We start from the raw sequence: 57671 nt of genomic DNA, 5'->3' as shown, positions 1-57671 counted from the left end.
CCCATCTCCTCGCCCCACGCCTTCCAGTCGAAGTCGAAGGTGAAGTTGTCGATGGGAATGTGCTTGGCACGATAGGTATCGACCAGGCTTAGCGCCTCCTTCTGGTCGATGCCCCACTGGCTGTTGGTGAAGCCCATCGCCCACTTGGGGAACATGGGCGAGGCGCCGCTGATGTCGCGCAATTGTCCGAAAAGATCGGCCGGTGACCCCACGAACAGGTAGAGCGTCCGCACGACGTTTGGCGTGGCCTGAACGCGGATATCCGTCGCCGAAAGATCGAAACGCGCGGGTTCGGCGTCCGCCAGCACGCCGTAGCCCGCCGTGCTCCATACGAAAGGAGCCCCCGTGTGGCCCTGGTTGCCGGCCGTGGCAACCTGCTTGCCCTGGCGCAAAAGGTCGCCGGCTTTTGCATCGAACGCGTTGAGGCCGCCGATGCCGTACTGCGGATCGCCCTTGGCGTGGCGAACGGTCCAGCGACCCTCGAACGCCTGGGAAAGGTCGACCTCCATCAGCTGGCGCTCAGAGGGATCATCCACGCGCAACGAATGGCTGGCTGGATTCCAGCGGACAACGAGCCCGCTGGAACGCATGACTTGATCGTCGCCCTGCGTGTAGCGGCCCACATCCACCGGCCCGAAATGGGCTTGCTCGTCGATGACGGGCGTGGCGGGCTCCTGCGTGCCTTCCACCCGCAGCTGGATGGTCTGCGTCTCCAGCAGACGCAGCTCAATCTTGCCCCTGGGCAGGAGCAACTCCATGCGATCGGCACTGGCGTCGTTGTGCGACCTTGCCACCACCGGTGGGGTGGTCGCCGCTGTCGCCACGCACGTCATGGCTGAAAGCAGCGCAAGCGCGAGCAGGGTCCTGCGCATCAGCGGATCACCACGGTGCCATAAGCGGGAAGCTTGAGGCTGCGGTTGTCCAGCGAGGCCTGGGTCTTGGTAGTCATCAGCACGGCGGCGTCCTTGGGCAGGAGATCCCCCTTAGGTTTCCACACTGCGCTCTTGCCGGAAAGGTTATGCACCACCAGCAGCTTCTGCTTGCCGTCGTTGCGCCAGTAGGCGACCACGTTGGGCAGGCCGGTGGCGACTACGGTCAGGTCGCCGTCGCGCAGCGCGCCGTTCTGGGCGCGCCAGCCGATCAGGGTGCGGTAGGTGTTGTACAGCGAGCTGGCATCGTCCTGCTCGGCCTGCACGGATACGGCCTGCCCCTGGTTCACGCTGGAGGGCTTCCAGCGCGACTCGCCCGGGCCTGCCTCACGCGTCCAGCGCATCGGCTCGCGCAGGTTCTCGTCGGGCTTCTTGCCTTCCATGCCCAGCTCTTCGCCGTAATAGATATACGGGCGGCCCGGCAGGGTCAGCAGCATCGCGGCGGCCATGCGCATATGGTCGACATTGCCGTTGAGCCGGCTCATCACGCGTTCCTGGTCATGGTTGGACAGGAAGGTGGAGTCGATGTGCGGCGTGTCACCCGCCACCTTGTACGCGTCGTAGGTGGCCTTGAGCAGATTGTCCAGCTGGCCCGCACGCTCGCTCTTGGCGCTCACGATCAGCTGCTCGGCCAGCGGAAAGTCGAAGATCGAACCCAGCGGCTTGAGGTAGGGCGCGAGTTCTTTCGGCGAGGTGGCGCTGACTTCGCCCACCAGAGTTACGTTCGGGTTCGTCTTGGCCAGCGCATCGTGGTACTCGGTCCACCACCCGACATTCTTCTCCAAGGCCTTTTCGCTGTGCACGTCCGACTTGAAGTCGACGTAGATGTGCTTGGCGGCATCGAGGCGGAAGCCATCCACGCCCTTGCCCAGCCAGTACTGGCCCACGTTGATCATCTCCGCGCGCACGGCCGGATTGTCGTAGTTGAGGTCGGGCATATGGCCGCCGAACACACCGATGTACCAGCCGTCGTTGCCGGCGTGCCAGATCGGCGTATCGGTGGCGCTGATGGCCTTGAGGTCGGGCTGTTTGGACGTCCAGCTATACCAGTCTCGATGCGCGCCATCGGGCTTCTGCGCGTCGACAAACCACGGATGTTCCTTGGCGGTGTGGTTGATCACCATGTCCATGGTCACGGCGATGCCGCGCTTGTGCGCTTCGGCGACGAGATGCTCCATGTCAGCCGCCGTGCCGTATTGCGGATTGATGCCGTAGTAATCGGTGATGTCGTAGCCGTGATAGCTGGGCGAGCTATTGATCGGCATCAGCCAGATGCCGCTGATGCCCAGCGACTTGAGGTAATCGAGCTTGGCGGTGACGCCGTTGAGATCGCCGATGCCGTCGCCGTTGGTGTCGTACCAGGCGCGCACGAAGATTTCGTAGTAGACGCCGGACGATGGCTGAGTATTGGAAACAGATGGCGGCGTTGCGTCGGCTGCGCGTACGCTCATCGGCGCGGCGCCGAGCGCCAGAGAGAGGGCAAGCGCAAGAGAACTGAACAGGCGATTCCGGGACATGCTGAGCTCCATTCGAAGGCGGCTGGCCATCGACGGAACGGTACACCGGAACGCAGACATCGCATCGGACCGGAAACCGCTACGCCGGGCCTCGCGGTGTGTTTGCCATGCATGACGCGGCATGGCCCCAAAAAGCATCGCGCCGGCCTCTTTCGAGACCGGCGCGATTCGTGGCTTACAGCTTGAACTCGACGCCGAGGTAGCTGGTGCGTCCGAAGTACTGGATCGTACCGGTCTGCTGCGGGTTGCCGCCGAAGTACGTACGCGTCGGCTGGTTGGTCAGGTTGAGCATCTGGTACACCACCTTGAACTGCTGGGTGATGTCGTACGAGGCCTGGAAGTCGTACACCGTCTCGGCCGCAAAGGTCACCAGCTGGTTGTTGACCGCCATCTGCGTGTCGGACAGGAACGAGGAGCGGTAGTTGCCCGAGACACGTGCCGAGAACGGACCGTAGTCGTAGAACAACGCTGCACTGGCCACGCGACGCGACAGGCCCGGCAGGCCGACGTAGGTGGTCGGGCCACCGAGGTTGGTCGGGTTGTGCACGGTGCTGGAGGTCAGCGCGAAGTTCGCCTGCACGCCCAGGCCAGCCCAGATGCCGGGCAGGAAGTGCGTCTTCGAACCGGACAGTTCCAGACCGCGGACCAGGCCGCCATTGGCGTTGTACGCCGTCTGGTATTCGCCGTTGAGGTACTGCTTGCCGGTGGTCGGATCGATCGGCACCGGAATGCCGGCCGCGGCGAAGTCGTAGTTGTTGTACGTCACGTCCTGCACGAACGACTTGATGTCCTTGAAGAACACGCCGGCAGTGAGCAGGCCGGTCGAATCGTCGAAGTAATGTTCGTAGTCGAGGTCGTACTGGGTGGCGCGCAGCGGATCGAGCAGCGGGCTGGTGCCGCCCCACACGTTGTACTGGCCGTTGGAGACCCACGAACCCGAACCGGCAAGCATCTTGTCGATCGGCGGACGCGACAGCACCTTGGCTGCCGAGAAGCGCATCATGTCGTCGTCGGTCAAGTGATAGATCAGGTTCAGCGACGGCAGGTAATCGGTATACGTCTTGCCGACGGTGAGCGGCGCGTAGTCCGAACTGGTGTTGCCGTTGCCGTCGGTGATCGGAATGCCCGCACCGTTGCCGACCTGCTGCAGACCCGTGCTGTACTGCGACTGGTGCGACACGCGGATGCCGACGTTGCCGCTCAGCTCGTGGCCAAACACATCCTGCGCATCGATGTCCGCCTGCAGGAAGATATCGCGCGTCTTCTCGGCCACTTCGCCGCTCTGCACATACGTCCAGCTCTGGTCGGTGATGTTCTTGACCGGGTTGGCCGTGATGCCGTGGGACGCAAGAATCGCCGGACCGTTGAGCGTCAGGAAGCAGGGGAAACCGGCGAACTTGCCCTTCCAGCAGGTGACCTTGGCCGCGCTGGACGGAATGCTCAGCGGCGGCTGGCCCGGCACCGGCGAGGTGTTCCACTCCGAACCGTAGACGTAGGCTTCGCGATCGGCGTTATACGTGTGGTTGTTCAAGTACACGCCCGCTTCCAGCGCGGACAGCCACGAGCTGTTGGGCATGTCGTACTTCACGCTGGTGCGGAAGGCCTTCATCTTGTCGTGATAGATGTACGGATAGACGCCGTAACGCGACAAGCCCATGTCGTTGACGTTGGTGTACAAGCCCGGATTGCCGAACTGCGCCGAGCCGATCTGCTGGCCCTTCAGCTGGAAGTTCATGGACTGCGCCATCAGCTGCGGGTTCGCCGTGCCCAGGCCCGAGTACGGATCGGCCGTGGTGTCGACGTTGATCTCGTTGCTGGTCGCGCGCGACATCGACACGTCGGCATCGATATGCCAGTTGTCGTGGTCCCACTTCGCGTTCAGGCCACCGGAGAAGATGCTGGTGGTGGTGCTGTAGTTGTCGGCGGTGGTCTCGTTGGAGAACTGGTTGCCGTACGGATTGCCGGTGCGCGGATCCACGCCGGTGGTCGGGTTGCTCGACACCGAGCCGCCAATCAGCGTGCCCAGCGAGCTCCACGTCGGATTGGTGATCTGCGTGTTGTTGCCGTAGAAGTTCTGCGAGCGGAAGCCGTAACCGAACGACTCGTTCTTGAACTTGGAGTAGAAACCGTCGCCGGTGATCTTCAGCTCGTCGGTCGGCTTCCACACGATGGTGGCGATTTCGCCGGTACGGCGCTCTTCACCGCCGTTCTGCTGCAGCTGGATGCCTTCCGGCAGGTAGCCCGTCGCGGCGCCCGGCTGCGAGTTGATCGAGTACTTCGAACCATCCGAGGCTTCGCCCACGAACTGCTCGGCCACGTGCGGCTGGTACATCTGCGCCACGCCCAGGCCGACGCCCAGCGTGTTGTCGAGGAACTTGCCCTGGTAGGCCGCGCTCAGGCGGTAACCCAAGGCGTTGGCGCCGCTCACGTCATGCGCCTGGCCGTCGTAGCTGCCGCGCGCATCGATGTTGAGGTTCTGGTCCTTCGGCGCCTGCAGCGGGTCAGCCGTCTGCAGCGCAATGGTGCCGCCCACGCCGCCGGTGACCAGGGAGGCCTGCGAGGACTTGTACACCGTGGCCATGTTGATCAGCTCCGACGGGTACTGGTCGAAGTTGATGTAGTTGCTGCCGCTGGTGGACGGCTGCTCGCGACCATCAAGCGTGGTCTGGATGAAGTTGCCCGAGAGGCCGCGGATATTGATCTGCGAGGCCTGGCCGGCAATGCGCTCGGCGGACACGCCCGGCAAGCGGGTCAGCGCATCGGCGATGGACTGGTCAGGCAGGCCGCCGATGTCGGCGGAGGTGATGACGTTGGTGATCGTGTCCGAATAGCGCTGGTAGTCGATCGACTTTTCCATGCTCTGGTTGTAGCCCGTCACCGTGATGGTGGAGAGGCTCTTGGCCAGCTGCTGGTCCTGCGTCTGCTTGGGCTGATCGTCCTTCTTGGCGTTCGGATCGCTCTGCTGGGCAGAGTTGTCCTGGGCGCCAGTGGCCCCGTTGGCGACGGCGGTGCCGGTCGCGTTAGCGCCCGCATCCGCCGGCATCGCATGAATACTTGCCGTCAAACAAAGACCGGACGCCAGCGCCAGGGCCAGCACATTACGTTTCAGTTCCACCGTCTTCCCCTCCCACGGGTTTGCACTTCATCTTTGGTTTTGTAGTTGCCGCAGTCGCCCCCACAGGCGCTGCGGGCTACGCGCCAGTGCAAGCCGAGAAATCTTCGGAGGGCCCCGTCGCGTGGCGGCCATGGTAGGGCTGCAAAAAACCCCGAACAGGCCTATGCATACGTATTCATGACCCGGTTTTTTTGTGCACCTTTGACAAAATTCTAATGGGTGCGTGTCTCACGCCCGTTGTCTGCGTACGGTTTGCCGCGACCCGGCGCGGCGCTCGGAAAACGTATGACGGCGCGGTTTGCCGTACCTCGGCGCACATCGCCGGGCGCAAGTTTTCCGACCAGGGAACGAATCTTTTTGCCACCTGCTGCATCGCAATATCCCGATTTTCTGAATACGTATGCAGTCGAAGCGCCCGCTTTGCACTCTGCCTTTAAGCTGCCCCCCGCGCTTCGCAATCGGAGCGACAGATCTGCGCGCGACGCAGGCATTGGGCGGGAACGGGACAAACGAATGAGTGATGCACCCTGGTGGCGAGGAGCCGTCACCTATCAGATCTATCCACGCAGTTTCATGGACACCAACGGCGATGGCGTCGGTGACCTGCCCGGCATCGTCGACAAGCTCGACTATGTCGCGAGCCTTGGCGTGGATGCGATCTGGATCTCGCCGTTCTTCCGCTCGCCCATGGCCGACTTCGGTTACGACATCGCGGACTATCGCGAAGTCGATCCGCTGTTCGGCAGCAACGAGGATTTCGACCGCCTGCTGGCCAAGGCTCACAAGCTCGGCCTGAAAGTGATGATCGACCAGGTGCTCAGCCATACCTCGGTGGAGCACGCTTGGTTCAAGGAAAGCCGCGAGAGCCGGGACAATCCCAAGGCCGAGTGGTACGTGTGGGCCGATGCGAAAGCCGACGGCACGCCGCCCAACAACTGGCTCTCGCTGTTCGGCGGTTGCGCCTGGCAGTGGGAACCACGCCGCGGCCAGTACTACCTGCACAACTTCCTGACTTCGCAGCCGGACCTGAATTATCACCACCCGGATGTGCGCGGCGCGGTGCTCGGCGAGGTGAAGTACTGGCTGGACAAGGGCGTCAACGGCCTGCGCCTGGATGCGATCAACTTCTGCTTCCATGATCGCGAGCTGCGCGACAACCCGCCCAAGCCCGAGGAAAAGCGCGTCGGCCGCGGCTTCAGCCCGGATAACCCGTACGCGTTCCAGTACCACTACTACAACAACACGCAACCGGAGAACATCGCGTTCCTGGAAGAACTGCGTGCCTTGATGGATCAGTACGAAGACGTGGCCGCCATCGGCGAGATCTCGTCCGAAGACTCGCTCGCCACCACCGCCGAATACACCAGCGGCAATCGCCTGCACATGGGTTACAGCTTTGAGCTGCTCACCGATGATTTCAGCGCCGGCTACATCCGCGGCACGGTGCAGAACCTCGAGGCGCAGATGCTGGAGGGCTGGCCGTGTTGGGCCATCTCCAATCACGACGTGTCGCGCGTGCTCAGCCGTTGGGGCAATGGCCATGCGTCGCCGAAGCTGGCCAATCTGCTGAGCGCGATGGTGTGCTCGCTGCGTGGATCGGTGTGCGTGTATCAGGGCGAAGAGCTGGGCCTGACCGAGGCCGAAGTGCCGTTCGAATCGCTGCAGGATCCTTACGGCATCACCTTCTGGCCGACCTTCAAGGGCCGCGACGGCTGCCGCACGCCGATGCCCTGGAACGGCGGCATCAACGCCGGCTTCAGCGTGGGCGATCCGTGGCTGCCAGTGCCCGCCGAACATCGCGCGCTGGCCGTGACGCTGCAGGACGCGACGCCCGATTCCACGCTCAACGGCTTCCGTCACTTCATGGCCTGGCGCAAGACGCAGCCGGCTTTGCGCTGGGGCAGCATCCAGTTCATCGATACGCCCGAACCCGTGCTCGCCTTTACCCGCAAGCATGGCGAGGAGACGCTGCTGGTCGCGTTCAATCTGTCCAAGACGCCGGTGGAACTGCCGCTGGCCGCCCTGGGCAAGCTCACTCCCGTCAACGGCCACGGATTGAGCCAGGGCACGGCCACCGCCGACGGCCTGAGCCTACCCGGCCATGGCGCGCTGTTCGCCCGGGTGGACTGAGCATCTGCTTACCCTCTCGACGGCGGCAATGCTTCTTCACGCCGCCGTCGACTTTTCCCTTTCCCTCTGCTCCTATGGTGGCGCGTCAACGACTTGGCGCGGTTTCACAGCGGCGTGACGCGATCTAGCGATTCTTCGCCCGTCCACCTTTCCAAGGAGCTTTCCATGCGTGCAGTGCTGATCATCCTCGGCGTTCTCCTGCTGGCCGGCGGCATTTACGTCCTGATGGGCCATGGCAGCTATCAGACCACCGACACCCTCGTACAGATCGGCTCGGCCAAGGTCAGCGCCACGCATGACAAGGCGCTGCCGCAGTGGGTGGGAATTGCGGGGATCGTGGTGGGGGCGTTGCTGGCGATTGGTGGGTTCCTCAAGAAGGGCTGAGTTTTTAGCCGTCATTCCGGCGCAGGCCGGAATGACGAGCGTGTAAGCTTTCAGCGCCCCAGCCTGTCGGAACGCCCATGGAACGCCGCCAATTCCTGCGCCAAGCCAGCGCCACGCTCGCCGTGGCCTCGACCGCGGGACTGGCCGCCTGCACCACGCCAGCGGTGAAATCACGCTCGGGCTCCACGGCCTGTTCGACAGCACTGGCGCCCATCCGCGCCAGCACCGACCGCATTACCGGCGTCTATGTATGCACTCGCCCGTTCCGTGCAGCGGGTCCGCGCATCGAACTGGAAAAGGTCGGCAAGAAAGCGGTGGTGCACAACTACGGCCACGGCGGCAGCGGCTGGTCGCTGTCGTGGGGCTCGGGCACGCTGGCCTTGCAGATGGTGCAGGCCAGCGGCGCACGCGAGCTGGGCGTGATCGGCTGCGGCGCGATTGGACTGACCACCGCCCTGCTCGCGCAGCGCGCCGGCCTGGCCACGCGCATCTACGCCAAGGCCTTGCCGCCGGATGTGTTCTCCATGCGCGCTTCCGGCCTGTGGACGCCCGACTCGCGCATCTGCGACGCCGCGCATGCGCCGGCCCTGGCAGACCGCTGGGAGATGATGACGCGCATTTCCTATGCGCGGTACCAGAGCCTGCTCGGCCTGCCGGGCCAGCCGATCGAATGGATCGACGGTTATTCGCTGGCGGATGCGCCGTTCGGCAAGTTTCACGGCGAGGTGGCGGACGAACCCGAGTACGGCGAATTTGCGGACCGCGTGCGCGATCTCACGCCGCGGTCGGTGCAGCTGTCGCCGGGCCAGCATCCGTTCCCCGAGCCCCATGTGCGTCGTTACACGACGCTGATGTTCAACATCAGCAGCTATGCGAATTATCTGATGAGCGAATATCTTGCGGCCGGCGGCAAGATCGAGATCCGCCAATTCGAACACGCCGAGCAGCTGCAACAGCTCCCCGAGCACACCCTGGTCAATGCCACCGGCTACGGGGCGCGTGCACTGTTCAACGACGATACGGTGATCCCCGTGCGCGGGCAGACGGCACGGCTGATCCCCCAGCCCGAAGTCACGTACGGCTTGCGTACGCAAAATCTCAGCGTGGTGCCGCGCAGCGACGGCATCATGGTCCAGGTGATCGGCGACACGGGCAACTACAACAACCCGGATACCACGCCGCAGCGCGAGGTCTCCGAAGCGGCCGTACGCGAACTGGCTGATGTCGTTGCGCAGATGAAACGCGACTGAGCGCACGCTTCCAGCTGAAAACCACCTGACGCGCGTTGACGCCACGCCGACGCCACGCCACAAGTGGCGGTGCATACTTGTCCACCGTCCCCGCCGCGTCCGCTTCAAGGAGTCCCGCATGCTCGCCATCGCGTCCACCGTGATGAGCTGCTTCCGCTCGCGGAAACATGCTGCGGCCCTCGCCCTGATGTTGCTGCCGGCCAGTCTGTGGGCGCAGGCGCCGATCCAGATCACGCCGCTGCCGGAAGCCAAGCACGCCACCGTCACCCAACTGGGTGCGTCCGACCTCGACCCCCGCGATCTTCAATCCTGGCTCGACGCCGAGATGGGCGGCGTGATGCAGCAAGGCGGCGTGACCGGCGCGGCGATCGTTGTAGTCAAGGACGGCGAGCTGCTGTACTCGAAGGGCTATGGCTATGCGGACGCCGAGGCGAAAAAGCCGGTCGATCCCGCCACGACCATGTTCCGCGCTGCGTCGATCTCCAAGCTGTTGACCTGGACGGCGGTGATGCAACTGGTCGAGAAGCACAAGCTCGACCTGGATGCGGACATCAATCGCTATCTTGATTTCACCGTGCCGCCGCGCGAGGGCAAAGCGGTCACGTTGCGCGATCTGATGACGCATACCGCCGGTTTCGAAGACGTGCTCAAGGACCGCTATGCGGTCAATCCCGCATCGCAACTGCGCTACGACGTCTGGTTGAAACAATGGGTGCCAAAGCGCATCTATCCCGTCGGCGAGGTTCCTGCGTATTCCACCTATGGCGCCGCGTTGGCCGGCTACATCGTGCAGCGCGTATCCGGGCAGCCGTTCAACGATTACATGGAGCGGCACATGCTGGAGCCGCTGGAGATGAGGCACGCCAGCTTCCGCCAGCCGTTGCCAGCGTCGCTGCAGCCGGACATGGCGCTCAGCTACGGCAAGCCGGGTAGCGCGCCGCATCCGTTCGCCCTGCGCACGGCGGTGCCTGCGGGCGCGCTTTCGGTCAGCGCCGAGGACATGGCGCATTTCATGATTGCGCATCTTCAATTCGGACGTTCGGGCAACGCACAGTTGCTCGAGCAGGCCACCGTGCAACAGATGCAGAGCTACCAGCGTGCGGCGATTCCCAGCCTGCCGGGCATGGCGCTGGGCTTCATGCATCTGGATCACGGCGACCAGGTCATCCTTGGCCAAGCGGGTGATTTCGATGGGTTCCATAGCTTGCTCGCGCTGTTTCCCGAGCATCACACCGGCATCTTCGTGGCGACCGATGGTGGCCATGCCGGAGCGTTGCTGCGCGGGGTGTTGGAACGCTTTTCCGATCGATACTTCCCGCCGCTGCCCCAGCTGAAACTACCGACACTTGGCACAGACAAGCAGCACGCCGCGCAGCTGGCGGGCCGTTATTCATCCAGCGTCACCTCGCGCAGCAACGTGCTCGCACTGCGCGACCTGTTCCAGCAAACCACCGTCAGCGTGGCCGCCGATGGCACGCTGCTCGCACCGATGTTCGGCCCCGCGCACTGGCGCGAGGTGAAGCCGTATCTGTGGGTGGATGACGCCACCGGCCGCCACCTGGGCGCCGTCATGCGCGATGGCAAGGTAAGCATGCTGTCCGTCAATACCGTTTCGCCGGTGCAGGTGTATTTGCCCGCCACGGACTGGCCGCCCCACCGTGTCATCGCCGCAGTGACGGCGATCCTTGTCGTGTTCGCGCTGATCGCACTGTCATGGCCGATCGTGGCGCTGCTGTGCCGCCGCCAACCGTCGACACTGACCGATCGCGACCTTCGCTGGTATCGACTGAGCCGCCTGAGCGCCATCGCCTATCTGCTCTTCGCCTGCGGCTGGATGCTGATGCTGCCGCGGCTGGGCGCCTCGACGCTCGACACGCGCTTGCGACTGTTGCAACTGGTCGGTGTCCTGGCTGTGCTGGGCACGCTGGCGGTGGCCGTGGAAACCTGGCGTGCCTGGCGCCAGGCGGGCAGCTGGTGGCGCCGGATCAGCGGCGCGGTCCTGCTGTTGGCCTGCCTCGCCGCCATCGGCTTCATCGTGCACTGGCACCTGCTGAGCCCGGGTCTCAACTACTGAGGCCCGCATCGGGCACCTTGGCGGGAACGGCCTTGCCTCCCCCGGTACAATAGGCAGGATGGATGTCTCCCACCTGATCGACAAGCTCAACGACGCGCAGCGCGAAGCCGTTTGCGCGCCTCCCGGCCACTATCTCGTGCTCGCTGGCGCCGGCTCCGGCAAGACCCGCGTGCTCACTCACCGGATCGGCTGGCTCACCCAGGTGGTGGGCGTGTCGCCGTGGTCGGTCCTCGCCGTCACCTTCACCAATAAGGCCGCCGGCGAAATGCGCGCGCGCCTCGACCAGCTGATTCCGGGCGGTACCCAGGGCCTGACCGTGGGCACCTTCCACGGCATCGCGCATCGCCTGTTGCGCCGGCACTGGCGCGAGGCGGGGCTGCCGGAAGGTTTCCAGATCCTCGACGCGGACGATCAGCAGCGCATCATCAAGCGCGTGATCGCCGGTCTTGGTCTCGACGAGGCGCGCTTCCCGCCGCGCCAGGCCACCTGGCAGATCAATCAGTGGAAGGACGAAGGCAAGCGCGCGGACACCATCGAGCATCGCGATCACCCGATGACGCGCACCCTGGTGCAGATCTACCAGGCGTATGAAGAATCCTGCCGCCGCGCCGGCCTAGTGGACTTCGCCGAACTGCTGCTGCGCGCGCACGAATTGTGGCTGCACAATCCGTCCATTCTCGATCACTACCGCGATCGCTGGCGCCACCTGCTGATCGACGAATTCCAGGACACCAACACGCTGCAGTACGCATGGATCCGCGTGCTCGCCGGCCACACCGGCCAGGTGTTCGTGGTGGGCGACGACGACCAGGCGATTTATGGCTGGCGCGGCGCCAAGGTGGAAAACGTGCAGCAATTCCTGCGCGATTTCCCGGGCGCCAAGACCATCAAGCTCGAACAGAACTACCGCTCCACCTCGACCATCCTCAAAGCCGCCAACAGCGTAATCGCCCGCAACGGCGGCCGCCTCGGCAAGCAGCTGTGGACGGACGGCGGCGAAGGCGAGCGCATCGCGCTGTACGCCGCGTACAACGAACAGGACGAAGCGCGCTTCGTCATCGAGCGCATCCGCGAATACGTCGCCGAGCATGGCCAGGCGCGCGACTGCGCGATCCTCTATCGCTCCAATGCGCAGTCGCGCAACTTCGAAGAACAGCTGATGCAGCGGGATATCCGCTTCCGCGTCTACGGCGGCCAGCGCTTCTTCGATCGCGCGGAAATCAAGGATGCTTTGGCTTACCTTCGCCTCTCATCCAACCGACAGGATGACGCCGCGTTTGAGCGTGCCGTCAACACGCCGCCGCGCGGCATCGGCGACCGCACGCTGGATGTGCTGCGCCGTCGCGCGCGCACCGAACGCAGCTCCATGTGGGAAGCCGCGCTCAGCGAACTCAGCGGTGGCAGCGAGCTGGCCGGCCGCGCGAAGAACGCGGTGAAGGCTTTCCTCACCATGATCGAGGATATGGCGCGCGCGTTCGCGGGCGCAGGTGTGGGCGACGCGCTTGCACTGGCCGAACAGATCGATCACGCGATCACCCACACCGGCCTGCGCGACTTCTACGAGAAGGACAGCCGCGGTAACGCCGAGTCGCGCGTGGAGAACCTGGACGAACTGGTCAATGTCGCCAGCCGCTTCGAGCTGACGCCCGATGACGAGGAAGCGGGCCTGAGCGAATTGTCAGCCTTCCTCTCGCACGCCGCGCTGGAAGCCGGCGAAGGCCAGGGCGAAACCTGGGACGACTGCGTGCAGCTGATGACGCTGCATTCGGCCAAGGGCCTGGAATTCCCGGTGGTGTTCCTGGTCGGCATGGAAGAAGGCCTGTTTCCCAGCCAGCGCTCGGTGGAAGACGAAGGCCGCCTGGAAGAGGAACGCCGCCTCGCCTACGTGGGCATCACGCGTGCACGCGAGCGCCTGTTCATCACCTACGCCGAATCGCGCCGCATGCACGGCGTGGAAATGCTCGCGCGCCCGTCACGCTTCCTGGCGGAAATTCCGCCCGAACTGATCGACGAAGTGCGACCGCGCGTGCAGGTAAGCCGGCCGCTCTATGGGGCGCGCCCGAACAGTGGATCGAAGTCGCTGGAAGAGAGCATGCCGCTGACGCTTGGCCAGCGCGTGAGCCATCCCAGCTTCGGCGAAGGCATCGTGGTCACGGCCGAGGGCAGCGGCGCGCATATGCGCATCCAGGTCAATTTCGCCAACAGCGGCAGCAAGTGGCTGGTCTATGCCTATGCCAACCTGACGCCTCTGTAGCCACGCCCATGAGCGACCAGCCTTCCCTGCGCGACAACCTGCGACGCCTGGTCGACGTCCAGCAAGGCTTGGCCTATGTGTACCGCCAGCAGCCGTGGACGCATCGGCTGGTGCAGGGCCTGTGGTTTGCGCTGCAGGCACTGCTCGCGGCAAGCGTCGCCTATGGGCTGGGCCTGCTGCTGCATACCCAGCAGGCCTTCTGGGCGGCCATCACCGCCATCGCGGTGACCCAGCAGACCTACCTCGATACCCGCTCGTCATCGCGCGACCAGCTGATCGGCGCGCTGGTGGGCGGCATCGTAGGTTTTGGCGCCACGCTCTTGCTGGGCGAGCAATACAGCGCCTATGCCGTGGCGATCGTGGTCGCCATTACCATCTGCTGGCTGCTGGGGGTGGGCAGCGCGGGCCGGCTCAGTGGCACCACCACCACCATCATCATGCTGGTGCCGCATACGGGCTCGTTCTGGCTGATCGCCCTCACGCGCCTGGGCGAAGTGGCGCTGGGCATCATCTGCTCGCTGGCGGTGGTGATGCTGGCCGAGCGCGTGCAGCGCCGGTGGGTGCGCCCGGGCGACTGAGTCGCCTTTATGATCTGGGCGATGAACGCAGGAAGGTTCGACGGGAACCGCCGGCGAGCGCTGGGGCTCCCTCTTTACAATGCATTCGATCCAGGCCATGCCATGACCGACATCTCCGACAACAGCCCCGAAAGCCAGCGTGCGCGCCTGGACCACGATATCTGCGTGCACATCTTCACGGCATCGGCCGCGATGGTCGGCGTATGTCTCACCGTGATCGGCATTCTTCGCGTGGTGATTTCGCTGCGCAAAGAGGACCTGCTCGGTGACGACCTGCTGGCCTTCAACTCCATGCTCTATCTTTCTTCGTGCCTGCTTTCGTACTGGGCGTTGCGCACGCGCAGCCTGGGCCGCAATCATCGGCTGGAACGCACGGCCGACACCATTTTCCTGGTGGCCCTGGTGTTTACGGCGATCAACGCCGGCTTCATCACCTGGGCCATTTCGGCGAGTTGAAGCAGCGCCGCCGCGCACCTTCAAAGGCTCAGGCGGCGACTGCGGTCACTCAGGCAGTCGCGGCACACCGTGTTCGCTGCGCTCTTCCACTGCGATGGGGCGCGTGTCCAGACGCGTCGAGCGCGTACCCTGCGGCAACGGCGCGACGGCTTCGCCACGCGCCAGCGCCAGGGCGTTGCGGTAACACCGCTGGGCCAAGGCGGCATCGTCCTGGCCGGCGTAGACGTCGCCCAGCGATTCCCACGCGCCGCTGCTGGGCGTGAGGGCGAGCGAGCGTTCCAAATACTGCGCCGCCTTGCCCCACAGGCCCTGGCGCACGCACATACGGCCCAACGTCAGCAGCAGGGCGGCATCGTTGGGATGTCCATCGAGCCACGACTCGGCGCGACGCAGGCGCGCTTCGATATCTTCGCCGCCGAGCGCACCGTAGGTTTCGATCAACAGCGGCGACCATTCGCGGCGCAGCGCCGATTCCACTTCGTCCATCGCTGGCAACACCATACCGAACGACGCCGCCTGGCGCGCGTAAGCATCCACCGCCGCCGGTACGCGACGCTGCGTCTTGGGCAGTTGTGACCACAGCGTATTGAGCGCGGCCGCATCCGAAGCACCGCGCAGCGAAGCGGCCAGCACCTGGCCTTCCAGCACGGCGAAGGTCTTGGTGCTGAGCGAACCGCTCTTTTGCAATGGCTCCAACGCCTGGCGCGCCCGACGCGTGTCGCCGCTGGCCAGTGCGGCAAGCGCAAGTTCGCGCCAGCCCCCCGGCGTGAGACTGCCGGCGTCCGCATCGGCAGCGAGCAGATTCACCGCTTCGGCCGGACGACCCTCGCGACGCAGCACGCGGGCACGCAGCACGCGGGCGCCGCGCGGTGCGACCTGCGCCGCTTCATCCAGCGTGCTGAGCGCACGGCTGTTCTCGCCGCGACGCGATGCGGCTTCGGCCGCCGCAAGCAAGGCGGGACCACGCAGCACATCCAGACGCGAGGCACGATGCAGGTCGCGCTCGGCATCGCCGTGGCGACCTTCCATCAAGGCGAGCAGGCCGTCGCTCATCTTCCGTCGGCTGAGCCGACGATGGCGACGCGTGAAGGCGCCGAACGGCCAGCGCACGGCAAACCAGAGCGCGCTCAGCAGGGCCCAGGCCAGCAACAGGATCACCATCGCAGCCACCGCCGTGGTTTCCGCCTGCCAGCCGCGCAGCTGCACCAGCACATAACCCGGGTCTTCCGCCACCCAATGCCAGCCGAACGCGGTCAGTGCCGCCACGATCACCAGCAGCAGAATCCAACGCCACAACGTCATGACTTGGCTCCGGCCGAGCTGCTGGCCGCGGGCTTGAGTGCATGCACAGCGCGCAGATTACGCAGCTCGCCCAGGGCCGCACCCAGCTGCACCGCCGCACCGGGCGGCTGCGCCAGCAGGGTGGCCAACTGCGTGCGCGCCTGCTGTACCGGCGCGGCGTTGATGTCGAACTGCGCCACGATGCCGGCGTCGGCACGCTTGAGCGCCGCGATGTAGGCGTCGCGATCGGAGGCCAGCAGTGCCGCCTGCGCCTGGGCCAGATCGATCGAAGCGAGCTCGCGTGCGAAGCGCGCATCGGCGACCGACAGCGGCGCGCCATTCGTGCGCTGTACCTTCACCACTTCATTGAGGGCGCCCATGATGCGCGACCAGCCGCCGGGAGAGGCATCGGATGCCGCGCCATCGAGCGGCTTGAGGGGCAACTCCATCGTCGCGGCACGGAGATTGCTCAGCGTGGTCAGCGCGGTGTCCACGTTCACCGTCTGCGTCTTGCTCAACGCTTCGCGTTCCGCGCCGACGCTCTGGCGCAGACCGGAGAAGGCGCCGTCATTGACCGCCGCGAGCGCCTGATCGGCGAGCGCATAAGCAGCGAGTGCGCCCTGGGCGTCGTGGAACAAGTCGTAGCGCTCCTTGGCCATGCGCAGCAGTGATTCGGTTTCGTCCAGCAGCATGGCGTCGTGACCGGACAGCGTCTTTTCGGACAGCTTGGTCACCGCATCTTCGAGATTGCGCGTGCGCTCGGACTGGCTCAGCAACTCCTCGCGCAACGAGCGATTCACCTGATCGGCATCGCCCAGGCGCTGGCGCAGCAGGTTGCGTTCGCTGTCGCTGGCGCCGAAGGCACTTTCCAGCGTGTCGACGCGCTGCTTGAGTCCGCTGAGCGCCGCATTGCCGGCGGCACTGCCCTGCTCCTGCCGCCACTGGCGCCAGCCCACGTAGCCGGCGCCGCCAAGCGCAAGCAGGGAGACCAGCAGTGCCACGGCCAGCGTGCCGCTGCCGCGCCGGGTCGGCGGCGTCGCGCGCGCAGCGCGAGGGGAAGTGTCTGAACGCGCGCCCGCAGGCGCACCGCGATCGAGGAAGGAGTCGTCTTGGCTCATGCGCGACATGCTAACAGCCCACGCCGGGGGGCTCGCATCAAACGGGCGTGAAGGGCTGGGGTTCGTGCAGGAAAACGGCTAAGAAAGGGCGGCGGCTGCAAGCAGGTTGTCCGAGAGCGCCGAAGCTGCCACTGCGACACGCTTGAAGCCGGCGGCATGCGCGGCCTCGGCGAGCCGCTCGCTGCTGGCGATCGCTACGGCCTGGATCAATTGGGCGAACGCATCGGCAGGCAAACCCTGCCTGAGGTTATCCAGTGCTTCGGCGCTGGACAGCAGCACACGCGCATCAGCCGGCAACTGTCGGATGGCGTCGAGCTGATGGCGCTGCCAACGCGGCGTGCCACGACGATAGACGTGCACTTCGCGCAACTGTGCGCCACGCGCCAGCAGCTCCGCACGCAGCACGCCACGGCCGCCTGGCGCGCCGATGAGCGCCACGCGCCGCCCCGTCATCTGCGATAACGCCGGTTGTTCCAGCAGACCTTCGCTGTCCTGACGCACCAGCGGGGCCAAGGCTTCGATGCCATGGCGCGCCAATGCCCGCGCCGTGCCCTGGCCTACCGCAAGCACGATGGCGGCGGTGCGCAATGGCGCCAACCGGGCGGCGAAACGGACCGCCGCGGGGCTGGTGAAGATCAGCAACTGGTCCGTCAGTGCAACGCGCAGCTCGATAGCCACCGCCTCCGCATCATCGACGGCACGCAGCGACAAGCCCGGCAGCAGCAGCGGCGCGCCGCCCATCCGCCGCACGCGCCGCGCCAACGGCGAACCGGTACCGGCCGGGCGCGTGATGACCACGGTGCGTCCGTCCAGCGCGGGCTCGGCAGGGGTCGGGGATCGGGTGGTCATGGGCCTCTCCGGGGTTGCCCGCGAGTGTAGCGGCCCCGGCGGTAGCGGTGCTGTCTCGCCAGGATGCGTAAACTACGCATTCCCCCCACGCCTACCCCGCGACGATGAGCAACACCGAACGAAACACTCTTGCACGCAAGCTGGTCAACTTCATGCGCGATGAAATTCCCCTGGCGCAGACCATGGACGTCAACTTGCACGACTGCGACGAGCAGCAATTCTCCCTCGCCGCCCCATTGGGCCCGAACATCAACGACAAGGGCTGCGCATTCGGCGGCAGCCTGGTCAGCGTGATGACGCTCAACGGCTGGGGCCTGGTCGAACTGGAGCTGCGCATGCGCGGACTGGAATGCGACCTCTTCGTCGGCGAATCCACCGTGCGCTACCTGGAACCGGTATGGGAGGGATTCGTCAGCGAGGCGCGCCTGGCCGAAGGTGCCAACTGGGTCACCTTTTTCGACACGCTCGACTCGCGTGGCCGTGCCCGCATCGAGGTGACCTGCCTGGTACCCGGTACCGGCAGCAAGCCCGCCGCCACGCTGGAAGCCAGATTCGTGGCCAAACGACGCTCCCCCGACGCCGTATGAAAAAGTCGTCCGCCTTGGGCACAATGCAGGCCTAGTCCAAGGGGAATGCCAGATGCGTCGCGTCCTGATCCCGCTCGTCACGCTGTCCATGCTCGCGCTTGGTGGTTGTGCCACCAACAAACGCAACGACGACCTCACCACCACGCTCAACGCCTATGCGAGTGCGGTGCGCTGGGGCGACTTCAACGCGGCCCTGGTGTTTGTGGACCCGAAGGTGCGCGAGGCCCATCCGATTTCGCCGTTGGAGATGTCCCGCTACCAGCAATACAAGGTCAGCGGCTATGACGATGGCAACGGCGCCGTACCCAATGGCCAGCTCGAAGTGAAGCAGACGGTGAAGATCAACCTGGTCAACGTGAACACCCAGGCGGAGCGCACGGTGACGGATCACCAGACGTGGAGTTACGACGCGGAAAGTAAGCACTGGTATCTGGAGACGGGGTTGCCGGATATCAGTGGGAAGCAGTTGTAGGGGTGCGTTGGTTCGGTTGATGGCCGCGGTGGGCGTTTAGTTCGGCGTCCCGTGGCAGACCTTTTTGATCGTCATCCCGGCGCAGGCCGGAAGCGCTCTTCAGTGGCCGAATTGGCTGGTCATCCGGAGCCTCGGTGTTTCCTTGTCACCTTGAGGCCAGGGTGCCGCCTACGCGGCGGGCGTTTCGAACGGCTGCCGCCGCTCGAGTCACTTTTCTCTTGCTGGCCCAAGAGATCCCACGGGACTAGCTTCGCGTCGAAAGTAACCCAAAGAGAATGGCCTGATAACGCCCGCAGCATCGTGTTGGGATAAGCCCGAACGTTCGAGGTGCGTTGTTATGGGACAACCTCCGAGGGTACACAGCGGGTAATTCAAAGCGCTGCGCAACGCGCCCGAATCGCTGAGGACTTAAAGCCGAGCCTCGCTGCGCATCGGCTTTAGACATCCCTTCTTCCGTCTGCCGCGCCTGCTTGTCTGTGGGAGCGCACCCTGTGCGCGACAGCCACGCTGCGGTGTACCGCTCCGTAGGTTTGTCGCGCACAGGGTGCGCTCCCACAAAAAAGCTGAGCATCGGCGTTGATCCGCCATCCAAAAGGCAGCGCGCTCCTACAAAAAAACAGCCGCGTATCGCCTGGGGCGTCGTGCGCCTCTTGATGCGGCTCTTGATGCGGCTCTTGATTCGGCTCTGGACCTTCGGGGTCCCCGTATGACGCGGCGGGCGGGTGGAGGAAAGCCCGAAGGGTGGCCGCATGGATGCGGCCAGTTTTTCGACAGGACAGGGATGTCCTGTCGAAAAACCCCGTAACCCGCACGCGCACCTGGAGGGCGCAGCCCGGAAGGCGCGTCATCCGGGGGGCCCTTTCTTTTGGTTACTTTTCTTTGGGCAAGCAAAGAAAAGTGACCCGGGCCGCGGCAGCGGCACGGAAGCCCGCGGCAAGCGAGCCAGATTGCCGTATCGCGACACCCAAGCACCGAGGCTCTGGATGACCAGCCTTCGGCTGTTGAGGAGCGCTTCCGGCCTACGCCGGGATGACGATCAAGAACGCACCCGGCTATGAGGCAGAAAACCAACTCCCCCCTCCACCCCCTATAATCCCCCGCTCAGTTCACCCCGCGCGGCCCAGCCGCGCCAGCGGAAGCCCCAAGAATGAGCGATATCCTGCATAAGCTGCCCGAGTTCCTCGGCAACCACCTCGCGCTCGCCGCGCTGTTCCTGGTCCTGCTGCTCGGGCTGGTCGGGACGCAGCTGCTGATGTTGCTGCGCAAGTACAAGGAGCTGACGCCGGCCGGCCTCACCCTGCTGATCAACCGCGAAGGTCCGCTGCTGATCGATCTCTCTGCCTATGCCGATTACGAGAAGGCCCATGTACCGGGCTCGCGCCACGTCGCCATGAGCCAGTTCGATCCCGAGCACAAGGACATGGCCAAGGCGAAGGACGTGCCGGTGGTGCTGATCGACAAGGACGGCCGCGGCGCCAGCGACAAGGCCGCGCAGCGTCTGGTCAAGGCCGGCTTCAGCAAGGTCTACACCCTGGGTGGTGGCGTGATCGGCTGGCAGCAGGCCCAGTTGCCGGTGGCCAAGGGCAAGAATCCGGGCTGACCGCTGTTTCGCGGGTGAGAGCGCAACGCCCTCGCCCGCTACAGGCCGACGATGCCGGCGCGACTGCCCAGGATCTGCGCCAGCACATCGGGCGCGTAGTCGAACGAGTCGTAGTACAGCCGGTCTTCCGGCAACCCTGCAGCGATGAAGAGCTTGCGACCTGCATCGATCATCGCGGGCGGGCCGCTCATGTAGACGTCGTAGGCGGCGAGATCCGGGTGATCCTGCAGCACGGCCTCGTGCACGAAGCCCATGCGCATGCCGCTGGCCCGCGCCTGTTCCGCATCCGAAATCACCGCCTGGAAGGTCAGGTCGTGCGCGAGGGCCGCCCAGCGTTCAGCCTGTTCGCGCATGTAGATATCGGCTGCCTGCCGCGCACCCCAATAAACCCTCATCGGGCGACGCGTACCCAGCGCCATGAAGTGCTCGACGATGGCCTTCAGCGGCGCAAAGCCCGTGCCGCCGGCCATCAGGATCATCGGACGTTCCGAATCTTCGCGCGGCACAAAGGTGCCCAGCGGGCCTTCGATGCGCATGGCATCGCCCACTTTGAGCGTGTCGTACACCCACGAGGTGAAACCGCCGCCGGCCACGTGGCGCACATGCAGTTCGGTGGTGCCGTCGGCTTGCGGATGGTTGGCGATGGAGAACGGGCGGCGGCGCCCATCCTCCAGCAACACATCCAGATATTGACCGGGCAGCCAGTTGAGTCGCGCATCCACTGCCACCGGCTGCAGATGCAGGCCGATCACATCGGGCGCCAGCATCCATTTGCGCGACACCGCCACATCCACTTGTCGCTTGGCGATGTCTTCCACCGAGGTGACTTCGCGCGCTTCGATCAGCAGATCGCCGCGCGGCACCGCCTGGCAAAGCAAGATCGCATGCTGTGCCGGCGAGGTGCCGGCCAGTGCCACCGGCGGATTGCGCGGATACTCGCAATAACCTGCCAGCAGCGTGGCCTTGCAGCTGCCGCAGACGCCGGCGCGGCACGAATACGGCAAGGCGATGCCGGCCCGCTGCGCGGCTTCCAGCACGGTTTCGCCGGGCGCGACCGGGAAATGGCGGCCGGTGGATTGGATCGTAACGATAGACACGGGCACATTGTCGCGGCGTAAGCGTCAGCCGACAATGAGGGCCTTGAGGTCCAATCACAAGCTTCACGCGGAGAAAACAGCCATGGCCATCTGGAAACAGGACATCTCGCTCGAGCGCATCAACGGCTGGAGCGCCAACACCATGATGGAAACGCTGGGCATCCGCATCACCGAGATCGGCGACGACTGGCTGCGCGGCACCATGCCGGTGGACCACCGCACGCACCAGCCGTATGGCCTGCTGCATGGCGGTGCGTCGGTGGTGCTGGCCGAGACGCTGGGCAGCTCGGCCGCCATGCTCGCGCTCGATCCCTCGGAAGTCGCCGTGGGCCTGGACATCAACGCCAACCATATCCGCGGCGTGCGCAGCGGCACGGTCACCGGCACCGCGCGCATGGTGCATATCGGCCGCACCACGCAGGTGTGGGAGATTCGCATCGAAACGGAAGCCGGCGAACTGGTGTGCATCTCGCGCATCACCATGGCGGTGATTCCCGCGCGCGTCGTGGCACCGCGTTGAGCATCGACGCTCCCTACGCCACGCTCGATCCCGATCGCGTCCTCGATGCCGTCACCGCCTGTGGCCTTTGGCCGGACGGCCGCCTGCTGGCGCTCAACAGCTACGAAAACCGCGTGTGGCAGGTGGGCATCGAAGACGCCTCGCCGGTCATTGCCAAGTTCTACAGACCGCATCGCTGGAGCGACCGGGCGATCCTGGAGGAGCACGCGTTCGCCGGGGAGTTGGTTGAAGCCGAGATTCCAGTTGTCGCGCCGCTGGTGTTCGGCGGACGCACGCTGCTGCATCACGATGGCTTTCGCTACGCGCTCACGCCGCGTCGTGGCGGCCGCGCACCCTCGCTGGAATCGACCGAACAACTGGAATGGCTTGGTCGCCTGATTGCACGCATCCACAGCGTGGGCGCGCGCGCAGCGTTCGAACACCGCGGCCGACTCGACCGCGCCACGCTGATCGCGCACCCGATGCAGGCCGTGCTGGCATCATCGCTGCTGCCGCCGTCGCTGCACGCCGCCTACCGCGCTGCGGCCGAACGCGTGGACCACGCCGTAGCCAGCCGCTACGACGCCGTCGGCCCGGTGCGTTCGCTGCGCCTGCATGGCGACTGCCATCCGGGCAATGTGCTGTGGACCGATGGCGGCCCGCACTTCGTCGATCTCGATGACGCACGCATGGGTCCCGCGGTGCAGGACCTGTGGATGCTCGCCAACGACGAGAAGTCGATGAACGCGCTGCTCGATGGCTATCAGCAGATGCGTGATTTCGACTTCAGCGAGCTCGCCCTGGTGCCCGCGCTGCGCGCCATGCGCCAGCTGCACTACGCCGGCTGGATCGCGGCGCGCTGGCACGATCCGGCCTTCCCCGCCGCCTTCCCGTTCGCCGCCGAAGCGCGCTGGTGGGAGCAGCACATCGCCGACCTGCACGAATTGTCGGAAGAGCTGCTGTAGGAGCGCACTTGTGCGCGACCCATGCGGAGCGGTGCCTGTGCGAGGGGACGGTCGCGCACAAGTGCGCTCCTACAAGGGTTCGCCATGTGTGCAGCAAGCGGCTGGCGTGAACACCACCCGACAAACTGCCAAGCCGCACCACCGACAGCGCTAGCACGATCCGCTAAGCTCGCCCCCTTTCGACCCAGGGCTTCGCACGTGCGCAATTTTCTGTTCCGCCTGATCGGCATCCTTGAAGTAGCGGGTGGCTTTTTCGGCATGGTGAGCATGCTGCGACGGCTGCTGCCGTTCGGCTCGCACGACTCCATCGTGGCGGTGATCGGGCTGGCGTTCTACGCGTTCGTGCTGGTGGCCGGTGTGCTGTTGCTGGAAAACAGCGAGCGCGGCGTGACCTTCTCGAGCTGGGCCCAGGTGCTGCAGCTGCCGCTGATCGCCACGCCGATTTTCAGCTATGGCTTCCATTGCGGCGCGTTCGTGAACGTCTACGCCAGCCTGCATATTCCGGTACAGCTGTGGCTGGACTGGCATGTCGGCAGCGAGGGTTTCGTGCTGGCCGTGGCCGGGCCGTCGGTATCGCGGCTGGGGCTGAACCTGCTGGCGCTGCTGTCCTGGCTGGCGCTGCGCCTGCGCTGAGCGAACACCTCGCTTTTTGTGGGAGCGCACCCTGTGCGCGACTCCGACGGAGCGCCACAGATGGGACGCCAGTCGCGCACAGGGTGCGCTCCCACAAGGAAATCGCCGGGTTCTAGGCCCTCACCGGTTATCATGGGCGGATGAATAGCCCCGCCCCCCTCCCCATCATCCGCCTCAAGACCGACCGCACGCCCGGCCACCCCTGGGTCTGGTCGGCCCAGGTCCACAAGCCGGAAACCCGCGTGCCACCCGGCAGCGTGGTCGATGTGGAGGACGCCAAGGGCCGCTTCGTGGGCCGCGGCTTCTGGAACGGCCACGCGCGCATCGCGCTGCGTCTGCTGAGCAGCGATCCCACCGAGACCATCGACGCCGACTGGATCACCGGCCGCATCGACCGCGCCGTGGCGCTGCGCCAGGAACTGCTGCAGCTGGACCGCGTCAGCGACGCGTGGCGCGTGGTGCACAGCGAAGGCGACGGGCTATCGGGCCTGGTGGTGGATCGCTACGCCGATATCCTGGTGATCGAATACTTTGCCGCCGGCATGTGGCGGTTCCGCGAGGCCATCCAGGCCGCGTTGCTGCGCCACTTCCCTGGCGCGCGCCTGTACTGGTTTGCGGAAAGCCATGTGCAGAAGCAGGAATCCTTTGACTGCCGCTCCCCCGAGGCGCCCGAGCCGGTGGAAGTGCATGAGCACGGCCTGCGTTTCCACGCGGCGCCCGGCTATGGCCACAAGACGGGCTTCTTCGCCGACCAGCGCGAGAATCGCCACCATTTCGCCCGCCTGGCCAAGGGCCGCAAAGTGCTCGATCTGTGCTGCAACGCAGGCGGATTCGCCGTGCATGCGCTGGCGGCCGGTGCGCAGTCGGCCACGGGCGTGGACATGGACGCGGGCATCCTTGAGGTCGCCCGTGCCAACGCTGCCGCCAACGACGTGCCCGCCGTGTTCGAACAGGCCGATATCTTCGACTGGCTGCGCGCGGCCGTGGCACGCGGTGAGCAATACGACGCGGTGATCCTCGACCCGGCCAAGCTCACGCGCGACCGCAACAAGGTGATGGACGCGCTGAAGAAATACTTCGCGATGAATCGCCTGGCGCTGGACGTGATCCCGCCCGGCGGCCTGCTGCTCACCTGCTCCTGCACCGGCCTGGTCAGCGAGGCCGGCTTCCTGGAAATGCTGCGCCGGGTGGCGCTCAACGCCGGCCGCGAGATCCAGGTGCTGCATACGGCAGGCGCGGGCGCAGACCATCCGTTCAACAGCAGCGTGCCGGAAGGCCGCTACTTGAAGGCGGTGTTCTGCCGCGTCATGTGATCGGTCCCCGCTTCTGAGACGCCAGTGCGTACACTGGCGGCCGTATGCCGTTGGGAACTGCCATGTCCGTGACTGAAATCGTGTTGATCGTCCTCGTCATCGCCGTGCTCGCCATGCAGGTGATGAGCCTGTTGCGCGCACGCGATGATGGCGGCCTTGCCGCGCGCCTGGATGCCTTGAAGGACGACAACCGCCACCTGCGCGAAGCGCTGGCGCAAGAGCAGCGCGCCGATCGCGGGGAAATGACCCAGTCGCTGGGACACTTCCGCTCGCTGGTGCAGGAACAATTGGGCGGCATGAGCACGCAGCAGCACGAACGCATCGGCCATTTCGGCCAGCGCCTGGACGTGCTTACCGAACGCACCGACGCCGGCCTGCAGACGCTGGCGCAGCGCCTCACCGAAGACGCGCGCCGCAGCCGCGAAGAACTCACCCTCACCCTCAACCGTTTCGGCGAACAACAGCAGCAGCGCCTGGCCGCGCTCACCGCCGACAACGAAAAGCGCCTGAACGAAGTGCGCGCCACGCTGGAAACCAAGCTCAAGGAAATCCAGGACGACAACGCCGCCCGGCTCGAGCAAATGCGCGCGACGGTCGACGAGAAGTTGCAGAACACCCTGGAAACGCGCCTGGGCCAGTCGTTTGCGCTGGTCTCCGAACGGCTGGAGCAAGTGCAGCGCGGTCTCGGCGAAATGCAGAACCTCGCCATCGGCGTGGGCGATCTCAAGCGCGTGCTCACCAATGTGAAAACGCGCGGCATCCTCGGCGAAGTGCAGCTGGGTGCGTTGCTGGAGCAGTTGCTTACCAACGATCAGTACGACTCCAACGTGGTGACGGTGCCCGGCAGCAACGACCGCGTGGAATTTGCCGTGCGCATGCCGGGCGCCGGCGAGCACGCCCAGCTGTACCTGCCGATCGACGCGAAATTCCCGGTGGAGGATTACCAGCGCCTGCTCGACGCGCAGGAAGCGGCCGATGCAGATGGGGCGGCGCTCGCCGGGCGCGCGCTGGAAGTGCGCGTGCGCGAGGAAGCCAAGCGAATCCGCAGCAAGTACGTGGCGCCCCCGCACACCACCGACTTCGCGGTGCTGTTCCTGCCCACCGAAGGCCTGTACGCCGAAGTGATCCGCCGGCCGGGCCTGTTCGAATCGCTGCAGCGCGATTTCCACGTCACCATCGCCGGCCCAACCACGCTCACTGCCTTGCTCAACAGCCTGCAGATGGGCTTCCGCACGCTGGCCATCGCCCAGCGCAGCAGTGAGGTCTGGACCTTGCTCGGCGCGGTGAAGACGGAATTCGGCAAGTTCGGCGCGGTGCTGGAAAAGACCCGCAAGAAGCTCAACGAAGCGACCAATGTGATCGATCAGGCCAGCGTCCGCACGCGGGCCATCGAGCGCAAGCTGCGTGGCGTGGAAACCCTGTCCGGCGAGGACGCCCAGCAGGTGCTGATCGACGCCCCGGCGCTCGACGAGATCAGCGACGACGACACCGAGGTGTGATCGCTCGCAGCGCCCTCAGGCCGACGTGCTGACCAGCGCGCCGCTGCTACTGCCGCCTTCGCTCTGCAGGGCGGCCGACAGCGCGTTGACGGCGGCTTCCAGCTGACCATTGGTGGTCGCCACCGCCGATTGCAGGGCGGAGACGACGGCCATGTTCGCCGGGTCAGCGGCTTTCTTGCCTGACGTGGCGGCATGCAAGGCCTGCTCCTCTTGGGCCAGTTGCTTCTGCAGCTGCGCGATTTCCTTCTGCAAGGCCTTGATCGTGGCGCTGGCCGCGCTGCCGCTGTCGGAGCTGCTCGACGACGCAGAACTGCTGCTTGCTCCACCAGCCACACCGGCACCCTTGACCACCGGGGTCGTGCCGCCCTGTGCCGATGATGTCGCCGCTGTCGACGACGACGTAGTGGACGCAGATGCCGTCGAGGCCGAAGCGCCGGCGATGGTCACCGGGATGGCGGACATGTCCAGATGAATGCCGATGCTCATGGGAGGTCCTGGGGGAGGGTCGCCCATGGAATCGGCCGGCCGCGAAGAACCTTTAGGCCTCCCACCAGCCCATGGCATTAACCCCATTCGGCTCCATGCGACGTTCCAACCTATGCATCGGCCATCGATGCCTGCCGGAGTCGTTGCATGAACAGCTTGCGCTCGTGGGTACTGGGCCTGGCCTCAGTGGCGGCCAGCACGCAGGCCGCCGCAGTCGGCCGGCTGGTGGATCTGGGCGTGTATGACCGCACCTCGCAACAGGAGCTGCCGGTCTATCTGCACGACGGCCGCTACTACGTCGCTGGACAGCCGGGGCACCGCTACCAGATCCATCTGCGCAGCCAGAACGGCAGCCGCGTGCTGGGCGTGCTTTCGGTCGACGGCGTCAACGTGCTGTCCGGCGATACGGCCGACTGGTCGCAAACGGGTTATGTGCTGCAACCGTATGTGTCCACCGATATTCCCGGCTGGCGCAAAAGCCTCACCGAAGTGGCGGATTTCATATTTGCCGATGCATCCCGCAGCTACGCCGCACGCACGGGACGCCCTGACAACGTGGGCGTGATCGGCATGGCCGTGTTCCTGCCGCGACGCATGATCCGCCCGCTGCCGATGCCCGGCCCGATCTCCAGGATCTCCGACTCGGGCGATGAACGCATCCAGCCATCGCTGCCTGCCCCTGCCGCGCCCGTGGCCGAATCCGCCGCCCGCGCGTCGGTGGCCAAGGCGCAGGACAACGGCCCGATCGGCACCGGCCACGGCGAGCGCGAAACCTCGGTGGTCAGCTACACCGATTTCGAACGCGCTTCGTCCACGCCCAATGAGACGATCACGCTCTACTACGACACCCGCGAACGCCTGATCGCCCAAGGCGTGATTCCCGGCGACGACCGTCCGCCGCCCGCTCGCCCCGACCCGTTCCCCGGACATTTCGTCCCCGATCCGCGTTGACATCGCAGCAACCTGCGTTCAACTCGCGGCCAGCCGAAACATGACACCATCCAGGGGTTCGTGCGCCCTTGTGGATTCATCACGTCATGCTGGATGCCCTGCACACCATCGTCCGCGAAGTCGAGCAGGACCGTTCCCTGGAACGGCCCGAACAACTGCGCGAGCGCGTGCGGGCGATGGACCGGCTGGAAGACGTGCTGCTGCACGAACCCCAGGCCTGTACGCCAGCGGCAACGGCGGTGATGAACACCGTGCGCCGACGCGCGCGCGAGCGCCTGGCCGCCCTCAGCGACGTACAGCAGCGCCTGTGCGAAGGCGTTCGTCAGGCCATCGTGGAAGGTGCTGGCGCCCACGCGCTGCGCGGCTGGCTGCACCATGACGATCTGCGCGAACCCTGGGGTTATGACCATCTCGACGCCTTGATCGGCGAGGTGCTGTCGCTGGACGAGCCCGCCTCGGTCGACGAGCTCGAAGCCGACATGGTGTTCTATCAGCCAACGCCGGTGCGCCACGTGCTGGACCTGATCCATCGCGCGCATCTGGGCCATGATGACCTGCTCGTCGACCTCGGCTCCGGCATGGGCCATGTGCCCCTGCTGGTGTCGATCTGCACGCCGGCACGTGCCTGTGGCATCGAGCGCGAGCCAGCCTACGTGGCCAGCGCCCAGCGCGCGGCGCAAGCGCTGGGCGTCGATCGCGCCAGCTTCATAGCGCAAGATGCCCGTGACGCCGATGTCTCGCGCGGCACGGTGTTCTATCTCTATACGCCGTTCACCGGCGACATGTTGCGGCAGATGCTCGATCGGCTCCATGACGAAGCCCGTCGTCGCACCATTCGCGTCGCCACGCTCGGCCCGTGTACGCCCGCCGTGGCGAGCGAGCCCTGGTTGCGCGCGGCCAGCGAACCCCAAGCTGGCCGCGTGACGCTGTTTCGTTCGATCGCCTGAAAGCGCTCAGGCCCCGCCGAGCCGCGTAACGAGCTGGATTGAAGAATTGCCCGAGGCCAGCGAGCCATCGGGGGTCGCGTCAGGGGACTGGTTGGCAAGCCCCGCGTCGATCCAGGATGGCGTCTGCCGAGGGCCTGGAATATAGACATCCCAGTCTCCGTACTTGTGCACCTTGTCGAGTGCGCCCATCTGATGAAGGCTGTAGTTCACCGGCACACGGACGACCCAATAGGGATCATTGATGGACGTCCCCTTGGTGGGCAGGTTGTACGTCCAGTGTGTGGCCGCATCGATCGACGCATCGGCCAGTATCTTGCGGAACCTGTCCATGTCAGCTTGCGTGCCGTATTGGTCAAGGTTCACCTGTTCGGCCGCCACATCCATGACGGCGCCGTCGCGGCCGACACGCACCAGCAGATACACGGTCCCGCTCACGCGCGCCTCGACGGCCAAACGTGGATATCGGGGTGCGGAATGCTCCTTGTAGCTCACCGTAGCGGCATTGGCTTCGGCTTGGCCAAATGACGCGCCCTGGACGAAGACGTTGAACTTGCCATCAGCCACGGGCTTGGCCACTACACGCAGGCTCATCGTGCTCTTCACGACCTCCTTCGCGGACGCGGAGAGTTTGAACTCCCACTGCACGATGTTTTTACCGATCACCTCGACCACCACCGGCGGCAACTTCTCGGGATGATCGAGGGTGTAACCGTGCAGCGTGCCGTCCGGGTTCACCTCTAACGATCCGGTGACCAACACGGAGGCTTCCGCCGTCTTGCGTACATTTTGGCCGGTTGCAGCCCCGGTTGCCGCCACCGATACCGTTGAGGCGATGCAGCCCAGCCATGCGAGGGTCCAGGCAAGAGTCGAGCGCTTCATAAACCACTCCCTAGTTCATGCAAGCGTCCAGTCTAGCGGGCGTGGGTGGCGCCGCGTAAGGGTGGAAGACTGGCCGCCCGGCCATCGGGCCGGGGTGCAAGTGGTTGATCCTGCTAACCGTCCGTCGCCCATGCGGGCCAGCGCTTGACGCTGGCGTTACACTGGCAAGTCTGTAAGGCGTATCTGAAGGAACCCGCATGAGCGAGCGTCAAGAACCGACCGAAGTCACCCGCGAACAGGCCGAAGAAGCGGTCCGCGTCCTGCTGCGCTGGTCGGGCGAAGATCCCAGCCGCGAGGGTCTGCTCGATACGCCCAAGCGCGTGGTGAAGGCATACAAGGACTGGTTCTCCGGCTATGCCACCGATCCGGGCGACTACCTGCGCCGCACCTTCGAAGAAGTGGCCGGCTACGACGAAATGGTCGTGCTGCGCGACATCGAATTCGAAAGCCATTGCGAGCATCACATGGCGCCGATCATCGGCCGCGCGCACGTGGGCTATCTGCCGACCAACCGCGTGGTGGGCATCAGTAAGCTGGCGCGCGTGGTGGACGCTTATGCGCGCCGCTTCCAGGTGCAGGAAAAGCTCACCGCGCAGATCGCCCAGTGCATCCAGGAAAACCTGCACCCGGCGGGCGTGGCCGTGGTGATCGACGCCAGCCACGAATGCATGACCACGCGCGGCGTGCACAAGCGCGGCGTCTCGATGGTCACCAGCCAGATGCTGGGCGCCTTCCGCGACGATGCACGCACGCGCTCGGAATTCCTGCAGTTCATCGGTATCCATGGCGCGGGCCGCTGAGCACGCGCCACCGATGATCTTGATCGATAGCACCGACGCCGACGAGCGTCTGCAGGACGTATTGCGCGAAGGCATCACCGCCGAGGACATCCCGGCGGTGTTTCCGTTGCTGCGCGGGCGCTCGCTGTTGCGCGCGTTCAATGCGCTGTTCCACGGCAGCGAGGCGCAGGTGTTGCTGCGCCTGCTGGTGCTGCGCACGCTGGGCGCGCGCGCCCACGCGCCGGAATGGACGCCGGCGGAAATCCGCGAGCAGCTGGCCTTTGTCGAGCCGGTGAAGCTGGATACCGTGGTGCAGCGCCTGAAAGAACACGAGCTGCTCACCTGGGACAACGAGACGCTGCGTTATCGCGTGAGCCCGCTGGGCCGCAAGGCGCTGGCCGCGGTCGCCACGCTGCTGGAATTCGAGCACGACGACGACGACGGCCTGGGTTACATCACCGCGCAGCTTGCCGCCGGCCAGGCCGTGGGCCGCGTGTCCGGCGACGAGCTGACGCATCTGCTGTCGCGCCTGTCCGAATTGAAGGACGACTTCGACCGCGCCGTGCTGTCCGGCTCCGAACATCGCATCCGTCGCGCCGCACAGCGACTCGATTCGGTATGGACGTGGGTGGAGAAAGGCACGGAAGTCGTCAGCGCCATCGCCGACAATGAAGACCTCGACTCGGCCACGCACCGTCTCGCCCAGGCCGTGGGACGCGCGCAAAGTGCGTTGCTGCGGCAGGCCGGCATTTTCCAGCGCGAGCTCAACAAGATCGACCAGCATCGCGTGCATCTGGGGCGCACCGGACTCTCCTCGTCCGACCTGGTCGCGTGGTTGCGTTCGCTCACCCCCGATGCGCTGGCCCAGCATGCCGACGAGGCCGCGCAGCTGCCGGTGCAGCCGCCGTTCCTGCAGGACCAGATCGCGCTGGACGTGGCCGAGTACGAGTTGCTCGAACGCGAACGCGCCGCCGCCGAAAGCAGTGCCCTGCCGAACGCGGAAAGCACGCCGACCACGCACGACCTGCCGATCGACGAAGAAGATCTCTCGCCGCTGCTGGAATGGCATGGCCAACTGGCCGCATTGACCACGCCCCTGGAACTCAGCGATGCGCTGCGCGGCGACGATTACGCCTTGAGCGCGTACCGCCTGTCGCTGCTCGGCCTGGTGGGCGACCCGGAATCCTCTGCGCTGCAGGGCGCCACGGCGGATCTCGCGCGCCTGCCGCTGAAACTTGAAATTGAACCGCGCCTGGTCGACCCGGGCCTGGCGACGATCGCGCTGGTCAGCGCGGGTCGCCTGCATCCAAGCAAGGACAACAAGCATGCATGACGAAACCGCTGCGCTGGTCGCGCGATTGCTATCCCAGCGCTGGCTGCCGCGCGACGACACGCAGGCGCGCAAGGCGCTGCTCGACGAAGCGTTCCGCGAAGAACTCGATCGCCGCCTCGCTGCCGTCGGTCTCGAACTGCGTGAACATCCCTACTCCGCCTTTATCGGCGTCGCCGTGGCGCGCGCCAACGAGAAGCATGTGTTCGGCGGCAGCGACAGCTGGATCTCCAACACCTTGCAGCTCGACCGCGACGCCATCGCGCTGCTGGTGGTGCTGTGGGCGCTTATCGTGCTGCCCAAGCGCCAGCGCCAGCTGGAACGCCAGCAGGCCGAAGCCGATGCGTCGCAGAAGCAGATGTTTGCCGAGGCCAAGCCGATTTCGCGCGACGCAGCGCTGTCGCCGATCGTGGCCGAACGCACGTTGCTCGCCGACTTTGGCGAAAAGCTCGGCGGCAAGACGCGTGTGAATTTCAACCTCGGCCTGCTATCGCGCCACGGCTTCATCGCGCGCCGCAAGGGCGAGCTGGCCGAAGGGCCCTTGCTGGACCTGGTGTTCGACTACGAACGCACTGCGCGACGCATCCTCGATGGCGCGTTGAGCGATCTGCTGGCCGGCCTCACGCCGCGCGATGATCTGGGCAGCGACGACGAACCGCTCTACGACGAAACCGACGAAACTGAAGACAGCGAAGTGATCCACGATGTTTGATTTCCGCAGCCTCGAAGTCATCCACTGGGACTATTGGCAGCGCTTCAGCCTGCCGCTGGATACCAATATCGTCACCGTGGTGGGCCCGAACGGTTCGGGCAAAACCACCCTGCTCGATGCGCTGCGCACGCTGCTGACCATCGACTGCGCCGGCAACCGCGACTACAAGAGCTACCTGCGCCACAACGGCAAACCGTTCGCGTGGCTGCGTGCCCGCGTGGGCAATGTGCCGGGGCCGCGCGGCGAGCGCCCATTCTTCCCGATCATGGACAGCGAAGTGACGCTGGCCGTGCGCATCCAGAAGAAGGGCGGCGAGTGGCAGCGCCAGTACGCCGTCATGGGTGGCGACGTCAGCGTGGACGAGATCGAAGCGCGCAACGATTTCCTCGGCCTGCGCGACTACCGCGTGCGCCTTGAAGGCGCCGGCTTGTCGCAGGCGATCCGTCGCGTGCTGACGCTCGAACAAGGCGCCACCGACAAGCTGTGCCAGCTGCCGCCCAAGGCGCTGCTGGACCTGGTGTTCGATGTGTTCGGCGACAAGACCGTGCTGGACGATTACCAGCGCGCCCGCAACGAACAGGCCGAAGCCGATCGCGAACTGCACGGCCTGGAACACCAGCTCTCCCTGATCGGGGTGAGCCTGCAGGAAGCCGAAGGCCGCGTGCGTTTGTGGCAGGAGTGGGATGCGCTCAAGCACGAGCACACCGACTTGGTCGCCGAAACGCTGCCGCGCACCGAGCTGGCCGAACTGCATGCGGCGATCCGTGGTGCGCGTCCCCAGTTGCTTGGCCTCAAGCGCAAGTGCCGCGACCTGTCCGCGCGCGACGTGGATCTGCAGCAAGGCCTGCAATCGCTGGACCTCAACGAGGAATCACTGCGCGGCGAGCAGCACGCGGCCGACCAGGTGCGCCAGCAGGCCAAGCAGCAGCTCGACGAAGCGCGCCGCGCCGAAACCGAGAACGCCACCCTGCTCAAGCAGGAACAGCATCTGCGCAAGCTGGTGGCCGAGCAGGACGGCGCCGATCACGAGCAGCAAGGCAAGCAGCTGGTCGAAGCGCGCAGCCAGCTCGGCCGCCTGCAGAACGATGAGGCACGACTGCGCGAGCAGTTGTCCACGCTTACCGCGCAGCTCGGCGCCTGGCGCCGCGGCCAGCGCTATACGCCGGAGTTTGAGCAGTCGTTCCGCCGCGCGCTGGACGATGGCGGCATCGGCCACAGCATGCTGAGCGAGATCGTCGAGATCACCGAACCGCGCTGGCAGGCGGCCGTGGAGGCCGTACTTGCCGGCTATCGCCATGTGGTGCTGCTCGACCATCCGCGTGATCGCGAAGCGGCGTGGCGGCTGGGCGAACAACACCGCTACAAGCATTTCGTGGTGGCCGAACGCTCGCCCACCATCGCGCCCACGCGCGGTTCGCTGCTGGAAGTGGTCGACTTCACCGCGCCGGCGCCGGAGTGGCTGCTGCGCCAGCTGGACCGCATCCGTCGCGTGGAAGACGTGGCCGACGGCACCAAGCTCGGCAAGGAACAGGACTGGATCACGCCGCAGGGTTATTTCCGCGAGCGACGCGGCGGACGTCACCTGGGCGTGGATGATGTGTACTTCGGCAGCGCCGCACGCGAACGCCAATTGCGCGAAGGCGAAGAGCGCCTGCAGTCGATCGAAAAGCAGCTGCGGGGCATTGCCGACAAGCGCAAGCAATACCAAGAGCAAGCCAGCGACGCCGAAAGCCTGCTGCGTGGCGCCAACGCCAGCAACCAGCTCGCCGACCGCGCCGATGAATTCGCCGTGGCGCACGAAGCGCAATCTTCGTTGCAGGACGACGTGCAGCGCTGCGCCGACAGCTACGCCGCCGCCGAGGCCCATTACGAAGGCGTGCGCGAACAGCGCCAGCAGAACTCCCGCCAGCGCGACAACGAAGCGCGCGAACACAAACAGGCGCAGCAGCAGCTGGCCGACAGCGCTCGCCAGTTTGCGCAGTTCCGCCACGAGCAGGTCGATCGCCTGAAGGCCTTCCGCCACAAGCGCAGCCACGTGCGCCCAGCGCATCGTTCGCGCCGTGCCATGCTGGAGCTGCGCGAGCGCTATGAATCGCCTGCCGCGGTGCGTCGCGAGATCGACCGCATCGAGCGTCGCCTCAACGAAGGTCATTGGGAAACCGACGACGGCGTGCTGCCGTTGCGCGACAAATACGCCAACGACCACGAGGGCCTGCGCGACGATCTGCAACGCCGCCGCGTGCATCTCGAACGCGCCGGCCGCATCACCACAGAAGCGCGCGCCGCCTATCTCAACGTGCTGCGCAACACGGTCAAGCGCTATGCGCGCAACCTCAAAGTGCTGGCGGATCTCGCCGGCATCGGCGTGGAAACGGATCTGCCCGAATTGGTCAATGAGGACCTCGCGCTGGCCCAGGCCGGCCTCAACGTGCGTTTCGAGTTCGACAAGAAGGGCTGGATCGGCATGGACGACGGCGAGGCGTCGGGCGGCCAGCAGGTGATGAAATCCTTGTTGCTGCTGGTAGCGCTGATGCGCGACGAGGACCGCCCCGGCGGCTTCGTGTTCATCGACGAGCCGTTCGCGCATCTGGACATCTTCAACATCGACAAGGTCGGCGCCTTCCTCAAGTCCACGCGCGCGCAGTACATCCTTACCACGCCGGCAACGCACAACATCAACGTGTTCCAGCCCAGCGACCTCACCCTGGTCACCAGCAAGCGACGCCCCGGCGCCACCTGGGCGCAACCGCTGGCGGTATTGCGTCGTAAGACCGAGGCCGCATGATGCGGCTGCCTGCCCGCGTCGCGATGCTGGCAGGCCTGTTGCTGGGGCCGGTCATCGCGTGGGCGCAGTCCACGCCTGCTGAGTACCTTCGGGAGTTCGACACCGATGGCGATGGGCGGGTGAGCGAGGCGGAGTACGTGGCGCATTTGAGCCAGGGCTTTTATCGGCTCGATATCAATGGCGACGGTGTGCTGGAGACCGACGAACTGCCCGGTGGCCATGGCAAACCGATCACGCTCAAGCAGTTCCAGGACAACCTGCGCCGGCAATTCCACAAGCTGGACCGCAATCACGACGGCTATCTCGACGCGCGCGAGCTGACCCAGCCGCCGCAGGGTTGAATCGCCCCCCTCTGTTGTGGGAGCGCACCCTGTGCGCGACTACCTCAGGGGTCGGCTTCGTAGCGACCGTCGCGCACAGGGTTCGCTCCCACAGGAGGCGTGGCGCTCCTACTGCACTGCACACACAGCGTCATCGGGAATCGGCTATCGTGCGCGTCTCACGGCCAGCCTGACCCATGGACCCAACCACCGACCCCGAGCTCCATCCGCGCCGCCGCGCCGCGCTGGCGTTCATCTTCGTCACCGTCGTGCTGGACATGCTCGCGTTCGGCATCGTCATCCCGGTGCTGCCGCATCTGATCGAGCAGCTCGCCGGTGGCGGCATTGCGAATGCGGCCTGGTGGGTGGGCGTGTTCGGCACCGTGTTCGCGGTCGTGCAGTTCGCTGCCTCGCCGGTGCAGGGTGCGTTGTCGGATCGCTTCGGGCGCCGGCCAGTGATCCTGATTTCCAATGCCGGGCTGGCCATCGATTTCTTCGTGCTGGCGCTGGCGCCCACGCTGTGGCTGTTGTTCGTCGCGCGCGTAGTGCTGGGCATCACGGCCGCGAGCTTCACCACGGCCAATGCGTACATCGCCGATATCACGCCCAAGGAAAAACGCGCCGCGGCCTACGGCATCCTCGGTAGCGCGTTCGGGCTGGGCTTCATCATCGGGCCCGGTCTTGGCGGTTTCCTGGGTGACATACATCTGCGCCTGCCATTCTGGGTGGCCGGTGGCCTGGCCGCCTGCAATTTCCTCTACGGCTTTTTCGTGCTGCCGGAGTCGCTGCCCAAGGAACGCCGCACGCCGCGCTTCGAGATGCACAGCGCGCACCCGCTCGGTTCGCTGAAACTGCTCGCCCGCTATCCGCTGGTGATGCGCCTGGCCGTGGTGATGTTCCTGGTGTATCTGGCGCACTACGTGCTGCAGACCACCTTCGTGCTGTACGCCGACTATCGCTACCACTGGGGCCCGCAGGCGGTGGGCTATGTGTTGATGCTGGTGGGCGCCTGCGACGCCTTCGTGCAGGCCGTGCTGACACGGCGTCTGGCGCCACGCTTCGGCGAACGCCGGCTGATGCTCGGCGGCATGCTGTGCGGCATCGGCTCGTTCCTGGTGATGGGCCTGGCCAATACGGGCGTGGCGTTCCTGATGGGTATCCCCTTGATGGCCCTGTGGGGCCTCTCGCAGCCGCCGATCCAGTCGCTGATGACGCACGAAGTGGATGCAGCGGAGCAAGGTCGTCTGCAAGGTGCCATCAGCAGCCTGGCGAGCTTCGCGGGCATCTTTGGTCCGTTCCTGTTCGCCCAGGTGTTTTCGTTCTCGATCTCGCCGTCGTCGCCGTATCACCTGCCCGGCTTGGCCTTTGTGCTGTCGGCGGTGTTGCTGGCCATCGGCACCGTGATCGCGCTGCGCGCGACGCGGCATACGCATGACCTCGCCAAGGGCGAGGAACCCGTGCCTCACACCCTACCGGGCGAACCGTCCTCTGTTGTCCCTTTGCAAGCCACCATCACTCCCCTAGAACCTCCGGAGCATTCCCCATGACGTTGTCGATGTACCAGGCTTCCGTTCCCGTTTTCCTGCGCGCCCTGAGCAACCTGCAGCATGTGCTGCGCAAGGGCGAGGCCCACGCGCAGGCCCGCAAGTTCGAGCCCTCCCTGCTGCTGCAGGCCCGCCTCACCGCCGACATGCTGCCGCTGACCAGCCAGGTGCAGATCGCCACCGACATGGCCAAGAACGCCTGCGCGCGACTGGCCGGCGTGGATCCGCTGAAGTTCGAGGACAACGAAACCACCTTCGCCGAACTGCACGCACGCATCGAGCGCGCCATCGACTACATCAAGAGCTTCAAGGCCGAGCAGATCGACGGCAGCGAAACGCGCGCGATCACGCTCAAGACGCGCTCGGGCGAACAGCACTTCGAGGGTGAAGGCTATCTGCTGCACTTCGTGATCCCGAATGTGTTCTTCCACTGCACCATCGCCTACGCGATTCTCCGCGAGGCCGGCGCCGAGCTGGGCAAGATGGATTTCATCGGCAAGCCGTAAGCCGAGCTGAAAGTTCGGGGCGGCGCAGGGTCTTACGAATCTGCGCCGCCCTTTTTATTGGCCGGCAACAGCGAAATTCTGGACGCCAGGGCAGCCAAGCCGCGGGCTGAGCCGGCACTTGATTGGCGCCTTGTGCGATCCCATTTAGCGGGGATCGCATCGAGGACTCCGCCATGGCCAACGCCAAACCCATCAAGATCGACTTCGTTTCCGACGTGGTGTGCCCGTGGTGCGCCGTCGGCCTCAAATCGCTGGAGCAGGCGCTGCAGAATCTGGGTGACGAGGTGGCGGTGGAATTGCATTTTCAGCCGTTCGAGCTGAATCCGCAGATGGCGCCCGAGGGTGAGGACATCTTCGAGCACATCGCGCACAAGTACGGCAGCTCGCCGGCGCAGATCAAGCAGAACCAGGAAGCCATCCGCGAACGCGGCGCGTCGCTGGGCTTCACCTTCAACATGGACAAGCGCAACCGCATCGTGAACACCTTCGATGCGCATCGCTTGCTGCATTGGGCCGCGCTCGAAGGCAGCCAGGCCGAGCTCAAGCAGGCCTTGCTGGCCGCGTACTTCACCGACGGCCGCGACGTAAGCTCGCGGGACGTGCTGGTGGACGTGGCGTCTTCGGTCGGCCTGGACGCCGGTGAAGCGCGCCGCGTGCTGGACGAAAACCGCTACGCGCAGGATGTCCGCGCGCAGGAGCAGTTCTACCAGTCGCAGGGCGTGCGCGCGGTGCCGTCGGTGATCATCAATGATCGCTACCTGGTCCAGGGCGGGCAGCCGCCTGAGGTGTTTGAGCAGACCTTGCGGCAGGTGGCGGCGGAGGGCTGACCGCTCTCGCAAGGTTGAGTCGCGCACAGGGTGCGCTCCCACAGGGGTCTCGCAGCCCTTGTGGGAGCGCACCCTGTGCGCGACTGGGCGCTGCAAAACCTCAAACGCCCAGACATGCGAAAATCCCCGGCCAGACCGCCTGACCTTCTGCCCGCATGATCCGACTCACCGACATCAAGCTCCCGCTCGACCACGCCGACGGCGCCATTGACGCCGCCGTGCGCGCCAAGCTGGGGCTGGGCAAAGACGGCTTGCATAGCGTCTCGGTCTTCCGTCGCGGCTATGACGCGCGCAAACGCGGCAACATCCAGCTGATCTACACGCTCGATGTCGAGGTGGCCGATGAAGCCGGCCTGCTCAAGCGCCACGCCGACGACAAGCACGTACAACCCACACCCGACACGAACTATCGCTTCGTGGCGCAGGCGCCAACCGATCTCAAGCAGCGTCCCATCGTGATCGGCTTCGGGCCCTGCGGCCTATTCGCCGGTTTGCTGCTGGCGCAGATGGGTTACAAGCCCATCATCCTCGATCGCGGCAAGGCCGTGCGCGAACGCACCGTCGACACCTGGGGCCTGTGGCGCAAGCGCCAGCTGGAGCCCGAATCCAACGTGCAGTTCGGCGAAGGCGGCGCGGGTACATTTTCCGACGGCAAGCTGCATAGCCAGATTTCCGATCCGCATCACCATGGGCGCAAGGTGCTCACGGAATTCGTGAAGGCGGGCGCCCCCGAGGAAATCCTCTACGTCAGCAAGCCGCACATCGGCACGTTCCGCCTCGTCACGATGGTGGAAGCGATGCGCGAGACCATTCAGGCGCTCGGCGGCGAAATCCGCTTCACGCAGCGTGTGGATGATCTATTGGTCGACACCGCCGCCGACGGCACGCGCCAGCTGCGCGGCGTGGTGCTGGCCAATGGCGAGCAGCTGCTGAGCGATCATGTAGTGCTCGCGGTGGGACACAGCGCGCGCGACACGTTCTTCATGCTGCATGATCGCGGCGTTTACATGGAAGCCAAGCCGTTTTCGATCGGATTTCGCGTGGAGCATCCGCAGTCAATCATCGATCAGGCGCGCTTCGGACCGCAGGCAGGCCATCCCATTCTCGGTGCCGCCGACTACAAGCTGGTGCATCACTGCAAGAACGGCCGCTCGGTCTACAGCTTCTGCATGTGCCCGGGCGGCACCGTGGTTGCCGCGGCGTCGGAACCCGAACGCGTCGTCACCAATGGCATGAGCCAGTATTCGCGCAACGAGCGCAATGCGAATGCGGCCGTGGTGGTCGGCATCGAGCCCAAGGATTTCGCCGCCTTTGACGATAGCGGCAGTCCGCTGGCCGGCATTGCCTTGCAACGCGCCCTCGAATCGCGTGCGTATGACATGGGCGGCCGTGACTACAGTGCGCCGGGACAGCTGGTCGGCGACTTCATCAAGGGCAAGGCATCGACCGAATTCGGCAATGTGCAGCCTTCGTACAAACCCGGTGTGCATCTGACCGATCTGGCTGCTGCGCTGCCCGACTACGCCATCGAAGCGATCCGCGAAGCGCTGCCCGCGTTCGATCGCCAGATCAAGGGCTACGCCATGCATGACGCGGTGCTCACCGGCGTGGAAACGCGCACGTCTTCACCCGTGCGCATCCGCCGCGGCGAGGATTACCAGAGCCTCAATACCCGCGGCCTATACCCCGCCGGCGAAGGCGCGGGCTATGCGGGCGGCATTCTTTCCGCAGCGGTGGATGGCATACGCGTGGCCGAAGCGGTGGCCATGAGCATCAACGCCACCGCTGATTGAGCGTCGCCCACCAAGCGCTGTTTCAGACGCATCCCGTAGCTCCGCATCGTCCGTCCCGCGAAAATACCCCTCGCCCCACCTGCCTACGGACAGTGCGGGGGCTCGCGGTGACGCGGGCAGCGTTTCCGGGAACTGGATGTCCAGTCGTTCAGCAGCCCGGAAGCGCTGGGGCATTCGAACCTGGTGGGAGCGAGCGGGTGGCCACGGCCATCCGCTTCTTTTTTGGGCGCTTTTCGGTCGCCCCATGAGCGGGCCGGCAGGGCCGCTGCGGGCATGCGAGAATGCGCCTCCGACGCGCCGTTTCGCGCCCGACCCGCCCGATGCTGACCGATACCACCAAAGACGCGATCCGCGCTTCCTATACGCGCCTCAAGGAAGGCCTGCCCGGCTTTCGCGCCCGCGCGTCGCAAGGAAAGATGATCGCCGAGGTGGCCAAGGCGCTGGCCCAGGAAGGCGGCGCCGCGGTGATCGAAGCACCCACTGGCACCGGCAAGTCGATGGCTTATCTGATCGCCGGCGTCGAAGTGGCGCGGGCGCAGAAGAAAAAGCTGCTGATTGCGACGGCCACCGTGGCGCTGCAGGAGCAGCTGGTCCAGCGCGATATCCCGCTTTATCTCAAGCTCAATGGCACCGAGGCCAAGGTGGCCTTGGCCAAGGGCCGCGGCCGTTACCTGTGCCCGCGCAATCTGGCGATGGCCAGCAACAGTCTCAATGAAACCTCGCAGATGGGCCTGGGCTTCGACGCCGATCTGGCGCTGTGGAGCAAGCCGCCGCAGGAGCGCGACAAGAAGACCCTGACCAAGCTGATGGACTTGTTTGATCGGCACGAATGGGATGGCGACATCGACGTGGCGCCCGAGCCCATCAGCGATGTGCTGCGTCCGATGATCACCACCAGCGCCGGCGGCTGCACCAGCCGCAAGTGCGCGCATTTCATGCAGTGTCCGTTCTTCGCCGCACGCCGCGCAGTGGGCGATGCGGAGATCATCGTGGCCAACCAGGATCTGGTGCTGGCCGATCTCACCATGCCGCGCGAGGAAGACGGTTTCGGCGGCGTGATCCTGCCCAAGCCCGATGAAACGCTCTACATCTTCGACGAAGGCCACCACGTGCCGGCGAAGGCGATCGACCGCGGTGCGGCCGAGGTCTACATGAATGTCGCGGTGCGCCAGCTGAGCCGCCTGGGCCGGCAGATCCACGCCGCCTATTCGCTTACCGACAAGGAAGTGATCGGCAAGCTCTCGCTCGACGCCGGCGATCAGAAGCTGCAAGACCTCAGCAGCGGGCTGGAAGAACTGGAGCGGGAAATCCGCCTGAGCTGGCTGCCGTCGCCTGACGATAAGGAGCCGATGTATCGCGGCTCGCTGGGTCAGCTGCCCGAGGCCTGGGTGGAGCATGCGCGCGCGCTGTACGTGTTCACAGGCGAGATCGAGCGCTGGGTCGGCGCCGTGCGCCGCGCCGTGCTGGAGATGACCGAAACCGGTCCCACCCATGAAGCGCTGTCGCGCGAACTGGGGATGGCGCTGGAGCGCATCGATCGCCAGGTGCGCACCTGGCGCGCGTGGTCGGCGTCCGATGGCGACAACACACCGCCGCTCGCGCGCTGGGTCACGCTGAGCGGTGACCAGCAGCTGGTCTGCCACGCCTCGTCAGTATCCGCGGGCGGTCTGCTTCGCAGCGTCCTGTGGGGCAATGCAAGCGGCGTGGTGATGACCTCGGCGACGCTGAGTGCGGGCGGCAATTTCCGCGGCTTCGCCGATGCGGTGGGCTTGCCCGACGATGCTGTCACGCTGAGCCTGCCTTCGCCGTTCGACCTGGCCATGCAGGCACGCCTGGAAGTACCAGCGATGCGCTCGCTGCCCGATGCACGCGAGGAACACGTGCAGGAAATCTGCGACTGGCTCGCCGAGCACCTGGACTGGAGCGCCGGCAATCTCGTGCTGTTCACCTCACGCGTCAAACTCGACCGCGTACTGCAGAAACTGCCGATCGAATTCGTGCGCAAGGTGCGCGCGCAAGGCTCGCTGGGCAAGGCGCAACTCGTCGCCGAGCACATCGTCGACGTGGAAGCCGGCAAGGGCAGCACGCTGTTTGGCCTGGCCTCGTTCGGCGAAGGTCTCGACCTGCCCGGCAAGCTGTGCGAAACGGTGGTGATCACACAACTTCCGTTCGCTGTGCCCACCGATCCGGTGGGTGCCACTTACGCCGAATGGCTGGAATCGCGCGGCCGCAATCCCTTCATCGAAGTCACCGTGCCGGAAGCGACGCGGCAGCTCACGCAATATTGCGGCCGCCTGATCCGCACCGAGACCGACCGCGGCCGCATCGTGCTGCTCGATCGCCGCGTGGTGCTCAAGCGCTATGGCGAACGCATGCTGCGGGCACTGCCGCCCTTTACCCGCGTCATCGAGAAAGTCGCATGAGCTTCCGCATCATTCGTGCCGCCGACATGACGCCGCAGCCGTGGAAGAACGGCATGGGTGTCACGCGTGAAATCGCGCGCTTTCCGGCCGACGCAGGCAGCGATGATTTCATCTGGCGCATCAGCGTCGCCGAAGTGAACAGCGCCGCGCCGTTCTCCACGTTTCCCGGCATCGATCGCCAGATCGTGCTGCTCGATGGCGACGGTTTCAGCATGACGCTGGACGGCAAGCAGCAACATGCCCTGACCACGCCGCTGGAACCGTTCGCCTTTGCCGGCGAAGCGCAGGTCGAAGTGGCGATGGCCGGCGGCGCCACGCGCGATTTCAACCTGATGGTGCGGCGCGCGGCGGCCAGCGGCCGCGTCGAGGTGATCGTCGGGCCCGGCAGTCACGTGATGCCGCCCGATGGCATCTTGGTCTACCTCGCCCGTGGCACGGCGCACACGCTCGATGGGCCGTTGAGTGCGGGCGACGCGTGGCAGCCCGATACCAGTCCCGTCAAGTTGCACGAGGGTTCGGTGGCGCTGGTTGCCTGCGTCACCCTGCAAGGATAGCCAAACCTTCGACGCATGCGGCCAGCCTGCGTGGCGTGCCATGATCGGGGCACTCCGCCCGTCTAGGTGATCCGCATGGCACTGCTCATCCTCGGCCTGGTGTTGTTCCTCGGCGTCCATTCCCTGCGCATCTTTGCCGATCCCTGGCGCACGCAACGTCGCGCACAGCTCGGCGAAATGCGCTGGAAGGGGCTCTATTCCGTCGTATCGATCATCGGCTTCGTGCTGATCGTTTTGGGTTTTGGCCTGGCGCGGCAGCAACCCGTGCTGCTCTACGTGCCTCCGTTGTGGCTGCGTCATCTCAACGCGCTTTTCACTTTGCTGGCCTTCGTGCTGGTCGCGGCGGCTTATGTGCCGGGCAACCACTTCAAGGCCAAGCTCGGCCATCCGATGCTGGCGGGCGTGAAGGTCTGGGCGTTCGGCCATTTGCTGGCGACCGGCATGCTGCACGATGTGGTGTTGTTCGGTGCCTTCCTGCTCTGGGCCATCGTGGATTTCGTCAGCGCACGCCGCCGCGATCGCGCCGCGGGCGTGGCCTACCGGGCTGGCACGGTCAAGGGCGACATCATCAGCGTCGTGGCGGGTGTGGTGGGCTGGGCCGTATTCGCCTGGTGGCTGCACATCTGGCTGATCGGCGTGAACCCGATGGGGTGAAACTAGTCATCTACGCCCCCTCGCTGGGCTGAGCTAGAGTGGCGCTGTTTCCGGCATGAGGACGTAGGCCATGGTTGCCTTCCTGCTTTGGCTGTTGCTGCTGGTGTTCTGCTGGCCGCTCGCGCTGCTGGCGCTCGTGCTCTATCCCATCGTGTGGCTGATTGCGCTGCCGTTCCGTCTGGTGGGCATCACCGTGGGCGCCGTGTTCGCCTTCCTCGGTGCCGTGTTGATGCTGCCCGCACGTGTGCTGCGCGGGCGGCCTGCCTGAGTGGACAAACCGAACGCGCCCTCCTGCGAGCGCAATCGCGACCCCATCCTCGAGGTATTGCGCACACATTTCGCCGGCTGCCGGCAAGTATTGGAAATCGGCAGCGGCACGGGGCAGCATGCCATCCACTTTGCATCGGCCATGCCAGATCTGCTGTGGCAATGCACGGATCGCAGCGAGTACCTGCCGGGCATCCGGCTATGGCTGGACGAGGCGCAGCTTTCCAATACGCCTGCGCCCCTGGTGCTTGACGTGGGCGGGCCATGGCCGGCTCGCCACTATGACGCCGTGTTCAGCGCCAACACCTTGCACATCATGAGCTGGGACGAAGTGGAACTGCTGTTCTCGCGTCTGCCCGAGGTGACCACGGAAGACGCGATGCTGGCGATCTACGGTCCGTTCAACTACGACGGCCACTACACCAGCCAGAGCAACGCCGCGTTCGACGACTGGCTGCAGGAGCGCGGCAGCCATATGCGCATCCGCGATGCCGAAGCCGTGGATGCGCTGGCCGAGATCGCCGGGTTCGAGCTGATCGACGACGTCGCCATGCCGGCCAATAATCGCCTGCGCATCTGGCAGCGCGCCCGCTGAACGGATTAGCCGTCCGATCATTGGCATTTTGACCGCGATCGCGTCAGGATGCGCATCAGAGGGCGCCCCTGCTCGCGCCCGCCCCACGCCATGCGCCCTTACGTTCAAGCGATCGACACGCTCACGCCCTGCCCCTGCGGCAACAACGACGGCTATGCGCGCTGCTGCGGCCCGCTTCATGAGGGTGCGGCGGCCACCACGGCCGAGCAACTGATGCGCTCACGTTACAGTGCCTACGTGCTCAAGCGCGAAGATTATTTGTTGGCGACCTGGCACCCGAGCACGCGCCCCGCCCACCTCAAGCTCAGTGCGCAGCAACCGGCGCCCACGTGGCTGGGGCTGGCCATCAAGCGGCATGAGAGCGACGGCGACCAGGCGGTCGTTGAATTCATCGCTCGTCTTCGCCTGGGTGGGGGCAAGGCACAGCGCATGCATGAGGTGAGCCGCTTTGTGCGGGAGCAAGGGCGTTGGTACTACGTGGATGGCGAGTTTCCCGAGAAGTCGGGCGACTAGCGACACCTTGGCCGTGTGTGGGAGCGCACCCTGTGCGCGACGGCCACGCCTGGGTGTATCGCTCCGTCGGGTTGTCGCGCACAGGGTGCGCTCCCACAGAAGGCGAGGGCTAGAACGGCACGGCGGTCTCACCCTCATCGCTGCCATTCGGACCAAACCGCCGCTCCACCACCACACCGCGCCCGTCATGGCCAATCGCCACCACCGTGCTCGCACGCGTGCCGTAGCGATCGCCGCGTATGAAGGCCGACGACAGCCAGCGCTCACGCTCCAGCCCAACACCGGTATCGGGCAACTGATCGTCGGGATAGACATGCGGATCGGCCAGCGCGGCAAACAGCGGCGCGAATTCATCATCCTGCCCCGCCGCTATCCACGCACCCACGTGGCCCATCAAGGCGCGGGTCTTTGGCCACGGCGTATTGAAGTCGGCATTGGATAACCCGTGCACCCCAGGCTGCACGGCTTGCGCGCGCGAGTCCGGGCGGTTGCCGATATAGAAGGCATGCGTGGCGTCGAACGTCAGCAGATTGAACGGTCGATAGTCCGCCGCCGTGTGCAGCAGCGACCCGGCGTGGGCCACGGCATCGTCGCTGCCGGCAAGATAGTCGAGCGCGAGCAAGCCGCGCGATCGACCCAATTGCGGGTCGCGCGGATCGCGCACATTGGTCACCACGCTGCAGCGCCCGTCATCGGTCACACCCAGCCAGGTACCGCCGGCTTCCAGATCCTTGCCCGCGACGATGGGCGGCTGCTCCCAGCGCGCCAGCGGCAGGCTGGGACGCGCGTGGAATTCGTCGCGGTTTCCAATCAGGACAAGCCGCCAGCGCGGATGCGCCTGCCAGGCGAATGCAATCACGCACATGGGAATACCTGCTCCACGATCACGACGCGACGAGTGCGCCAGTATGCACCCCTCATCGATCAGCGGCCGGCTCGCCGTTCCACGGCGGCTGCCCAGCGCGCTGCCACCTTGGGCGTGGTCATGCAGACCGCGTCGTCGGTGCGGGTGGTGACGGCGCGCTCGAGCAGTTGGATATCGGCTTCATGCTGGCGTGCCACGTGCGGATCTTCAAAAAAGATCGCGCGCTGGCAGCGGCGTTCGAGCACCAGATCCGCGATCTGCGCGTCGCCGCCCAGCGGACCGCTCTGGTAACGCTCCACCCACGCCTGGTCCTGCGGCCAACCGCGACTCCATGCCAGTTCGTTGAGGCGCTGGCCCGTGGTGCCGGTACCCACGCGATGCGCAAAGCGCGACAGCACGTCGAAGTGCTCGGCGGCATACGCCAGCATCTGCGGCTTCATGGCGTCGTGCGCGATCAGCGCCAGCGTCTGCGATTGGAGATCGTGAAATATCTGGGCACCTGGGTCCGGCAACAGGCCCGCGTGGATGCGCTCCATCTCGATCCAGTCGCGCGCCGTGGCAACGGTGGAAATGAAGGGCTTGCCATGGATCACACACTGGCGCTTGAGCGCGATCGCCTCGGGAAAAATCGAGGATGGATCGACCGGATCGATCAGGTAGATAGCGCCATCCAGCACGCGGTCATCGCCCAGGCCAACGACCTCGGCCACCAGCTTCATCAGCCCGCCTTCGCGGCCGTAGGGATAGCGCCGCAGCGGCAGATAGCGCTCAAGGTAGCCGGCGCGATGAATCGCATCGTAGGTACGCCCCACCGCGTGCAAGCCCAGTTCAAGTTCGCGGATGCCTGCCTCGCACGCATGCAGCCAGCGGAACAGCGCGGCGTTGGCGTGGGCGTGGTGCAGCTGGTTGGCGGCAAGGCCGAGACGCATGGGTGGTGCTCCGTGACGACGTCGCCGCGCAGTGTCGCATTGGGGTGTCATGCAGCGCCATCTCTGCTGTGAGAGCGCACCCTGTGCGCGACTGACGGTGCCTCGAGGCAACGGGCGCCGCGCACAGGATGCGCTCCCACAGGTGAGGAGTGAGGGTTAGCTGTCAGGCGTGCGCCAACGCTGGCGCATCAACCTGCTGCAACAATTGCACGATCGATCCCGCCGCCTCGCGCCCGTCATACACGGCACGCACCACCAGATCCGCGCCACGCACATTGTCGCCACCGGCAAAGATCTGCGGATGGCTGGTCTGAAGCGGCAACGCACCGTTCGCGCCTGTGATCACACGGCCCGTCCTGTCCAACGCCACGCCATGCGAACGCAGCCAATCGGGCGGACTGGACAGGAAGCCGAACGACTGGATCACCACGTCGGCATCGATCACATATTCCGTGCCCGGCACGTTCTGTGGACGCATCCGCCCGTCGCCATCATCGAGCAACGCAGTTTCCACCACGCGCACGCCGCGCACATTGCCGCGCGCACCGCCGAGTATCTCCAGCGGCTGGCGCTGGAACAGGAAGTTCACGCCTTCCTCGCGGCTGTAGGTCACCTCGCGCCTTGAGCCAGGCATATTCGCCTCGTCGCGGCGATACACGCAGGTCACGCTGGCGGCGCCAAGGCGGATTGCGGTGCGGTTGCAATCCATGCCGGTATCGCCGCCGCCGAGCACCACGACATGCTTGCCACGGAAATCGAAGGCCGGCGACACGGCGCCATCGCGCAGCAGGCGTTCGGTGTTGGCGATCAGGAAAGGCAGCGCATCGTGCACACCGTGCAACTCGCGACCCGGCAATTGCGCATCGACATAGGTGTACGCACCGGTGCCGACGAAGACGGCGTCGTATTCGTCCAGCAACTGGCCGAACTCGATATCGCGGCCCACCTCGCGATTGAGCAAGAAACGCACGCCCATGCCTTCCAGCAATTGGCGGCGCGTGCGCACCACGCTCTTGTCGAGCTTGAACGGCGGGATGCCGAACGTGAGCAGGCCGCCGATCTCACTCTGGCGATCGTACACATCGGCGGCGATGCCGGCGCGGCGCAATCGGTCCGCGCACGAGAGACCGGCCGGTCCGGCGCCGATGATGGCCACGCGCTTGCCGGTCTCCCGCACCGCAGAGAGATCCGGCTTCCAGCCCTGACGCAGCGCTTCGTCGGTCACCCAGCGCTCGATGCTGCCGATGGTGACCGCACCGAATGCGGTCTGCTCCAGCGTGCATGCGCCTTCGCACAGACGATCCTGCGGGCAGACACGGCCGCAGATCTCCGGCAGCGGATTGGTTTCGTGCATCAAGGTCGCCGCTTCCATCAGGCGACCGTCCTGCACCAGCTTCAGCCAGTTCGGAATGTAGTTGTGCACGGGGCACTCGTGCTCGCAGTACGGGTTGCCGCAGTCGATGCAGCGCTCCGCCTGGGTGCCCGCCTGCGAGGAACCGAAATCGCCGGAGATCTCACCGTAGCCGAGCACGCGGATCGACACCGGCACCGTGCGCGGCGTTTGTCGCTGCACGTTGAGGAACTGGAAGGTCTTGGAGTCTGCGCTCATGCCGCGCTCCTCAGTTCTTCAGCCAACGCAGCGAGGCTTGCCGCCTTCGGTTTGACCAGCCAGAACTTGTATTGCAGGCCGCGGAAGTCCGCCAGGATGCGGCGGCCCCAGTCGCTGCCGGTCAGTTCGACATGACGAACCACCAGGGACCGCAGGTGCTGCATGTAGTGCTCCATGCCTTCGGGCGAGATGCGCAGGATGTCGACCAGCTCGTGGTTGTAGCAGTCCACGAAGCTGCGCTCGATGTCGAGCACGTAGGCGAAACCACCGGTCATGCCCGCGCCAAAGTTCAGGCCCACCTTGCCGAGTACGGCGACGACGCCGCCCGTCATGTATTCACAGCAGTGATCGCCAGCGCCTTCAACCACCGCGAGCGCGCCGGAATTGCGCACAGCGAAGCGCTCGCCCGCACGACCGGCAGCAAACAACTCGCCATCGGTAGCGCCATACAAGCAGGTGTTGCCGATGATGGAGGCATCGTGACTGGCAAACGGCGAATCCGCCGGCGGACGCACCACGATGCGACCACCCGCCATGCCCTTGCCCACGCCGTCGTTCGCCTCGCCCACCAGATCGATATGCACGCCGCCGGCGTTCCAGGCGCCCAGGCTCTGGCCAGCAGCACCATGGAGTTTCAGCAGGATCGGGCTTTCGTCCATGCCGTGATCACCATGGAGACGCGCCACTTCACCCGATAGCCGCGCGCCAATGGCGCGATCCGTATTGGCGATCTCGAAGGCGAACTCGCCGCCTGCCTTGCTTGCCACGATCGCCCGCGTCGCTTCGTCGATGCGTGTCGCCAGCGCAGCGTCGTCGCGCATCGGATTGCGCGGCAATGTGCAGGCGAAGTCCACGTTGTCCGCCAGCGCTCCCGAACCGAGCAGTGGCGCAAGATCGAGCTTGTGCTGCACCGGCGTGGTGCCGTCGACCTGTTCCAGCAGATCGGCGCGGCCGATGATGTCATCCAGGCTACGCGCCCCCAGCGAGGCCAGATGTGCGCGCACGTCCTCGGCGAGGAAGCCGAAGTAATTCATCACCATCTCGGGCAGGCCGATGAAATGTTCCTTGCGCAGCACGGCATGCTGGGTCGCCACGCCGGTGGCGCAATTATTGAGATGGCAGATGCGCAGATACTTGCAACCCAGCGCCACCATCGGGCCGGTGCCGAAGCCGAAGCTTTCCGCACCCAGCATCGCCGCCTTGATCACGTCGAGGCCGGTCTTGAGACCACCATCAGTCTGCAGGCGGACGCGGCCACGCAGGTCGTTGCGGCGCAGCGTCTGCTGCGTTTCGGCCAGCCCCAGCTCCCACGGCGTGCCCGCATACTTGATCGAGGTGAGCGGGCTCGCACCCGTACCGCCGTCGTGGCCGCTGATGGTGATGAGATCGGCGCCAGCCTTCACCACGCCCGCCGCCACTGTACCCACGCCGGCATGGCTGACCAGCTTGACCGACACCAGCGCCTCGGGATTGACCTCCTTGAGGTCGTGGATCAGCTCGGCAAGATCTTCGATCGAATAGATGTCGTGATGCGGCGGCGGCGAAATGAGGCCGATGCCAGGCTTGGCGTAGCGCAGGCGCGCAATAGTGCTGTCAACCTTGTGGCCCGGCAGCTGACCGCCTTCACCAGGCTTGGCGCCCTGCGCGATCTTGATCTGCAGCACTTCGGCATTGACCAGATACTGCGGCGTGACACCGAAGCGGCCTGAGGCGACCTGCTTGATCTTCGAGGTCTTCTCGGTGCCGTAACGCGCCGGATCTTCGCCGCCTTCGCCGGAATTGCTGCGCGCGCCGAGCCGGTTCATTGCGATGGCGAGCGCCTCGTGCGCTTCGGGCGACAATGCGCCCAGCGACATGCCGGCCGAATCGAAACGACGCAGGATGCTTTGCGCCGACTCCACTTCCTCGATCGGCACCTCGTCGCCGAGCGGTCGCGGCGACAGCAGGTCGCGCAAGGCCGACGGCGGACGATGGTCGACGAAGTTCGCATAGTTGCGATAGTCGGCTTGGCTGCCCGTGCGTACGGCTTTCTGAAGCGTGCCGATCACGTCCGGGTTGTACATGTGGTACTCCCCGCCGTAGACGAACTTATAGAGGCCACCTGCGCGCAGCGGCGAGGCATCGCTCCACGCTTCGGCAGCGAGGATCTGCTGGTCGTGCTCCAGTTCGGCAAAGCCCGCGCCGCCGATGCGCGACGGCGTGCCCGGGAAGCACAAGGCCACCACGCTGGGCGCAAGACCGACGATCTCGAACAGCTGTGCACCGCGATAGCCCGCCACGGTGGAGATGCCCATCTTGGACAAAATCTTCAGCAGGCCTTTGCGAATGCCGCGGCGATAGCTGCGCCCGATCTCGAAGCGGTCGCTGGCGATATGCCCTTCGCGACCCAGTTCGAACAGGCTTTGATAGGCCAGCCACGGATAGATCGCCGTGGCGCCGAAACCGAGCAGACAGGCGAACTGATGCGGATCGCGCGGCGTCGCCGTCTCCACCAGGATGTTGCACTGGCAACGCAAGGCCTGGTCGATCAGATGCGCATGTACCGCGCCCACCGCCAGCAGCGAATGGATCGGCAACCGGTCTTGCTGTGGATAGCGATCACTGAGGAAAACCAGCTGGCAGCCCTCGCGCACCGCCTTCTCCACCTCGCGGCAGAGGCGCTGCAGCGCGGCTTCGAGGCCTTCCTCGCGCGCATACATCAAATCAAAGCGCGGCGTGCCGACAAACTGCGGCAGCCCCAGCAACTGCCGCAGCTTGCGCTGCGAAAGCACCGGTGAGTTGATCAGGATCTGCTTGGCGTTCTCCGGCGTGAGGTCGAAGACATTGCTCTCGGGTCCGATCTGCGTCACCAGCGACATCACCAGCTTTTCGCGCAGCGGATCGATCGGCGGATTGGTGACCTGGGCAAAACCCTGGCGGAAGCGATCGAACAGTGGACGCACCTGGCGTGACATGGCGGCGATGGGCGTGTCGTCGCCCATCGAACCGGTCGCTTCCTGCTCCAGCTCCACCATCGCCTTGAGCACGGTTTCGCGCTCTTCGCGCGAGAGGCCGTAGAGCTTCTGGTAGCGGCGCAGTTCGTCCGCCGGCAGCGGCTCGGCAGCGAGCGAGGGATCGATCAGATCCGATTCCAGGTAGCTCACACCGGCGCGCAGCCAGTCGCGGAACGGTGCGCGCTTGCGGTTGATGTCATCGATGTCGGCATCTCGCAGCAAGCGGTGCTGCTTCAGATCCACCGCGATCATTTCACCGGGCGCGAGGCGGCCCTTGGCTACCACCTGCGAGGACGGCACATCCCACAGCCCTGCTTCGGAGGCGACGATCAGGTGATTGTCCGCCGACAACGCCCAGCGCGCAGGACGCAATCCATTTCGATCGAGCGTGCACGCCGCGTAATGACCGTCGCACATGACCAGGCCGGCAGGGCCATCCCAGGGTTCGCTATGCAGCGCGTAATACTCGTAGAACGCGGCGAGATCCTCATCGATGCCTTCGCGCGCGGCAAACGCCGGCGGCACCAGCACACGCATCGCGGCGAGCAGGTCCAGGCCGCCGGCGATCAGCACTTCCAGCGCGTTGTCGAGGCTTTCCGAATCCGAACCCGTCTGGCGCACCAGCGGGCCGATATCGGACAGATCGACCAGCGGCGAATGCAGGATCGATTCGCGCGACTGCATCCAGCGGCGATTGGCGCGGATGGTATTGATCTCGCCGTTGTGCGCCAGCAGGCGGAACGGTTGGGCGAGCCGCCATTGCGGCGTGGTGTTGGTGGAGAAGCGCTGGTGGAAGACCACCGCGTCGGCGCTCAGCGCGGGATGCGCGAGATCCGCGAACACTTCGCGCAGCCGTCCGGGCGCAGCCATCGCCTTGTAGCCCACGACTTGCGCGGACAACGTCACCACATAGAAATGTTCGTCGGTGGTGAGCGCGGCTTCCGCTCGACGGCGGGCGCGGAACAGCGCGCGCTCGAACACGCCGTCGTCCATCGATGCTGGCGGCTCTACAAACACTTGATGTACGCGCGGCTTCGCTGCCGCAGCGAGCGGGCCGCAGGCCTCGGCATTCACCGCCACGTCGCGCCAACCGGCAACGTGCAGGCCTTCTTCGCGCAGATAGTCTTCCAGCGTCGATGCCGCGGCATCAACGCCATTCGGATCGAGGAACACCACGCCAGCGGCGAAACGCTCGCCCACGGCGATGCCTGCTTCATCGGCCAGCGCATGCAACCAGCCCAGCGGACGATGAAAGAGCACGCCGCAGCCATCGCCGCTCACACCATCGGCATTCACTCCGCCGCGATGCGAGAGTTTGGCCAGCGCATCGAATGCGGTGTCCACTACCCATGCGCTCGCGCGACCGTCGATCTGTGCGACCAGACCAAACCCACAGCTGTCGTGCTCGAACGCAGCGTCGTAAAGCGTCGCTGGACCTGCCTGCGCCATCTTGCCTCCCCGGCCGATGGTGGGAGACGCGTCGTCCCAACGGTGCCGGGGGCGCCGCTGTCACGCATCCATAAGTGTGGCCTCGACTAAAGCACATATGGTGCGTCGCGTCAAAGACATCTTTACGTCCAAATGAAAGTTTCAACTGGAAGCTTTTTTGTCCGTAGGACAACTCGCAAGTCGCGACGACGCCATGCATCCATCGATGAATGCGCTGCTCGTTGTTGTTGCCGCACGCATGCGTACCAGCGCACGCATACACGACATCGAAAGACGCGGGCATACCAGTGATCGCACCGGCCTTGCGATGAAGAACACGTGACCGGCATCAACAGGCGATGCAGACCCGCTCGCATGCCGTCGTCACGCTCTGTGATAATCGCCCCATGCCAATACCACTCCGTCGTGCCCGCCCCCTTGCCTGCGCCGTGATCGGCGCGCTCGCCATCGCCATCGCGGCCCAGCCGGCTTGGGCGCTGCAGGACAGCAAGACCAAGGCCGAGCAGGCCGAGGCTCAGAAAAAGCTGCAGGAGCTGCACAGCAAGATGGACGCCCTGGCCAAGGAGCAGGCCGAGACGGCAGCCAAGCGCGACAGCGCCACCGCCGAGCTGGCCAAACAGGCCAATGCCGTGGCCGGGGCTGCCAAGGCCGTCCGCGAGACCGACAGCCAGCTCTCCGCCAAGCAGAAGGAGCTGGCCGACCTGCAGGCCCAGCGCGCCGAATTGCAAAAGAACCTGGAAGGCCAGCGCGCGGCCATCGCCGACTTGCTGCGCGCCACCTATGCACTGGGCCGCGGCTCGGACCTGCGCCTGCTGATGGGCGACGACGACGTGACGCGCATCGCCCAGGCGCTGGCCTATTCGAAGTATTTCCAGGAAGACCGCGTGGGCCGCGTGCAGAAGCTGATGGGCGACCTGGCCAAGCTGCAAGACCTGGAAACCGAGATCACCGCCCAGCAACAGGCCTTGCAGACGGCCCGGGCCGAGCGCGAGAGCCAGGCCAAGGCGCTGGAGCAGCAACGAGCCAGCCAGGCCAGGCTGGTGGCGGACACGGATGCCCAATACAAGGACCAGGCCAGCAAGCTGGCCGCCCTCAAGCAGAACGAGGCCTCGCTGAACTCACTGGTCGCCACCCTGCAAAAGGCCATCGACGAAGCCGCCCGCGAAGCCGAGCGCGCCGCCAAGGCCAACGAGGGCAAGGCGGCGCCCCCAGCCGGCAAGGGCCTGGCCAATATCCGCGGCAACCTGCCCTGGCCCGCCGCCGGCGTGGTCAACAGCTACGGCAGCGGCGTGCTGATCAAGGCGCCGGGCGGCAGCGAAGTCCGCGCCGTGGCGGCGGGCCGCGTGGTCTATGCCGCCTTCCTGCGCGGCTACGGCATGCTGGTCATCGTCAGCCACGGCGGCGGCTGGATGAGCATGTACGGCAACAACGAGACGGTCCTGCACGGCGTAGGCGACCAGATCAGCGCGGGCGAGGCCGTCGGCACGGCCAGCGCGCCCACCGGGGTCAATACCGGCGTCTACTTCGAGCTGCGCCAGAACAACCAGCCGGTGGACCCGCGTACCTGGCTGGGCAAGAAAGGTTGATCTAGGGAAGTTCTGATCTATTCCACGATTGACGCCGCCTACGCAGCGTCGCAGGCTAACCTGCGTACCATGTTGAATTTTGGCGACATCCGGCGGTCAAAGCGGCAACGCGGCCCGCTGCCGGGCCCGCCCCCACGGCTATACCGGAGTCCCCCATCCATGCGGTTTCCCACCTTGAGCCTGGCCGTCCTGTTGCTGGCGGCGCCGCTGGTGCAGGCGCAGACCGCGCCAACCCCGAGCAGTGCCACCAAGAAGGCTGCCGACGCGGCGCCAGCCAAGGCCTCGTCAGCGCCTGATCGCGTGGATCTGGACGACGTGCGCAATTTCAGCCGGGTCTATGAAATCGTTCGTCAGGCCTATGTCGAGCCAGTGGACAACAAGACCCTGATGAAGGCCGCCATCAGCGGCATGCTCAGCGGCCTCGATCCGCACAGCGAATACCTGGACAAGGCAGGCCTGGACGAATTGAGCGAGGACACCACCGGCCAATACGGCGGCCTCGGCATCGAAGTGCTGCAGGTGGACGGCACGCTGCGCATCATCGCCCCCATCGACGACACGCCCGCCTCGCGCGCCGGCATCAAGCCGGGCGACACCATCGTGAAAATCGACGGCAAGGTGGTCGACCCGGAGAACATCGACGACATGTTCAAGGCGCTGCGCGGCGATCCGGGCAGCAAGGTCACGCTCACGATCCTGCATGAGAAGAGCGACAAGCCGATCGACATGCCGCTGGTGCGCGAGAAGATCTCGGTCACCAGCGTGAAGACACGCGAGATCGAACCCGGCTACGCGTATATCCGTGTCAGCCAGTTCCAGGACGACACTGCGCCGGACCTGGAGAAGAAACTCGGCGAGCTGATCCGCAAGAACGGCGCACAGAAGGGCGCGATCCTGGATCTGCGCTCCAATCCGGGCGGCCTGCTCACCGCCGCCGTGGGCGTCAGCGACGATTTCCTCAACTCAGGGACCATCGTGACCACGCGCGGGCGCCTGCAGGATTCCAATCTCAGCTTCGAAGCGCACGCCGGCGACTTGCTCAACGGCGCACCCATGGTGGTGCTCGTCGACAACGGCACCGCCTCCGCGGCGGAAATCGTGGCCGGCGCGCTCAAGGACAACCACCGCGCGCTGATCGTCGGCCGCCGCACCTTCGGCAAAGGCGTGGTGCAAACCGTGCTGCCGCTGGACAACGATCATGCGGTCAAGCTCACCACCGCCCGCTACTACACCCCCAAAGGCACCTCGATCCAAGCCGAAGGCATCAAGCCGGACATCGCCCTCGCCGACCTCGCGGTGAACAAGACCGACAGCGTCGCCGTGCTGGTGAGCTCCGAAGCCGACCTGCCCAACCACCTTGCCAACGAGGATTCAAAACTCGGCAAGGACATCGACAATGACGGCAGCGCCGAGAACGCGAAGCTGGCCACGCAGGATTACGCGCTGTCGCAGGCGTTGAATGTGCTGAAGGGGTTGGCGTTGAACCGGGGTCCGTATGGGGCGCCGGTGCCGGCGGCTGCGCCGACCAAGCATTGAGGCGTGGCGGTAAGCGGTCTTCATGTGGGTGACCTGTGAGGGTTGCCCGCGAATGAAGCGACTGATGTCGATGATCTTGAGAAGCCGCCCTGATTGAGGCGGCTTTTTCTTTGCTCGTCATTCCGGTGCAGGGCGGCGTTGTTCGTCATCCCGGCGAAGGTCGGCTTTGTTCGTCATCCCGGCGAAGGTCGGAAGCGCTCTTCGACAGCCGAATGGCTGGTCATCCAGAGCCTCGGTCTCTGGTTGTCACGTTAGCGCCAGCGTGCCGCCTACGCGGCGGGCGTTTCGAACGGCTGCCGCCGCTCGAGTCACTTTTCTCTTGCTGGCCCAAGAGAAAAGTAACCCAAAGAGAATGGCCTAAAAGAGCAAGGGCTCGTAGCGTCGTGTTGGATACGATCGTCGGTCGCTCGAGGGGTTCGGAAGCGTGGCGATCGTCCGACATGCGATTCCGCTACCCCGCAACGCGCCAAAGCGGAGAGGGCTTAAAGCGCTGCCTCGCTGCGCATCGGCTTTAGGCATCGCTCCATCCACCTGTCGTGCTGGCTTGTCTGTGGGAGCGCACCCTGTGCGCGACAGTCACGCTGGGGTGTACCGCTCCGTAGGCTTGTCGCGCACAGGGTGCGCTCCCACAAAAAAGCTGAGCATCGGTGTTGATCCGCTATCCAAAAGGCAGCGCGCTCCCTTGTAGGAGCGCACCTTGTGCGCGAACGCGGCGCGTGGGTGTACCGCTCCGTAGGTTGGTCGCGCGCAAGTGCGCTCCTACAAAAGAGGCGCGCGGCGATGGTCGGCGTGGGATGGCACGTGATGTGGCTCTTGCGCCCCGGGTCTCCGTCTAACGCGTCAGACGAACCAGGTCGCGACCACGTTACAAACAGTACAAACCGCTGGCTATCTCCCCCACGTCCCCCATGCGGTCGATCAGCGAGCCATCCTCCTCGCACAGCACGATATGGCTGACCTCATCGTCACGGTTGGCGGCCTGAGGTGCCACATCGGCCGCCATCAGCAGCGCGCCCTTCGAACCCACGATGCGCGAGACGTAGCGCTCGCATACATCCGCAGCGCAATGGGCCGCGTATTCGCTCAAGTGAATGTTCTCCACCCGGGATACATCACCGATGCGATCGGCAATCGGCGGCAATTCGCGCGCCGCCGATTCCAGGCTGGATCCAATCCGGTGTTGGGTCCAGGCGAACGCTGCGCCAGCCAGGATTACCAGCACCGCCAACACCACCAGAA

Annotated in this window: 48 protein-coding genes (2 of these 48 cut by a window edge); 34 read left to right on the top strand and 14 right to left on the bottom strand. The window is 65.4% G+C overall.

Annotated features, from left to right (window positions below; translation table 11 throughout):
- From AC1DMY_RS18825 to AC1DMY_RS18815, 3 genes are all read right to left on the bottom strand, one after another.
- Positions 1 to 872 carry the start of a glycoside hydrolase family 31 protein gene (locus AC1DMY_RS18825; RefSeq protein WP_477166395.1) on the bottom strand. Its footprint begins 1486 nt before the window's first position, so 872 of the gene's 2358 nt are visible here — the first part of the coding sequence; its start codon is at positions 870 to 872; its stop codon lies beyond the left edge, outside the window.
- The gene (locus AC1DMY_RS18820; RefSeq protein ID WP_477166394.1) at positions 872 to 2446 is read right to left on the bottom strand and encodes an alpha-amylase family glycosyl hydrolase; all 1575 of its coding nucleotides are present in this window, start codon (positions 2444 to 2446) and stop codon (positions 872 to 874) included. The genes AC1DMY_RS18825 and AC1DMY_RS18820 overlap by 1 nt, the downstream gene beginning before the upstream one ends.
- Before the next feature lie 175 nt (positions 2447 to 2621).
- Positions 2622 to 5561: a TonB-dependent receptor gene (locus AC1DMY_RS18815; protein ID WP_477166393.1), complete on the bottom strand. Its 2940-nt coding sequence runs from the start codon at positions 5559 to 5561 to the stop codon at positions 2622 to 2624.
- A gap of 513 nt (positions 5562 to 6074) precedes the next feature.
- On the opposite strand from AC1DMY_RS18815, the gene AC1DMY_RS18810 reads away from it, so the two are divergent.
- The 7 genes from AC1DMY_RS18810 to AC1DMY_RS18780 all read left to right on the top strand — a co-directional run bounded on the left by AC1DMY_RS18810 (position 6075) and on the right by AC1DMY_RS18780 (position 14687).
- Positions 6075 to 7691, top strand: coding sequence for an alpha-glucosidase family protein (locus tag AC1DMY_RS18810; RefSeq protein WP_477166392.1), 1617 nt, complete (start codon positions 6075 to 6077; stop codon positions 7689 to 7691).
- Between the two features lie 165 nt (positions 7692 to 7856).
- Entirely contained in the window at positions 7857 to 8075 is a 219-nt protein-coding gene (locus AC1DMY_RS18805; protein WP_477166391.1) for a hypothetical protein, read from the top strand.
- Between the two features lie 77 nt (positions 8076 to 8152).
- Positions 8153 to 9325, top strand: coding sequence for an FAD-dependent oxidoreductase (locus AC1DMY_RS18800; RefSeq protein ID WP_477166390.1), 1173 nt, complete (start codon positions 8153 to 8155; stop codon positions 9323 to 9325).
- Between the two features lie 118 nt (positions 9326 to 9443).
- Positions 9444 to 11399 carry a serine hydrolase domain-containing protein gene (locus AC1DMY_RS18795; RefSeq protein ID WP_477166389.1) on the top strand — a complete coding sequence of 652 codons (1956 nt, stop codon included), beginning with the start codon at positions 9444 to 9446 and terminating at the stop codon, positions 11397 to 11399.
- A gap of 58 nt (positions 11400 to 11457) precedes the next feature.
- Positions 11458 to 13653: a DNA helicase II gene (uvrD, locus tag AC1DMY_RS18790; RefSeq protein ID WP_477166388.1), complete on the top strand. Its 2196-nt coding sequence runs from the start codon at positions 11458 to 11460 to the stop codon at positions 13651 to 13653.
- An 8-nt stretch (positions 13654 to 13661) separates the two neighbouring features.
- Positions 13662 to 14231, top strand: coding sequence for an FUSC family protein (locus AC1DMY_RS18785; RefSeq protein WP_477166387.1), 570 nt, complete (start codon positions 13662 to 13664; stop codon positions 14229 to 14231).
- A 102-nt stretch (positions 14232 to 14333) separates the two neighbouring features.
- Complete coding sequence (locus tag AC1DMY_RS18780; RefSeq protein ID WP_477166386.1) at positions 14334 to 14687, top strand: hypothetical protein; 354 nt, start codon at positions 14334 to 14336, stop codon at positions 14685 to 14687.
- Positions 14688 to 14732: 45 nt separating this feature from the next.
- Here AC1DMY_RS18780 and AC1DMY_RS18775 read toward each other — a convergent pair whose 3' ends face one another.
- From AC1DMY_RS18775 to AC1DMY_RS18765, 3 genes are all read right to left on the bottom strand, one after another.
- Complete coding sequence (locus tag AC1DMY_RS18775; protein ID WP_477166385.1) at positions 14733 to 15989, bottom strand: heme biosynthesis HemY N-terminal domain-containing protein; 1257 nt, start codon at positions 15987 to 15989, stop codon at positions 14733 to 14735.
- Complete coding sequence (locus AC1DMY_RS18770) at positions 15986 to 17086, bottom strand: uroporphyrinogen-III C-methyltransferase (protein WP_477166384.1); 1101 nt, start codon at positions 17084 to 17086, stop codon at positions 15986 to 15988. Before AC1DMY_RS18770 ends, AC1DMY_RS18775 begins: the two co-directional genes overlap by 4 nt.
- Before the next feature lie 78 nt (positions 17087 to 17164).
- Positions 17165 to 17935: a uroporphyrinogen-III synthase gene (locus AC1DMY_RS18765; RefSeq protein ID WP_477166383.1), complete on the bottom strand. Its 771-nt coding sequence runs from the start codon at positions 17933 to 17935 to the stop codon at positions 17165 to 17167.
- A 104-nt stretch (positions 17936 to 18039) separates the two neighbouring features.
- On the opposite strand from AC1DMY_RS18765, the gene AC1DMY_RS18760 reads away from it, so the two are divergent.
- The 3 genes from AC1DMY_RS18760 to AC1DMY_RS18750 all read left to right on the top strand — a co-directional run bounded on the left by AC1DMY_RS18760 (position 18040) and on the right by AC1DMY_RS18750 (position 20594).
- Positions 18040 to 18522, top strand: coding sequence for a YiiD C-terminal domain-containing protein (locus tag AC1DMY_RS18760; protein ID WP_477166382.1), 483 nt, complete (start codon positions 18040 to 18042; stop codon positions 18520 to 18522).
- 52 nt (positions 18523 to 18574) lie between these two features.
- Positions 18575 to 18994: a hypothetical protein gene (locus AC1DMY_RS18755; RefSeq protein WP_477166381.1), complete on the top strand. Its 420-nt coding sequence runs from the start codon at positions 18575 to 18577 to the stop codon at positions 18992 to 18994.
- A gap of 1147 nt (positions 18995 to 20141) precedes the next feature.
- Positions 20142 to 20594 (top strand): rhodanese-like domain-containing protein, encoded by a 453-nt coding sequence (locus AC1DMY_RS18750; protein ID WP_477166380.1) that lies wholly within the window; start codon positions 20142 to 20144, stop codon positions 20592 to 20594.
- Between the two features lie 38 nt (positions 20595 to 20632).
- Here the strand turns inward: AC1DMY_RS18750 and AC1DMY_RS18745 are convergent, their stop codons facing one another.
- The gene (locus AC1DMY_RS18745; RefSeq protein WP_477166379.1) at positions 20633 to 21691 is read right to left on the bottom strand and encodes a 2Fe-2S iron-sulfur cluster-binding protein; all 1059 of its coding nucleotides are present in this window, start codon (positions 21689 to 21691) and stop codon (positions 20633 to 20635) included.
- Positions 21692 to 21773: 82 nt separating this feature from the next.
- On the opposite strand from AC1DMY_RS18745, the gene AC1DMY_RS18740 reads away from it, so the two are divergent.
- The 5 genes from AC1DMY_RS18740 to AC1DMY_RS18720 all read left to right on the top strand — a co-directional run bounded on the left by AC1DMY_RS18740 (position 21774) and on the right by AC1DMY_RS18720 (position 26600).
- Complete coding sequence (locus tag AC1DMY_RS18740) at positions 21774 to 22211, top strand: hotdog fold thioesterase (protein WP_477166378.1); 438 nt, start codon at positions 21774 to 21776, stop codon at positions 22209 to 22211.
- Positions 22208 to 23155, top strand: coding sequence for a serine/threonine protein kinase (locus AC1DMY_RS18735; RefSeq protein ID WP_477166377.1), 948 nt, complete (start codon positions 22208 to 22210; stop codon positions 23153 to 23155). The genes AC1DMY_RS18740 and AC1DMY_RS18735 overlap by 4 nt, the downstream gene beginning before the upstream one ends.
- Positions 23156 to 23353: 198 nt before the next feature.
- Positions 23354 to 23788, top strand: coding sequence for a hypothetical protein (locus AC1DMY_RS18730; protein WP_441605493.1), 435 nt, complete (start codon positions 23354 to 23356; stop codon positions 23786 to 23788).
- 140 nt (positions 23789 to 23928) lie between these two features.
- Positions 23929 to 25101, top strand: a complete 1173-nt coding sequence (locus AC1DMY_RS18725) for a class I SAM-dependent rRNA methyltransferase (protein WP_477166376.1) — start codon at positions 23929 to 23931, stop codon at positions 25099 to 25101.
- 62 nt (positions 25102 to 25163) lie between these two features.
- A complete protein-coding gene (locus AC1DMY_RS18720; RefSeq protein ID WP_477166375.1) occupies positions 25164 to 26600 on the top strand; it encodes a DNA recombination protein RmuC in 1437 nt (478 codons plus the stop codon).
- Between the two features lie 15 nt (positions 26601 to 26615).
- Here AC1DMY_RS18720 and AC1DMY_RS18715 read toward each other — a convergent pair whose 3' ends face one another.
- Positions 26616 to 27086 (bottom strand): hypothetical protein, encoded by a 471-nt coding sequence (locus AC1DMY_RS18715; protein ID WP_477166374.1) that lies wholly within the window; start codon positions 27084 to 27086, stop codon positions 26616 to 26618.
- Between the two features lie 147 nt (positions 27087 to 27233).
- Here AC1DMY_RS18715 and AC1DMY_RS18710 point away from each other — a divergent pair, with 147 nt between their 5' ends.
- A complete protein-coding gene (locus AC1DMY_RS18710; RefSeq protein ID WP_477166373.1) occupies positions 27234 to 28037 on the top strand; it encodes a hypothetical protein in 804 nt (267 codons plus the stop codon).
- A gap of 86 nt (positions 28038 to 28123) precedes the next feature.
- Positions 28124 to 28984: a class I SAM-dependent methyltransferase gene (locus tag AC1DMY_RS18705; RefSeq protein WP_477166372.1), complete on the top strand. Its 861-nt coding sequence runs from the start codon at positions 28124 to 28126 to the stop codon at positions 28982 to 28984.
- Positions 28985 to 28990: 6 nt separating this feature from the next.
- Here AC1DMY_RS18705 and AC1DMY_RS18700 read toward each other — a convergent pair whose 3' ends face one another.
- The gene (locus AC1DMY_RS18700) at positions 28991 to 29863 is read right to left on the bottom strand and encodes an energy transducer TonB (RefSeq protein WP_477166371.1); all 873 of its coding nucleotides are present in this window, start codon (positions 29861 to 29863) and stop codon (positions 28991 to 28993) included.
- 197 nt (positions 29864 to 30060) lie between these two features.
- On the opposite strand from AC1DMY_RS18700, the gene folE reads away from it, so the two are divergent.
- The 15 genes from folE (at position 30061) to AC1DMY_RS18625 (ending at position 45465) form a co-directional block, all read left to right on the top strand.
- Positions 30061 to 30663, top strand: coding sequence for a GTP cyclohydrolase I FolE (folE, locus tag AC1DMY_RS18695; protein WP_354014753.1), 603 nt, complete (start codon positions 30061 to 30063; stop codon positions 30661 to 30663).
- A 13-nt stretch (positions 30664 to 30676) separates the two neighbouring features.
- Complete coding sequence (locus tag AC1DMY_RS18690; RefSeq protein WP_477166370.1) at positions 30677 to 31975, top strand: hypothetical protein; 1299 nt, start codon at positions 30677 to 30679, stop codon at positions 31973 to 31975.
- Positions 31968 to 32684: a hypothetical protein gene (locus tag AC1DMY_RS18685; protein ID WP_477166369.1), complete on the top strand. Its 717-nt coding sequence runs from the start codon at positions 31968 to 31970 to the stop codon at positions 32682 to 32684. The genes AC1DMY_RS18690 and AC1DMY_RS18685 overlap by 8 nt, the downstream gene beginning before the upstream one ends.
- Positions 32677 to 35469, top strand: coding sequence for an AAA family ATPase (locus tag AC1DMY_RS18680; RefSeq protein WP_477166368.1), 2793 nt, complete (start codon positions 32677 to 32679; stop codon positions 35467 to 35469). The genes AC1DMY_RS18685 and AC1DMY_RS18680 overlap by 8 nt, the downstream gene beginning before the upstream one ends.
- Positions 35469 to 35810 (top strand): EF-hand domain-containing protein, encoded by a 342-nt coding sequence (locus tag AC1DMY_RS18675; protein WP_477166470.1) that lies wholly within the window; start codon positions 35469 to 35471, stop codon positions 35808 to 35810. The genes AC1DMY_RS18680 and AC1DMY_RS18675 overlap by 1 nt, the downstream gene beginning before the upstream one ends.
- Positions 35811 to 35986: 176 nt before the next feature.
- Positions 35987 to 37336, top strand: a complete 1350-nt coding sequence (locus AC1DMY_RS18670) for a TCR/Tet family MFS transporter (RefSeq protein ID WP_477166367.1) — start codon at positions 35987 to 35989, stop codon at positions 37334 to 37336.
- A complete protein-coding gene (locus AC1DMY_RS18665) occupies positions 37333 to 37839 on the top strand; it encodes a DUF1993 domain-containing protein (protein WP_477166366.1) in 507 nt (168 codons plus the stop codon). The genes AC1DMY_RS18670 and AC1DMY_RS18665 overlap by 4 nt, the downstream gene beginning before the upstream one ends.
- Positions 37840 to 38012: 173 nt before the next feature.
- A complete protein-coding gene (locus AC1DMY_RS18660) occupies positions 38013 to 38666 on the top strand; it encodes a DsbA family oxidoreductase (protein ID WP_477166365.1) in 654 nt (217 codons plus the stop codon).
- Positions 38667 to 38821: 155 nt separating this feature from the next.
- Positions 38822 to 40459 carry an NAD(P)/FAD-dependent oxidoreductase gene (locus tag AC1DMY_RS18655; protein ID WP_477166364.1) on the top strand — a complete coding sequence of 546 codons (1638 nt, stop codon included), beginning with the start codon at positions 38822 to 38824 and terminating at the stop codon, positions 40457 to 40459.
- Between the two features lie 320 nt (positions 40460 to 40779).
- A complete protein-coding gene (gene dinG, locus AC1DMY_RS18650) occupies positions 40780 to 42882 on the top strand; it encodes an ATP-dependent DNA helicase DinG (protein ID WP_477166363.1) in 2103 nt (700 codons plus the stop codon).
- Positions 42879 to 43436, top strand: coding sequence for a HutD/Ves family protein (locus AC1DMY_RS18645; RefSeq protein ID WP_477166362.1), 558 nt, complete (start codon positions 42879 to 42881; stop codon positions 43434 to 43436). The genes dinG and AC1DMY_RS18645 overlap by 4 nt, the downstream gene beginning before the upstream one ends.
- Before the next feature lie 75 nt (positions 43437 to 43511).
- A complete protein-coding gene (locus tag AC1DMY_RS18640) occupies positions 43512 to 44090 on the top strand; it encodes an NnrU family protein (RefSeq protein WP_477166361.1) in 579 nt (192 codons plus the stop codon).
- A 70-nt stretch (positions 44091 to 44160) separates the two neighbouring features.
- Positions 44161 to 44358 carry a hypothetical protein gene (locus tag AC1DMY_RS18635; protein WP_477166360.1) on the top strand — a complete coding sequence of 66 codons (198 nt, stop codon included), beginning with the start codon at positions 44161 to 44163 and terminating at the stop codon, positions 44356 to 44358.
- Complete coding sequence (locus AC1DMY_RS18630; protein WP_477166359.1) at positions 44359 to 44952, top strand: DUF938 domain-containing protein; 594 nt, start codon at positions 44359 to 44361, stop codon at positions 44950 to 44952. It abuts the gene before it with no gap.
- A 90-nt stretch (positions 44953 to 45042) separates the two neighbouring features.
- On the top strand, positions 45043 to 45465 hold the full coding sequence (locus tag AC1DMY_RS18625; protein ID WP_477166358.1) for a YchJ family protein: 423 nt from the start codon (positions 45043 to 45045) through the stop codon (positions 45463 to 45465).
- Positions 45466 to 45574: 109 nt separating this feature from the next.
- On the opposite strand, the gene AC1DMY_RS18620 is transcribed toward AC1DMY_RS18625, so the two are convergent.
- The 4 genes from AC1DMY_RS18620 to gltB form a co-directional block, all read right to left on the bottom strand.
- Positions 45575 to 46330 carry an NRDE family protein gene (locus AC1DMY_RS18620; protein ID WP_477166357.1) on the bottom strand — a complete coding sequence of 252 codons (756 nt, stop codon included), beginning with the start codon at positions 46328 to 46330 and terminating at the stop codon, positions 45575 to 45577.
- 59 nt (positions 46331 to 46389) lie between these two features.
- Positions 46390 to 47259 (bottom strand): methylglyoxal synthase, encoded by an 870-nt coding sequence (locus AC1DMY_RS18615; protein WP_477166356.1) that lies wholly within the window; start codon positions 47257 to 47259, stop codon positions 46390 to 46392.
- 163 nt (positions 47260 to 47422) lie between these two features.
- Positions 47423 to 48868 (bottom strand): FAD-dependent oxidoreductase, encoded by a 1446-nt coding sequence (locus AC1DMY_RS18610; protein WP_477166355.1) that lies wholly within the window; start codon positions 48866 to 48868, stop codon positions 47423 to 47425.
- Positions 48865 to 53310 carry a glutamate synthase large subunit gene (gene gltB / locus AC1DMY_RS18605; RefSeq protein WP_477166354.1) on the bottom strand — a complete coding sequence of 1482 codons (4446 nt, stop codon included), beginning with the start codon at positions 53308 to 53310 and terminating at the stop codon, positions 48865 to 48867. The genes AC1DMY_RS18610 and gltB overlap by 4 nt, the downstream gene beginning before the upstream one ends.
- Before the next feature lie 386 nt (positions 53311 to 53696).
- On the opposite strand from gltB, the gene AC1DMY_RS18600 reads away from it, so the two are divergent.
- Both AC1DMY_RS18600 and AC1DMY_RS18595 read left to right on the top strand, forming a co-directional pair.
- Positions 53697 to 54896, top strand: coding sequence for a murein hydrolase activator EnvC family protein (locus AC1DMY_RS18600; protein ID WP_477166353.1), 1200 nt, complete (start codon positions 53697 to 53699; stop codon positions 54894 to 54896).
- A 159-nt stretch (positions 54897 to 55055) separates the two neighbouring features.
- Positions 55056 to 56432, top strand: a complete 1377-nt coding sequence (locus AC1DMY_RS18595) for a S41 family peptidase (protein ID WP_477166352.1) — start codon at positions 55056 to 55058, stop codon at positions 56430 to 56432.
- An 865-nt stretch (positions 56433 to 57297) separates the two neighbouring features.
- On the opposite strand, the gene AC1DMY_RS18590 is transcribed toward AC1DMY_RS18595, so the two are convergent.
- A protein-coding gene (locus AC1DMY_RS18590; protein ID WP_477166351.1) for a hypothetical protein crosses the window boundary here: on the bottom strand, positions 57298 to 57671 show its 3' portion. Its footprint extends 22 nt past the window's final position; the window shows 374 of its 396 coding nt (coding positions 23–396); its start codon lies off the right edge, out of view; it ends in the stop codon at positions 57298 to 57300.

The sequence above is a fragment of the Dyella sp. 01L423 genome (genome assembly GCF_056399945.1).
This window is presented reverse-complemented; position numbering and strand designations above follow the sequence as displayed.

Bases quoted from the DNA above. Each gene is read 5' to 3' on its own strand.
- AC1DMY_RS18690 (WP_477166370.1), top strand. From the start codon at position 30,677: ATGATCTTGATCGATAGCACCGACGCCGACGAGCGTCTGCAGGACGTA.
- AC1DMY_RS18670 (WP_477166367.1), top strand. From the start codon at position 35,987: ATGGACCCAACCACCGACCCCGAGCTCCATCCGCGCCGCCGCGCCGCG.
- AC1DMY_RS18600 (WP_477166353.1), top strand. From the start codon at position 53,697: ATGCCAATACCACTCCGTCGTGCCCGCCCCCTTGCCTGCGCCGTGATC.
- AC1DMY_RS18705 (WP_477166372.1), top strand. From the start codon at position 28,124: ATGCTGGATGCCCTGCACACCATCGTCCGCGAAGTCGAGCAGGACCGT.
- folE (WP_354014753.1), top strand. From the start codon at position 30,061: ATGAGCGAGCGTCAAGAACCGACCGAAGTCACCCGCGAACAGGCCGAA.
- AC1DMY_RS18750 (WP_477166380.1), top strand. From the start codon at position 20,142: ATGAGCGATATCCTGCATAAGCTGCCCGAGTTCCTCGGCAACCACCTC.
- gltB (WP_477166354.1), bottom strand. From the start codon at position 53,310: ATGGCGCAGGCAGGTCCAGCGACGCTTTACGACGCTGCGTTCGAGCAC.
- AC1DMY_RS18675 (WP_477166470.1), top strand. From the start codon at position 35,469: ATGCGGCTGCCTGCCCGCGTCGCGATGCTGGCAGGCCTGTTGCTGGGG.
- AC1DMY_RS18655 (WP_477166364.1), top strand. From the start codon at position 38,822: ATGATCCGACTCACCGACATCAAGCTCCCGCTCGACCACGCCGACGGC.
- AC1DMY_RS18640 (WP_477166361.1), top strand. From the start codon at position 43,512: ATGGCACTGCTCATCCTCGGCCTGGTGTTGTTCCTCGGCGTCCATTCC.
- AC1DMY_RS18820 (WP_477166394.1), bottom strand. From the start codon at position 2,446: ATGTCCCGGAATCGCCTGTTCAGTTCTCTTGCGCTTGCCCTCTCTCTG.
- AC1DMY_RS18780 (WP_477166386.1), top strand. From the start codon at position 14,334: ATGACCGACATCTCCGACAACAGCCCCGAAAGCCAGCGTGCGCGCCTG.
- AC1DMY_RS18805 (WP_477166391.1), top strand. From the start codon at position 7,857: ATGCGTGCAGTGCTGATCATCCTCGGCGTTCTCCTGCTGGCCGGCGGC.
- dinG (WP_477166363.1), top strand. From the start codon at position 40,780: ATGCTGACCGATACCACCAAAGACGCGATCCGCGCTTCCTATACGCGC.
- AC1DMY_RS18740 (WP_477166378.1), top strand. From the start codon at position 21,774: ATGGCCATCTGGAAACAGGACATCTCGCTCGAGCGCATCAACGGCTGG.
- AC1DMY_RS18715 (WP_477166374.1), bottom strand. From the start codon at position 27,086: ATGAGCATCGGCATTCATCTGGACATGTCCGCCATCCCGGTGACCATC.
- AC1DMY_RS18610 (WP_477166355.1), bottom strand. From the start codon at position 48,868: ATGAGCGCAGACTCCAAGACCTTCCAGTTCCTCAACGTGCAGCGACAA.
- AC1DMY_RS18700 (WP_477166371.1), bottom strand. From the start codon at position 29,863: ATGAAGCGCTCGACTCTTGCCTGGACCCTCGCATGGCTGGGCTGCATC.
- AC1DMY_RS18620 (WP_477166357.1), bottom strand. From the start codon at position 46,330: ATGTGCGTGATTGCATTCGCCTGGCAGGCGCATCCGCGCTGGCGGCTT.
- AC1DMY_RS18635 (WP_477166360.1), top strand. From the start codon at position 44,161: ATGGTTGCCTTCCTGCTTTGGCTGTTGCTGCTGGTGTTCTGCTGGCCG.
- uvrD (WP_477166388.1), top strand. From the start codon at position 11,458: ATGGATGTCTCCCACCTGATCGACAAGCTCAACGACGCGCAGCGCGAA.
- AC1DMY_RS18665 (WP_477166366.1), top strand. From the start codon at position 37,333: ATGACGTTGTCGATGTACCAGGCTTCCGTTCCCGTTTTCCTGCGCGCC.
- AC1DMY_RS18625 (WP_477166358.1), top strand. From the start codon at position 45,043: ATGCGCCCTTACGTTCAAGCGATCGACACGCTCACGCCCTGCCCCTGC.
- AC1DMY_RS18800 (WP_477166390.1), top strand. From the start codon at position 8,153: ATGGAACGCCGCCAATTCCTGCGCCAAGCCAGCGCCACGCTCGCCGTG.
- AC1DMY_RS18795 (WP_477166389.1), top strand. From the start codon at position 9,444: ATGCTCGCCATCGCGTCCACCGTGATGAGCTGCTTCCGCTCGCGGAAA.
- AC1DMY_RS18755 (WP_477166381.1), top strand. From the start codon at position 18,575: ATGCGTCGCGTCCTGATCCCGCTCGTCACGCTGTCCATGCTCGCGCTT.
- AC1DMY_RS18725 (WP_477166376.1), top strand. From the start codon at position 23,929: ATGAATAGCCCCGCCCCCCTCCCCATCATCCGCCTCAAGACCGACCGC.
- AC1DMY_RS18765 (WP_477166383.1), bottom strand. From the start codon at position 17,935: ATGACCACCCGATCCCCGACCCCTGCCGAGCCCGCGCTGGACGGACGC.
- AC1DMY_RS18810 (WP_477166392.1), top strand. From the start codon at position 6,075: ATGAGTGATGCACCCTGGTGGCGAGGAGCCGTCACCTATCAGATCTAT.
- AC1DMY_RS18680 (WP_477166368.1), top strand. From the start codon at position 32,677: ATGTTTGATTTCCGCAGCCTCGAAGTCATCCACTGGGACTATTGGCAG.
- AC1DMY_RS18660 (WP_477166365.1), top strand. From the start codon at position 38,013: ATGGCCAACGCCAAACCCATCAAGATCGACTTCGTTTCCGACGTGGTG.
- AC1DMY_RS18615 (WP_477166356.1), bottom strand. From the start codon at position 47,259: ATGCGTCTCGGCCTTGCCGCCAACCAGCTGCACCACGCCCACGCCAAC.
- AC1DMY_RS18760 (WP_477166382.1), top strand. From the start codon at position 18,040: ATGAGCAACACCGAACGAAACACTCTTGCACGCAAGCTGGTCAACTTC.
- AC1DMY_RS18720 (WP_477166375.1), top strand. From the start codon at position 25,164: ATGTCCGTGACTGAAATCGTGTTGATCGTCCTCGTCATCGCCGTGCTC.
- AC1DMY_RS18770 (WP_477166384.1), bottom strand. From the start codon at position 17,086: ATGAGCCAAGACGACTCCTTCCTCGATCGCGGTGCGCCTGCGGGCGCG.
- AC1DMY_RS18645 (WP_477166362.1), top strand. From the start codon at position 42,879: ATGAGCTTCCGCATCATTCGTGCCGCCGACATGACGCCGCAGCCGTGG.
- AC1DMY_RS18785 (WP_477166387.1), top strand. From the start codon at position 13,662: ATGAGCGACCAGCCTTCCCTGCGCGACAACCTGCGACGCCTGGTCGAC.
- AC1DMY_RS18685 (WP_477166369.1), top strand. From the start codon at position 31,968: ATGCATGACGAAACCGCTGCGCTGGTCGCGCGATTGCTATCCCAGCGC.
- AC1DMY_RS18710 (WP_477166373.1), top strand. From the start codon at position 27,234: ATGAACAGCTTGCGCTCGTGGGTACTGGGCCTGGCCTCAGTGGCGGCC.
- AC1DMY_RS18775 (WP_477166385.1), bottom strand. From the start codon at position 15,989: ATGACGTTGTGGCGTTGGATTCTGCTGCTGGTGATCGTGGCGGCACTG.
- AC1DMY_RS18595 (WP_477166352.1), top strand. From the start codon at position 55,056: ATGCGGTTTCCCACCTTGAGCCTGGCCGTCCTGTTGCTGGCGGCGCCG.